Source organism: Roseococcus sp. SYP-B2431, assembly GCF_004336745.1.
Classification (GTDB): Bacteria; Pseudomonadota; Alphaproteobacteria; order Acetobacterales; family Acetobacteraceae; genus Roseococcus.
Genome location: NZ_SJXD01000011.1, coordinates 1 through 56187, shown reverse-complemented (window position 1 = coordinate 56187; position 56187 = coordinate 1). Strand labels below are relative to the sequence as shown.

General features: G+C 70.0%; 48 protein-coding genes and 1 tRNA gene (1 of these 49 only partly in view). 25 read left to right on the top strand and 24 right to left on the bottom strand.

Going from position 1 to position 56187, the window contains the following annotated elements:
* Positions 1–158, top strand: partial view of a TM2 domain-containing protein gene (locus EJV46_RS01695; RefSeq protein ID WP_165585276.1) — the 3' portion only. It extends 157 nt beyond the left edge of the window; 158 of the gene's 315 nt are visible here — the last part of the coding sequence; its start codon lies off the left edge, out of view; the stop codon is at positions 156–158.
* Positions 159–234: 76 nt separating this feature from the next.
* On the top strand, positions 235–480 hold the full coding sequence (locus tag EJV46_RS01690; protein WP_165585275.1) for a hypothetical protein: 246 nt from the start codon (positions 235–237) through the stop codon (positions 478–480).
* A 44-nt stretch (positions 481–524) separates the two neighbouring features.
* Here EJV46_RS01690 and gatB read toward each other — a convergent pair whose 3' ends face one another.
* Genes gatB through gatC form a run of 4 tightly spaced genes read right to left on the bottom strand, consistent with a single transcriptional unit; the run spans position 525 to position 4412 of the window.
* A complete protein-coding gene (gene gatB / locus EJV46_RS01685) occupies positions 525–1982 on the bottom strand; it encodes an Asp-tRNA(Asn)/Glu-tRNA(Gln) amidotransferase subunit GatB (RefSeq protein ID WP_131546853.1) in 1458 nt (485 codons plus the stop codon).
* Positions 1979–2641 (bottom strand): hypothetical protein, encoded by a 663-nt coding sequence (locus EJV46_RS01680; protein WP_131546852.1) that lies wholly within the window; start codon positions 2639–2641, stop codon positions 1979–1981. The genes gatB and EJV46_RS01680 overlap by 4 nt, the downstream gene beginning before the upstream one ends.
* Positions 2638–4119: an Asp-tRNA(Asn)/Glu-tRNA(Gln) amidotransferase subunit GatA gene (gene gatA / locus EJV46_RS01675; RefSeq protein ID WP_131546851.1), complete on the bottom strand. Its 1482-nt coding sequence runs from the start codon at positions 4117–4119 to the stop codon at positions 2638–2640. The genes EJV46_RS01680 and gatA overlap by 4 nt, the downstream gene beginning before the upstream one ends.
* Positions 4119–4412, bottom strand: coding sequence for an Asp-tRNA(Asn)/Glu-tRNA(Gln) amidotransferase subunit GatC (gene gatC, locus EJV46_RS01670; RefSeq protein WP_131546850.1), 294 nt, complete (start codon positions 4410–4412; stop codon positions 4119–4121). Before gatC ends, gatA begins: the two co-directional genes overlap by 1 nt.
* Before the next feature lie 45 nt (positions 4413–4457).
* Here gatC and ruvX point away from each other — a divergent pair, with 45 nt between their 5' ends.
* A complete protein-coding gene (ruvX, locus tag EJV46_RS01665; protein WP_131546849.1) occupies positions 4458–4931 on the top strand; it encodes a Holliday junction resolvase RuvX in 474 nt (157 codons plus the stop codon).
* Here ruvX and EJV46_RS01660 read toward each other — a convergent pair.
* Together EJV46_RS01660 and EJV46_RS01655 are read right to left on the bottom strand one after the other, a co-directional pair.
* Positions 4921–6180: a TIGR02594 family protein gene (locus EJV46_RS01660; protein ID WP_131546848.1), complete on the bottom strand. Its 1260-nt coding sequence runs from the start codon at positions 6178–6180 to the stop codon at positions 4921–4923. The genes ruvX and EJV46_RS01660 overlap by 11 nt on opposite strands.
* Positions 6180–7487 (bottom strand): hypothetical protein, encoded by a 1308-nt coding sequence (locus tag EJV46_RS01655; protein WP_131546847.1) that lies wholly within the window; start codon positions 7485–7487, stop codon positions 6180–6182. Before EJV46_RS01655 ends, EJV46_RS01660 begins: the two co-directional genes overlap by 1 nt.
* A 188-nt stretch (positions 7488–7675) precedes the next feature.
* Here EJV46_RS01655 and EJV46_RS01650 point away from each other — a divergent pair, with 188 nt between their 5' ends.
* The 8 genes from EJV46_RS01650 (at position 7676) to rpmG (ending at position 17546) form a co-directional block, all read left to right on the top strand.
* Entirely contained in the window at positions 7676–8626 is a 951-nt protein-coding gene (locus EJV46_RS01650; RefSeq protein ID WP_131546846.1) for an aspartate carbamoyltransferase catalytic subunit, read from the top strand.
* Entirely contained in the window at positions 8623–9102 is a 480-nt protein-coding gene (locus EJV46_RS01645; RefSeq protein ID WP_240782358.1) for a GNAT family N-acetyltransferase, read from the top strand. Before EJV46_RS01650 ends, EJV46_RS01645 begins: the two co-directional genes overlap by 4 nt.
* Positions 9099–10367, top strand: coding sequence for a dihydroorotase family protein (locus EJV46_RS01640; protein ID WP_131546845.1), 1269 nt, complete (start codon positions 9099–9101; stop codon positions 10365–10367). The genes EJV46_RS01645 and EJV46_RS01640 overlap by 4 nt, the downstream gene beginning before the upstream one ends.
* The gene (plsY, locus tag EJV46_RS01635) at positions 10367–10951 is read left to right on the top strand and encodes a glycerol-3-phosphate 1-O-acyltransferase PlsY (RefSeq protein ID WP_131546844.1); all 585 of its coding nucleotides are present in this window, start codon (positions 10367–10369) and stop codon (positions 10949–10951) included. The genes EJV46_RS01640 and plsY overlap by 1 nt, the downstream gene beginning before the upstream one ends.
* 4 nt (positions 10952–10955) lie before the next feature.
* On the top strand, positions 10956–12020 hold the full coding sequence (gene dprA, locus EJV46_RS01630) for a DNA-processing protein DprA (RefSeq protein ID WP_408892624.1): 1065 nt from the start codon (positions 10956–10958) through the stop codon (positions 12018–12020).
* Positions 12021–12095: 75 nt separating this feature from the next.
* On the top strand, positions 12096–14816 hold the full coding sequence (topA, locus tag EJV46_RS01625; protein WP_131546843.1) for a type I DNA topoisomerase: 2721 nt from the start codon (positions 12096–12098) through the stop codon (positions 14814–14816).
* Position 14817: 1 nt separating this feature from the next.
* Entirely contained in the window at positions 14818–17268 is a 2451-nt protein-coding gene (gene rnr, locus EJV46_RS01620) for a ribonuclease R (protein ID WP_206020676.1), read from the top strand.
* Between the two features lie 110 nt (positions 17269–17378).
* The gene (rpmG, locus tag EJV46_RS01615) at positions 17379–17546 is read left to right on the top strand and encodes a 50S ribosomal protein L33 (RefSeq protein ID WP_131546842.1); all 168 of its coding nucleotides are present in this window, start codon (positions 17379–17381) and stop codon (positions 17544–17546) included.
* 285 nt (positions 17547–17831) lie between these two features.
* On the opposite strand, the gene EJV46_RS01610 is transcribed toward rpmG, so the two are convergent.
* The 3 genes from EJV46_RS01610 to EJV46_RS01600 all read right to left on the bottom strand — a co-directional run bounded on the left by EJV46_RS01610 (position 17832) and on the right by EJV46_RS01600 (position 20981).
* Positions 17832–18707 carry a 2-hydroxy-3-oxopropionate reductase gene (locus EJV46_RS01610; RefSeq protein ID WP_131546841.1) on the bottom strand — a complete coding sequence of 292 codons (876 nt, stop codon included), beginning with the start codon at positions 18705–18707 and terminating at the stop codon, positions 17832–17834.
* Positions 18708–18795: 88 nt separating this feature from the next.
* On the bottom strand, positions 18796–19578 hold the full coding sequence (otnI, locus tag EJV46_RS01605) for a 2-oxo-tetronate isomerase (RefSeq protein ID WP_131547984.1): 783 nt from the start codon (positions 19576–19578) through the stop codon (positions 18796–18798).
* 218 nt (positions 19579–19796) lie between these two features.
* Positions 19797–20981, bottom strand: coding sequence for an alanine--glyoxylate aminotransferase family protein (locus tag EJV46_RS01600; protein ID WP_131546840.1), 1185 nt, complete (start codon positions 20979–20981; stop codon positions 19797–19799).
* 125 nt (positions 20982–21106) lie between these two features.
* Between EJV46_RS01600 and EJV46_RS01595 the strand changes: the two genes are divergently transcribed.
* The 4 genes from EJV46_RS01595 to EJV46_RS01580 all read left to right on the top strand — a co-directional run bounded on the left by EJV46_RS01595 (position 21107) and on the right by EJV46_RS01580 (position 26260).
* Positions 21107–23977, top strand: coding sequence for an FAD-binding and (Fe-S)-binding domain-containing protein (locus EJV46_RS01595; RefSeq protein WP_131546839.1), 2871 nt, complete (start codon positions 21107–21109; stop codon positions 23975–23977).
* On the top strand, positions 23977–24555 hold the full coding sequence (locus tag EJV46_RS01590; RefSeq protein ID WP_131546838.1) for a DUF924 family protein: 579 nt from the start codon (positions 23977–23979) through the stop codon (positions 24553–24555). Before EJV46_RS01595 ends, EJV46_RS01590 begins: the two co-directional genes overlap by 1 nt.
* Positions 24556–24739: 184 nt before the next feature.
* Positions 24740–25483, top strand: a complete 744-nt coding sequence (locus EJV46_RS01585) for a DUF1194 domain-containing protein (protein ID WP_131546837.1) — start codon at positions 24740–24742, stop codon at positions 25481–25483.
* A 141-nt stretch (positions 25484–25624) separates the two neighbouring features.
* The gene (locus tag EJV46_RS01580) at positions 25625–26260 is read left to right on the top strand and encodes a VOC family protein (RefSeq protein WP_131546836.1); all 636 of its coding nucleotides are present in this window, start codon (positions 25625–25627) and stop codon (positions 26258–26260) included.
* Positions 26261–26353: 93 nt separating this feature from the next.
* Here the strand turns inward: EJV46_RS01580 and EJV46_RS01575 are convergent, their stop codons facing one another.
* On the bottom strand, positions 26354–26938 hold the full coding sequence (locus EJV46_RS01575) for a class I SAM-dependent methyltransferase (protein ID WP_131546835.1): 585 nt from the start codon (positions 26936–26938) through the stop codon (positions 26354–26356).
* Positions 26939–26997: 59 nt separating this feature from the next.
* On the opposite strand from EJV46_RS01575, the gene EJV46_RS01570 reads away from it, so the two are divergent.
* Positions 26998–28365, top strand: coding sequence for a PleD family two-component system response regulator (locus EJV46_RS01570; protein ID WP_131546834.1), 1368 nt, complete (start codon positions 26998–27000; stop codon positions 28363–28365).
* A gap of 22 nt (positions 28366–28387) precedes the next feature.
* Here the strand turns inward: EJV46_RS01570 and EJV46_RS01565 are convergent, their stop codons facing one another.
* From EJV46_RS01565 to EJV46_RS01555, 3 genes are all read right to left on the bottom strand, one after another.
* Positions 28388–29347, bottom strand: coding sequence for a hydroxymethylglutaryl-CoA lyase (locus tag EJV46_RS01565; RefSeq protein ID WP_131546833.1), 960 nt, complete (start codon positions 29345–29347; stop codon positions 28388–28390).
* Complete coding sequence (locus tag EJV46_RS01560) at positions 29344–30594, bottom strand: CaiB/BaiF CoA-transferase family protein (RefSeq protein ID WP_131546832.1); 1251 nt, start codon at positions 30592–30594, stop codon at positions 29344–29346. The genes EJV46_RS01565 and EJV46_RS01560 overlap by 4 nt, the downstream gene beginning before the upstream one ends.
* Positions 30595–30679: 85 nt before the next feature.
* Positions 30680–31741 (bottom strand): alcohol dehydrogenase, encoded by a 1062-nt coding sequence (locus tag EJV46_RS01555; RefSeq protein ID WP_131546831.1) that lies wholly within the window; start codon positions 31739–31741, stop codon positions 30680–30682.
* A gap of 134 nt (positions 31742–31875) precedes the next feature.
* Here EJV46_RS01555 and EJV46_RS01550 point away from each other — a divergent pair, with 134 nt between their 5' ends.
* Positions 31876–34104 (top strand): fused MFS/spermidine synthase, encoded by a 2229-nt coding sequence (locus tag EJV46_RS01550; protein WP_165585274.1) that lies wholly within the window; start codon positions 31876–31878, stop codon positions 34102–34104.
* 98 nt (positions 34105–34202) lie between these two features.
* Complete coding sequence (locus EJV46_RS01545) at positions 34203–38888, top strand: PAS-domain containing protein (protein WP_165585273.1); 4686 nt, start codon at positions 34203–34205, stop codon at positions 38886–38888.
* A 159-nt stretch (positions 38889–39047) separates the two neighbouring features.
* Here EJV46_RS01545 and EJV46_RS01540 read toward each other — a convergent pair whose 3' ends face one another.
* Entirely contained in the window at positions 39048–39230 is a 183-nt protein-coding gene (locus EJV46_RS01540) for a hypothetical protein (RefSeq protein ID WP_131546828.1), read from the bottom strand.
* Between the two features lie 243 nt (positions 39231–39473).
* On the opposite strand from EJV46_RS01540, the gene EJV46_RS01535 reads away from it, so the two are divergent.
* Together EJV46_RS01535 and EJV46_RS01530 are read left to right on the top strand one after the other, a co-directional pair.
* Positions 39474–40268, top strand: coding sequence for a 3-hydroxybutyrate dehydrogenase (locus tag EJV46_RS01535; protein ID WP_131547983.1), 795 nt, complete (start codon positions 39474–39476; stop codon positions 40266–40268).
* Complete coding sequence (locus tag EJV46_RS01530) at positions 40268–41332, top strand: patatin-like phospholipase family protein (protein ID WP_131546827.1); 1065 nt, start codon at positions 40268–40270, stop codon at positions 41330–41332. The genes EJV46_RS01535 and EJV46_RS01530 overlap by 1 nt, the downstream gene beginning before the upstream one ends.
* Positions 41333–41375: 43 nt before the next feature.
* Here EJV46_RS01530 and EJV46_RS01525 read toward each other — a convergent pair whose 3' ends face one another.
* The 5 genes from EJV46_RS01525 to gluQRS all read right to left on the bottom strand — a co-directional run bounded on the left by EJV46_RS01525 (position 41376) and on the right by gluQRS (position 45419).
* On the bottom strand, positions 41376–41978 hold the full coding sequence (locus tag EJV46_RS01525) for a hypothetical protein (protein ID WP_131546826.1): 603 nt from the start codon (positions 41976–41978) through the stop codon (positions 41376–41378).
* A 52-nt stretch (positions 41979–42030) separates the two neighbouring features.
* Positions 42031–42465: a DUF3293 domain-containing protein gene (locus tag EJV46_RS01520; RefSeq protein WP_131546825.1), complete on the bottom strand. Its 435-nt coding sequence runs from the start codon at positions 42463–42465 to the stop codon at positions 42031–42033.
* A complete protein-coding gene (locus EJV46_RS01515) occupies positions 42462–43643 on the bottom strand; it encodes a class I SAM-dependent rRNA methyltransferase (RefSeq protein ID WP_131546824.1) in 1182 nt (393 codons plus the stop codon). Before EJV46_RS01515 ends, EJV46_RS01520 begins: the two co-directional genes overlap by 4 nt.
* Complete coding sequence (locus EJV46_RS01510; protein WP_131546823.1) at positions 43640–44524, bottom strand: DMT family transporter; 885 nt, start codon at positions 44522–44524, stop codon at positions 43640–43642. Before EJV46_RS01510 ends, EJV46_RS01515 begins: the two co-directional genes overlap by 4 nt.
* A 76-nt stretch (positions 44525–44600) precedes the next feature.
* Positions 44601–45419 carry a tRNA glutamyl-Q(34) synthetase GluQRS gene (gene gluQRS / locus EJV46_RS01505; RefSeq protein WP_131546822.1) on the bottom strand — a complete coding sequence of 273 codons (819 nt, stop codon included), beginning with the start codon at positions 45417–45419 and terminating at the stop codon, positions 44601–44603.
* Positions 45420–45635: 216 nt separating this feature from the next.
* Here gluQRS and EJV46_RS01500 point away from each other — a divergent pair, with 216 nt between their 5' ends.
* On the top strand, positions 45636–46223 hold the full coding sequence (locus tag EJV46_RS01500; protein ID WP_240782357.1) for an HNH endonuclease: 588 nt from the start codon (positions 45636–45638) through the stop codon (positions 46221–46223).
* Between the two features lie 30 nt (positions 46224–46253).
* On the opposite strand, the gene treY is transcribed toward EJV46_RS01500, so the two are convergent.
* The 4 genes from treY to EJV46_RS01480 are packed head-to-tail and all read right to left on the bottom strand — an operon-like array spanning position 46254 to position 52823.
* Positions 46254–48728 (bottom strand): malto-oligosyltrehalose synthase, encoded by a 2475-nt coding sequence (treY, locus tag EJV46_RS01495; protein WP_131546820.1) that lies wholly within the window; start codon positions 48726–48728, stop codon positions 46254–46256.
* A complete protein-coding gene (treZ, locus tag EJV46_RS01490; protein WP_131546819.1) occupies positions 48725–50470 on the bottom strand; it encodes a malto-oligosyltrehalose trehalohydrolase in 1746 nt (581 codons plus the stop codon). Before treZ ends, treY begins: the two co-directional genes overlap by 4 nt.
* Entirely contained in the window at positions 50467–52530 is a 2064-nt protein-coding gene (gene glgX, locus EJV46_RS01485; RefSeq protein ID WP_131546818.1) for a glycogen debranching protein GlgX, read from the bottom strand. The genes treZ and glgX overlap by 4 nt, the downstream gene beginning before the upstream one ends.
* On the bottom strand, positions 52527–52823 hold the full coding sequence (locus tag EJV46_RS01480; protein WP_131546817.1) for a DUF2934 domain-containing protein: 297 nt from the start codon (positions 52821–52823) through the stop codon (positions 52527–52529). Before EJV46_RS01480 ends, glgX begins: the two co-directional genes overlap by 4 nt.
* Before the next feature lie 225 nt (positions 52824–53048).
* Here EJV46_RS01480 and EJV46_RS01475 point away from each other — a divergent pair, with 225 nt between their 5' ends.
* From EJV46_RS01475 to EJV46_RS01460, 4 genes are all read left to right on the top strand, one after another.
* Positions 53049–53633 (top strand): alpha-ketoglutarate-dependent dioxygenase AlkB, encoded by a 585-nt coding sequence (locus tag EJV46_RS01475; protein WP_131546816.1) that lies wholly within the window; start codon positions 53049–53051, stop codon positions 53631–53633.
* 190 nt (positions 53634–53823) lie between these two features.
* A complete protein-coding gene (locus EJV46_RS01470; RefSeq protein WP_131546815.1) occupies positions 53824–54129 on the top strand; it encodes a hypothetical protein in 306 nt (101 codons plus the stop codon).
* Between the two features lie 38 nt (positions 54130–54167).
* Positions 54168–54737 (top strand): hypothetical protein, encoded by a 570-nt coding sequence (locus EJV46_RS01465; RefSeq protein WP_131546814.1) that lies wholly within the window; start codon positions 54168–54170, stop codon positions 54735–54737.
* Between the two features lie 285 nt (positions 54738–55022).
* A protein-coding gene (locus EJV46_RS01460; protein ID WP_131546813.1) for an IS630 family transposase occupies positions 55023–55969 on the top strand; the annotation gives its coding sequence in 2 pieces (ribosomal slippage) (positions 55023–55359 and positions 55359–55969; 948 coding nt in all).
* Between the two features lie 93 nt (positions 55970–56062).
* On the opposite strand, the gene EJV46_RS01455 is transcribed toward EJV46_RS01460, so the two are convergent.
* A tRNA-Met gene (locus EJV46_RS01455) sits at positions 56063–56136 on the bottom strand.
* Positions 56137–56187 lie beyond the last annotated feature (51 nt).

Genomic DNA, 56187 nt, shown 5'->3' with positions numbered 1-56187 from the left:
TGCTGGCGATCTTCGGCGTCTCGATGCTGCTGACCCTCATCTTCATCGGCTATCTCGGCCTGGGCGTCATCGGCATCTGGTGGCTGCTGGACGCGCTGCTCATCCCCGGGATGGCCCAGCGCTACAATGATCGGCTGATCGACCGCATCGCGCGTTGAAGTGTCATGGAATGGCGATGATCCTGTCGCAGCCCGCGGCGTGAAATCGGTTCATTCCATGAACGGAGGGACAGAGATGTCGGATGTGACAATCGAGATCGAGGGCGACAGCGATGCCGCCGTGGCGCTGGCACTGCTGCGCATGATTGCCGTGGCCGAAGGCAAGGAGGAGGATGGCGACCGAAATTGGTACCTCGAAACCTACGCCGCCTGCCTCGCGGTGGTGCGCGACGCCGACATCCTGGACCTCGACGACGAGGATGACGACGAAGACCGGGAAGACGGCGACGGCGAGGCCGTGGACGATCCCGCCCGTCCCTGATGCCGGACCGCGGCAGGGACGGCGGCGCCGCCCCTGCCGGCGTCTCAGCCGTCGAGCTTCTGCTTCAGCAGATCATTGACGATGGCGGGATTCCCCTTCCCGCCCATGGCCTTCATGGTCTGCCCCACGAAGAAGCCGAAGAGCCCCGTCTTCCCGCCCTTGTACTGCGCGATCTTGTCGGCATTCGCGGCGAGCACGCCGTCCACCGCCGCCTCGATGGCACCCGTATCCGTCACCTGGCGCAGGCCGCGCTTCTCGACGATCTGCGCCGGTGCCTCGTCGACCTCCAGCATCGCCTCGAAGACATCCTTGGCGAGCTTGCCGGACAGCGTGCCGTCCGCGATCAGGTCCAGGAGCGCGCCGAGGTTCTCGGCGCTCACCGGGCTGTCGGAAACGTCGCGCTTCAGCCGGTTCAGTGCGGCGAAGTAGTCGCCCGTTACCCAGTTGGCGGCGACCTTGGCGTCGCGCCCCTTGGCCACGATCTCGAAGAAGGTCGCGGTCTCCTTCTCGATCGTCAGCACATGAGCGTCATAGGGCGAGAGGCCGAGCGCCACGTAGCGCGCGCGCCGCGCGTCCGGCAGCTCCGGCAGGCTCGCCTTGAGCTGGTCCACCCAGGACTGCTCCAGCACCAGCGGAGGCAGGTCCGGATCGGGGAAGTAGCGGTAGTCGTGCGCGTCCTCCTTCGACCGCATGGAGCGCGTGGTGCCGCGCGCCGTGTCGAAGAGCCGCGTCTCCTGCTCGACGGTGCCGCCGGATTCCCAGACCTCGATCTGCCGCCGCGCCTCGGCCTCCACGGCCTGCATGACGAAGCGGACCGAGTTCACGTTCTTGATCTCGCAGCGCGTCCGGAAGCCCTCGCCCGCCTTGCGGACGGAAACGTTCACGTCGGCGCGCATGGAGCCCTCGTCCATGTTGCCGTCGCAGGTGCCGAGGTAGCGCACGATCTGCCGCAGCTTGGCGAGATAGGCGCCGGCCTCCTCGGGGGAGCGCATGTCGGGCTCGCTCACGATCTCCATGAGCGCGACGCCGGAACGGTTCAGGTCGATGAACGACTTGCTCGGATGCTGGTCGTGCAGCGACTTTCCCGCGTCCTGCTCCAGGTGCAGGCGCGTGATGCCGATGTTCTTGGTCGTGCCGTCGGCCAGCGTGATCTCGATCACGCCCTCGCCGATGATCGGGTCCTTGTACTGGCTGATCTGGTAGCCCTGCGGCAGATCCGCATAGAAATAGTTCTTCCGGTCGAAGCGCGACCAGAGATTTACCTTCGCGTTCAGCCCGAGGCCCGTGCGCACGGCCTGCGCCACGCACTCGCCGTTGATGACGGGCAGCATGCCGGGGAAGCCGGCATCCACGAAGCTGACCTGGCTGTTCGGCTCGGCGCCGAAGGCGGTGGCCGCGCCCGAGAACAGCTTGGACTGCGACAGCACCTGCGCATGGACCTCGAGGCCCACGACGACTTCCCAGGGGCCGGTGTCCCCTTCGATGGTGTAGCTCGCACTCATTCAGCTGCCTCGCCCCTAGCCCAGGAAAACATTCGCTGCTGTTCGTTTCGGATCCGACTTTCACCACGCGACTGATCGGGTGTATTCAGCCGATCGAACAGATCATCGAACCCTTTGATGATATCAGACGTCATCTGTCCCGAAGCAACGCTGGGTTTGGGCACTATGATCGACGTGGGAAAAATTCCATTTTTCCTGTACTGTTCTTCACAGATCTCATCCAGCAGCTTCGCCAAGGGGTGTCTAACCCGATCAAATCGCAATCCATAATGATCGGTGATGTCCTTGTAGCACAGGTATTTTCCCAGCTTGGCGTAGGACCGAATCAGCTCAAGAATCTCATCAGGGTTGATACGGGAGTGGTCGCTTCGCTGAAACTCGTCCCGGATCTCGTCACACTCAGGGCTATCTTTCCCTTCGCATTCAGCCAGCCGCTCCCGCAGAACAGCCAGGGACAGCAATGCCGCTGCACTTGATGCATCTATGGCCGCCCTAGTTGTATTAGCGGGCCGCCGAGCGGAAGCTGGCCGCCTATGGGCCAATTCGATTCGCACTAAGCGAGCTTTTTCCGAATCTCCTTGGCCATTATCCGCTAGCCACCGGCTGAGGTTCAGCAACTGATCGTCGGAAAGCTTTCTCGGGTCGAAGGCGAAGGTCATGCCATCACCTGCGGCTTGGCTGTGAAGTTGGCCGCCCGCTCCAGCGCGGAGCCGACGGCGAAGACCGTCTCCTCGTCGAAGGCCTTGCCGATGACCTGCAAGCCCAGCGGGAGCCCCTGCCCGTCCAGCCCCGCCGGCACCGCGATGCCCGGAAGCCCCGCGAGATTGGCCGTCACGGTGAAGACGTCGTTGAGGTACATGGTGACAGGATCGTCCTGCCGCTCGTCCATCGGGAAGGCGGCGGTGGGGGTCGCGGGCGTCACGATGGCGTCCACTCTCTCCCAGGCTGCCGTGAAGTCGCGGGCGATCAGCGCACGGACCTTCTGGGCCTTGAGGTAATAGGCGTCGTAGTAGCCGGCGCTCAGCACATAGGTGCCGATCATGATGCGCCGCCGCACCTCCGCGCCGAAGCCGGCCGCACGCGTCCGCTCGTAAAGGTCGCGCAGGTCGGAATCACGTTCCGCGCTGCGCAGTCCGAAGCGCACCCCGTCATAGCGCGCGAGGTTGGACGAGGCCTCCGCGGGCGCCACTACATAATAGGTGGGCAGCGCGTATTTCGTGTGCGGCAGGCTGATCGGCACGATCTCGGCCCCGGCGTCCTTCAGCCAGGCGAGCCCCTGCTGCCACAGCGCCTCGATCTCCGGCGCCAGCCCCGGCATGGTGTATTCCGCCGGTACGCCAATCCGCAGCCCCTTCACCGAGCGCGTGCAGGCGGCCTGAAAATCCGGCACCGGCAGGTCGGCGCTGGTGCTGTCCTTCGGATCGAAGCCCGCCATGCTGCGCAGCAGGATCGCGCAATCCTCGACGTTGCGCGCCACCGGCCCCGCCTGGTCCAGCGAGCTCGCGAAGGCCACGATTCCCCAGCGCGAGCAGCGCCCATAGGTCGGCTTGATGCCGGCGATGCCGCAGAAGGCCGCGGGCTGGCGGATGGAGCCGCCCGTATCCGTCGCCGTGGCGCCCATGGCCATCCGCGCCGCCACCGCCGCCGCCGAGCCGCCCGAGGAGCCGCCCGGCACCAGCCGCTTCGTGGGATCGTTGGCGCGCGACCAGGGGTTCTCCACCGGCCCGAAGGCGCTGGTGGTGTTGGAGGAGCCCATGGCGAACTCGTCCAGGTTCAGCTTGCCCAGGAAGACCGCGCCGTCGCGCTTGAGGTTGCCGCTGACGGTGCTCTCATAGGGCGGCACGAACTCGCCGAGGATCCTGCTGGCGGCGGTCGTCCTTGTGCCCGCCGTGCAGAAGAGGTCCTTGATGCCGAGGGGGATGCCCTCCAGCGCGCCGGCCTCGCCCTTCGCGCGGCGCGCGTCGGAGGCCCCGGCCTCCGCCAGCGCCTGCTCGGCGGTCACGGTGATATAGGCGTTGAGGCGCGGGTTATGCGCCTCGATGGCCTTCACATAGGCCTCGGTCAGCTCGACGGCGCTGATCTCGCGGCGCTCCAGCGCGCGCAGCCCCCCGGCGATCGTGTAATCGGTCGGACGCATCATTCCACCACCTTCGGCACGCCGAAATATTCGCCCTCGCGGTCGGGCGCATTGCGCAGCACGGCATCGGCCTGGCCGCCATCGGTCACGGCGTCCTGCCGCCACCGGAGGTTCCCGGCGACGGGCGAGCCGCCGGCCATGGGCTCGACGCCCTCCGTATCGACCGCCTGCAATTGCTCGATCCAGCCCAGGATGCCGTTGATCTCGGCCTGGAGCTTTTCGACTTCGGTCTCATCGAGGCGCAGTCGGGCCAGATTGGCGACGCGACGCACCGTCGCGGCATCGAGCGACATCACATATGCTTCCGTTCCTGGAGGGGGCGGACCATAAGGCCGCGCATGGCACTCTTCAACATGGCCGATCTCCGCGCCGCCCTCCCCCGCCATGCGCGGGTGCTGGGGCTGGACCCTGGCGCGAAGACCATCGGGCTGGCGCTCAGCGACGTGACGCTGATGCTGGCGAGCCCCTATGGCAGCCTGAAGCGCGGCAAGCTCAAGACGAACGCGGCCGAGATCGCGGCGATCTGCGCGAAGGAAGGGGCGGCCGGGCTGCTGGTCGGGCTGCCGCTCTCGATGGACGGCACACGGGGCCCCGCGGCCCAGGCCGCGACCGATTGGGCGCTGGCGCTCGGCGCGGCCACCGGCCTGCCGGTCGCGATGTGGGACGAGCGGCTGTCGAGCGCCGCCGTGAACCGGGCCATGATCGAGGAGGCTGACCTCACCCGGAAGCGCCGGGCGGCCAGCGTGGATGCCGCGGCGGCGGCCTATACGCTGCAGGCGGCGCTGGACGCGACGGCCGGCCTCACGAAGTGATCGGCATCATGTAGGCGACCACCTTCGCGACGACCTTTCCACCACTCCGCTCCTCCTTCGGGAAGTTGCTCTCGCGGACGGTGTTGGACTGGTTGCCGCCCAGCAGGGTCACGGAACTGTCGGTCCCGGCGACGAAGAACCCGACATGCCCCGGCCCGAGCGCCCATTTGGGATCGTCGAACGGCAGCCGCCTTATCACCACGATGCAGCCCGGCTTGGGTGCCGCCAGGCTCTCGAAGCGCCCGTTCCGGTTCCAGAAGAAGGACCTTGCCCCGGGGCTGTTGGTTCCGGGATGGCCTGCATTGACCAGGCAATAGTTCACGAAGGCCGCGCACCAATCGGTTTCGTCCTGGGTCACCTCGCGCCAGGCCGTGCCAATCCGGAAGTAATCGAGGATTCGGGGGTTGGACTTCCCGCCCGCCCATTCGGTCCGGTCCACCGGCGGCCGCGCCGCCTCCTGGCGCGCGATCTCCATCCAGTTCCCGGCAGCCCGCGACACGACCGGAAGCGGAGGCTTTCCAGCGCCAGCATCGACGGCGCCGGTCGCTCCGAGAAGGGCCTCCTCTCCTTCCTTCCAGCCCTCTATGACCTTGATCGCCTCGGACATGGCGGGGATCTTGTCGTCGGCCTCGCGCAGGCGCTGGGCTGGTCCGATACCGGCCTTCTCGCTGACGAACTGCACGTAGCGATCGGAAGGATTCTCGGTCGGCGGGGCATATTTGAAAATGGCGTCGCGAAGGCTGAGGTCGAAGTACTTCGGCCCGCGCAGCAGCGCGACGAGAGCGTTCCGGCCTGTCCCCTCGTCGGGGAAGACGGCAAAGCGCCCGTCATCGCCGATCGCGCCTTTGCCAAGCGCGAAGGGGCCGCGCTGGATGTTGCCGGGATTGCAGTTTCTCCAGGCGCGGGTTCCGCCCTGGCGAATGAGTCCGCGCCCCTGCGCATCCAGATAGGTGATCGTCAGATGGGCCGTCTTTCGCGCCGACACGAAGGTTCCAGGGGCGCCTGCGGGCGCAGGATCGGGCGACTCGAATTCGGCGACGGGTGGCGCATCCGGAATGTCGCTCCCTGGAGCCGGCGGCCCCGCCGCCGCGGCCGATAGATCCCGCACGATGGCGAAGATCTTGCCCTCCTTGCTGCGGAGTTCCTCGACCAGCACAGGCTTCTCGGGCGTTCCGCCGTCTTCAGCGATGATCCTGAACTGGGTGAAGGTCTCCTCGGATTCGAACGGCCCCCAGACCTCGTCTGCCATCATTCGCCTCCTGCCAGCAGGGCGCGATATTGCGCCAGCAATCGGCCTCGCTCGGCTTCACGCCCGGGATTGGCCACAAGATCGGTCAGATCGCCCCCCGGGATTCCGGCAGCGGCCATGGCCCGGAACATGCGGGCCCGGATGACGCTTCGCTGCGCCGGGGTCGAACCCGACGGGGCCAGGATGTCCCTGAGTTCCTTCGCCGCCGGATCCTCCGCGGGCGGGCGCTCCGGCAGCGGTGCGGGAGAATCGGCCTGCGGGGCGAGAGCCTGGTAGCGAAGCAGCACGCGCTGCCTTTCGGCCCGTCGCGCGGGATCGGCCTGCAGGCGCCAGAGTTCCACGCCGACGACACCCTCGGCCGCCATGGCCAGGAGCATGCGCTCGCGGATCACGCGTCGCTGTTCGGGAGTCGCGTTGCGCGGAACAAGGATATTCGCGAACTCCCGCGCCGAGGGATCGTCGTCGGGCCGGATCGGGGGCCCGAGCCGGCCTTCCGTCCGCTGCTCCTGTGTCGCACCCGGCCGGGGAACCGGAAGGCCGGGATTGGCTTGCGGCACGATCCGCACCGACGGAACGATCCCGAGCGTGCTGTCCACGCCCTGGCGCGCCGTGATGGCCTGGGTGCTCGCGGCCTCGCTGAGCGCGGTGGTCGCGCCCGCCAGAGTGCCCGCGCGGTAGTAGGCAAACAGGTCCGACAGGGCGACGCCGAGGGGATAGGCCGCTGCGGTCCGGCCGAGCCCGGTCCGGACGCGCAGGGAGATCTCGTTCCGGCGCGCATGCATGGAGCTCATCAGGGCAGTGGCCGTCCGGTTGACCAGCACCTCGCGGCTGACCGCCTCGTTCACGCCGCCGATGGCGGTGGACGCCGCCGCAAGGGCCTGGGTGGTTCCGCCGGACGCGACGCTGGCGCCGGCCGACAGTCCGAGCTGGAGAATCGTCGCGCCGAGGCCCGTGAACCTCTGGGTATCGAGCAGGCCCTGCTCGAAGATGGCATAGCGCACGTCGATGACCGCCATCAGCGCCTGCGAAATACGGTCGCGGCACACCTGATGGGCCGAGCCGGGACGGTCCGACAAGGGCTCGGCAAGGCATCTCTGAAGTTCCTGTGCCGAATAGACCGCCTCGAATGCGTCGATGGTCCCCGACAGATCACGATAGGGACTTTCAGGACCCGCCCGCCAACCTGAGCACGCGGCCATCCCCAGGCCACATATGGCCCATGCTCCGATATTCAGGAATTTGGACCGGCGGCCTTTTGCACGAAAATTCCGTGATACACACATGGAACCCTCGATATCGCACAGCATACATCGATATCATTGCAGCTTATACCAAGCCAACGAATTTCGTTACAGAAATATGGATTACTGGTTGTAAAATTTGCAATAATCGGCTCATCTATGCGGCACCGGAGATGGCGGACAACGCAGGATCCGTCGGCTTTTTCGGAATCGGCGCAGGTGCTAACAGCATCGCCGTCAGTGACGGGAATGCGATGTCCTTCTCCTACCCCATCCTCCCCACCGGCCATCTCCTCGCCATCGAGGGGTTGGAAGCGCCCCATATCTCCGCGTTGCTCGACCTCGCCGAGAGCTACGCGCTCCTCAACCGGCAGGGGAAGACCCAGCGCGACCTGCTCCGCGGCCGGACCCTCATCAATCTCTTCTTCGAGGACAGCACGCGTACCCGCACCTCCTTCGAGCTGGCCGGCAAGCGGCTGGGCGCGGACATCGTCAACATGTCCGTCTCCACCAGCAGCGTGAACAAGGGCGAGACGCTGCTCGACACCGCCTCGACGCTGAACGCCATGCACACCGATCTCCTGGTGATCCGCCACGCGCAGTCCGGCGCGCCCGCGCTGCTGGCGCAGAAGGTCGACGCGGCCGTCATCAATGCGGGCGACGGCACGCACGAGCACCCCACCCAGGCCCTGCTCGACGCCCTGACCATCCGCCGCCGCAAGGGCCATCTCGACAGCCTGACCGTCGCCATCTGCGGCGACGTGCTGCATTCCCGCGTGGCGCGCAGCAACATCCACCTGCTCTCGGCCATGGGCGCCCGCGTCCGCGTGGTCGGCCCGCCGACGCTGATCCCCGCCGAATGCGCCCGCCTCGGCGTCGAGGTCTTCCACGACATGCGCGCCGGCCTCGATGGCGCCGACGTGGTCATGATGCTGCGCCTGCAAAAGGAGCGCATGAGCGGCGGCCTCGTCCCCTCCCCGCGCGAATACTTCCGCTTCTATGGGCTGGACGCCGCCAAGCTGGCCCATGCCAAGCCCGATTCCATCGTCATGCACCCCGGCCCGATGAACCGGGGCGTCGAGATCGACAGCGCCATCGCCGACGACCCGGAGCGCAGCGTCATCGGCGAGCAGGTGGAGATGGGCGTGGCCGTCCGCATGGCCGTCCTCGACATCCTCTCGCGCGACCTGCGGCGCAACGCGTGAGCGGGGAGCGGAGCCTGGGGCCGGGGCACACGGCCCCCCGCCTCGCCAGGCCCGGGGAAGCCGGCGCCCTGCGCGCCCTCGTGCGCGAGGCCTATGCCCATTACGTGCCCCGCCTCGGGCGCGAGCCCGCGCCCATGACCGACGACTACGCCGCGCGCATCGCCGCCGGCCAGGCCTGGATCGCGGAGCTGGACGGCGTGTCGATCGGCGCCCTGGTCCTGGAGGACACGGAGGACGGCCTGTTGATCGACAACATCGCGGTGGCCGCCGCGTCGCGCGGCAAGGGCCACGGCCGCAAACTGATGGACTTCGCCGAGGCCGAGGCGCGCCGCCGCGGCCACCGCCGTATCTGGCTCTACACGAACGAGAAGATGGTCGAGAACATCGCGCTGTACGCGCGCCTGGGCTATGCCGAGACCCGCCGCGCCGAGCAGGGCGGCCACCGCCGCGTCTTCATGGAAAAGCCCCTCGCATGAAGCCGCTCCTCATCACCAATGCCCGCCTGCTCGACCCCGCCTCCGGGCTGGATGCGACCGGCTCCATCCTGCTCCAGGACGGCCGCATCGCCAGCCTGAAGGGCGCGCCCGCCGAGGGCGCCGAGACGCTCGATGCCGCCGGCGCCTGCCTCTGCCCCGGCCTGGTGGACATGCGCGCCAGCATCGGCGAGCCCGGCGGCGAGCACCGCGAGACCATCGCCTCCGCCGCCCAGGCCGCGGCGGCCGGCGGCATCACCACCCTGGCCCTGCTGCCCGACACCCAGCCCGCCTTGGACGATCCCGCGCTGGTCGAGTTCGTCATCCGCCGCGGCGAGGCCACCGGCAGCCTCACCCTCCTGCCCTTCGCCGCCGCGACCAAGCATTGCGCGGGCAAGGAGCTCTCGGAGTTCGGCCTGCTGCGCGAGGCCGGCGCGGTCGGCTTCAGCGACGGCGGCCGCGCGATCGGCAATGCGCGCACCATGCGCCTCGCCCTGTCCTATGCGCGCACCTTCGGCGCCATGGTGGTCCAGCACCCGGAGGAGCCGAGCCTCGCCGGCACCGGCTCCGCCACCGAGGGCGAGTTGGCCACACGGCTCGGCCTGCCCGGCATCCCCGCCGCGGCCGAGGCCATCCTGGTCGCGCGCGACATCGCGCTGGCCCGGCTCACCTCGGGCCATGTGCATTTCGGCCATGTCAGCACCGGCGCCGCGCTGGAGCTGATCCGCGCCGCCAAGGCCGAGGGCCTTCACGTCACCTGCGACACGGCGCCCCCCTATTTCGACCTGAACGAGACGGCGATCGGCGACTACCGCACCTATGCCAAGCTCTCGCCGCCCCTGCGGCGCGAGGCGGACCGGCAGGCCGTGGTCGCCGCGCTCGCCGACGGCACGATCGACGCCATCGCCTCCGACCACCAGCCGCGCGATGCGGACGACAAGCGGCTGCCCTTCGCCCAGGCCGAGGCCGGCGGCGTGGGCCTCGCGACGCTGCTCGGCATCACCCTCGCCCGGGTGCATGGCGAGGATCTGAAGCTGCTCGACGCGCTGGCGCTGCTGACCAGCCGGCCGGCCAGGCTGCTCGGCCTCGACTCCGGCCGGCTCGCCGAGGGCGCGCCGGCCGACCTCTGCCTCTTCTGGCTGGACCGCGGCTGGCAGGTGAAGGCCGGGACCCTGCCCGGCAAGGCGCAGAACTCGCCCTTCGACGGGCGCGCGCTCGAGGGCAAGGTGATGGCCACCTTCAAGGCCGGCCGCCGGGTGTTTTCCTGATGCTCGGCGCGGGCGCGATCCTCCTGGCGGCGCTGCTGGGCTCCATCCCCTTCGGGTTGCTCCTGACCCGGGCGGCCGGGCTCGGCGATGTCCGCAGCATCGGCTCGGGCAATATCGGCGCGACCAATGTCCTGCGCACGGGCAACAAGAAGCTGGCGGCGGCGACGCTGCTCCTCGACGCGCTCAAGGGCGCAGCCGCCGTCTGGCTGGCCGGCTGGATCGCGGGCCCAGGCTGGGAGCCCGCGGCGGCCGTCGCGGCGGTGCTCGGCCATTGCCACCCGCCATGGCTCGGCTTCCAGGGCGGAAAAGGCATGGCGACGGCGCTGGGCGTGATGCTCGGCCTCGCCTGGCCGATCTTCCTGATCGCGGCGCTGACCTGGCTCGTCGCCGCGAGGCTGTCCAGGAGGTCTTCCGTGGGCGCCATGGCCGCCATCGCCGTTGCGCCCGCCGCGGCGCTGGTCTTCGCGACCCCGGGCGCCGCCCTCGGGCTGCTGATCCTGGGTGTCCATGTGATCTGGCGGCACAAGGAGAACATCCAGCGGCTGCTCGCCGGCACCGAGCCGCGCATCGGCGAAGGCAGGTAGATCCTTGGACGGCCTCGCGCGGCTGCGCCTCGCGCGGACCGAGGGCGTCGGCCATGTCATGCACGGCCGGCTCCTGGCGCGCCACGGCACGCCGGAGGCCGCGCTGGAGGCGCTGGGCCGGCGGGCCTTCCCCCGCGACGCAGCGCTGCGCGAGATGGAGGGGCTGGCGGCCCTGGGCGCGCATCTCCTCTTCCTCGGCGAGGAGGATTATCCGCCGCTGCTCGCCCTGCTGGAGGATGCGCCGCTCGTCCTCGCCGCCCGGGGCGACCTCGCCGCCTTCGGCCGGCGCGGCGTGGCCCTGGTCGGCGCGCGCAATGCCAGCGGCACGGGCCGCCGCTTCGCCGAGGATCTCGCGGACGCCCTGGCCGTGCGCGACATCTGCGTCGTCTCCGGCCTGGCCCGGGGCATCGACACGGCGGCGCATACCGGGGCGCTGCGCTCCGGCACCACCATCGCGGCCGTCGCCGGCGGGCTGGACCGGCCCTATCCGCGCGAGAACGCCGCCTTGCAGGAGCGCATCGCCGCCGAAGGCGGCCTCGTTCTGAGCGAGGCGCCGCTCGGCACCGCGCCGCTGGCCCGGCACTTCCCGCGCCGCAACCGCATCGTGGCGGGGCTCTCGCTGGGCGTCGTCGTCATCGAGGCGGCGCTGCAATCGGGCACCCTCATAACCGCGCGCCTCGCCGCGGAGGCCGGGCGGGAGCTCTTCGCCGTGCCGGGCCATCCGCTCGACCCGCGCTCGCGCGGCTCCAACGACCTGATCCGGCGCGGCGCCAGGCTGACGGAAACCGTCGAGGATATCCTGCTCCACCTCCCCGAAGCGCCGGCCGAAGCGCCGCTCTTCCGGATGCCGCTATTGGCGGAATTGCCGGAGGAACCGGCCGAGGAGCCTCCCCCCGCTTCGGATGCTGCCGCACAAGTTATTGAAATGATGGGGTCTACACCGATAGCGGTTGACGAGTTGGGTCGGCGCTGCCAGCTATCCGCCCCGAGGCTCTCGGCCCTGCTCCTCGAACTGGAGATGGCCGGACGCATCGAAACCCTGCCGGGCAACCGGGTGGCACTGGCCTGAGTTACGTGCAAAATCAATTCTCTGGAGCGCTTTCCGTGAGCCATTGCGGCGGAGGCGGTAAGGACAGACCCTGAAGTGACGAACATCGTCGTCGTCGAGAGCCCCGCCAAGGCAAAGACCATCGAGAAGTATCTCGGGGCCGACTACAAGGTCCTCGCCTCCTTCGGCCATGTTCGCGATCTTCCCCCCAAGGACGGCTCCGTCCGGCCGGACGAGGACTTCGCCATGGACTGGGAGGCCGACGACCGCGGGGCGAAGCAGGTCAAGGCCATCACCCAGGCGCTGCGGGGCGCCAAGCACCTCTACCTTGCGACCGATCCGGATCGCGAGGGCGAGGCCATCTCCTGGCACGTGAAGGACATGCTGGCGAAATCGGGCGCGCTGAAGGGCGTGAACGTCCAGCGCATCACCTTCAACGAGATCACCAAGCGGGCGGTGCAATACGCCATAGCCCATCCGCGCGAGCTCGACCTGCCGCTGATCGAGGCCTATCTCGCCCGGCGGGCCCTCGACTATCTGGTGGGCTTCACCCTCTCGCCGGTCCTCTGGCGCAAGCTGCCGGGCAGCAAGTCGGCCGGTCGCGTGCAGAGCGTGGCGCTGCGCCTGATCTGCGAGCGCGAGGCCGAGATCGAGCGGTTTCTCGCGCGCGAATACTGGACGGTGCAGGGCCGCTTCTCCACGCCCGCGGGCGCTCCCTTCTCGGCCCGCCTGACCCATCACGAGGGTCGCAAGCTCGAGCAGTTCGACCTGCCGAACGAGGCGCTGGCCATGGCGGCCAAGGCCGCCGTAGAGGCCGCCGAGTTCAGCGTCGGCTCGGTCGAGAAGCGCCGCGTCAAGCGCAATCCGCCCGCCCCCTTCCAGACGAGCACCCTCCAGCAGGAGGCCAGCCGCAAGCTCGGCTTCGGCGCCCAGGCCACGATGCGCACCGCGCAGGGTCTCTACGAGGGCGTCGCGATCGGCGGCGAGACGGTCGGCCTCATCACCTATATGCGGACGGACGGCGTGCAGATGGCGCGCGAGGCCATCACCGAGCTGCGCAACCACATCAAGTCCGAGTTCGGCGAGGACTACATCCCCGGCGCGCCGCGCGAATATTCCAGCCGCGCCAAGAACGCCCAGGAGGCGCACGAGGCGATCCGCCCCACCGACGTCTCCCGCACGCCGGAGAAGGTCGCCCGCTACCTCAACGACCAGCAGCGCAAGCTCTACGAGCTGATCTGGAAGCGCGCCGTCGCCAGCCAGATGCAATCGGCCGAGCTGGACCAGACCAGCGTCGAGCTGGTGGAGCCGAGCGGCAAGACCAGGCTGCGCGCCACCGGCAGCGTCATCGCCTTCGACGGCTTCCTGAAGCTCTACCGCGAGGATCAGGACGACGCGCCGGAGGATGCCGACGAGGACAGCCGCATCCTGCCGCCCATGCGCGAGCGGGATCCGCTGAAGCGCCAGGGCGTCGAGGCCACGCAGCACTTCACCCAGCCGCCGCCGCGCTATTCCGAGGCCTCGCTGGTCAAGAAGATGGAGGAGCTCGGCATCGGGCGCCCCTCCACCTATGCCTCGGTGCTCCAGGTCCTGCAGGACCGCGAATACGTGAAGCTCGACAAGCGGCGCTTCACGCCCGAGGACCGCGGGCGGCTCGTCACGGCCTTCCTCGTCGCCTTCTTCGAGAAATACGTGGACACCGGCTTCACCGCCGGCCTCGAGGAGCAGCTCGACGACATCTCGGGCGGAAGGGCGGAGTGGCGCGAGGTCATGCGGCAGTTCTGGGCCGACTTCCGGGACGCGATCGACGCGACCAAGGACCTCAAGATCAGCGATGTCATCGACCGTCTGGACGAGGAGCTGGGCCCCCACTTCTTCCCCAAGGCCGATGACGGCAGCGATCCGCGCGTCTGCCCGAATTGCGGGGCGGGCCGGCTCGGCCTGCGGCTCGGGCGGACGGGCGCCTTCATCGGCTGCTCCAACTATCCCGAATGCCGCTACACGCGGCCGCTCGCGGTGCCCGGCGCCGAGGGCGAGGGCGGCGGCCCGCTCGCGGACGGCGTGCGCGTGCTGGGCACCGACCCGGCATCCGGCGAGCAGGTCACCCTCCGGCGCGGTCCCTACGGTATCTACGCACAGCTCGGCGAGGGTGGCACGGACGCCAAGGGCAAGCCCACCAAGCCCAGGCGCGCCAGCCTGACCCGCGGGATGGACCCCGAGACCATGACCTTGGAGACGGCGCTGGTGCTGCTCTCCATGCCGCGCATCGTGGGGCTTCATCCCGAGACCGGCGAGGAGATCTCCTCCAATCTCGGCCGCTTCGGGCCCTATCTGAAGATGGGGGCGCTCAGCAAGTCGCTGGACCGCGACGACGACCCGCTGACCATCGGCCTCAACCGCGCCGTGGACCTGATGGCGAGCGCCAAGCCGCGCGGGATCACCATTGGCGACCATCCGAAGGGCGGCATCGTCGAGGTGCGGCGCGGCCGCTTCGGACCCTACCTGCTGCACGGCACGCGCGTCGCGAACCTGCCCCGCGGGGTCGAGATGGAGGCAGTGACGCTCGACGAGGCCGTGGCGCTGCTGGCCGAGAAGGGCAAGGAGCTGCCGCCGCGCGGCAAGGGCGGCAAGAAGGCGCCGGCCCGCAAGGCCGCCGCGAAGCCGGCCGCCGAGGCCCGTCCCGCCCCCGTGAAAGCCACGGCGGCCAAGAAGGCGGCCGCCCCGAAGAAGGCCCCTCCTGCGAAGAAGGCTGCACCTGCGAAGGCTGCGGCCAAGAAGAAGCCCGCGGCGAAGAAGCCAGCGGCGGTGACGGCCTGACATGCCGCGCAACGGGCCTCCGAAGAAGGGGCAGAAGGCCCGCAAGTCCAATGCCAAGGCGCGGGCGGACGGTGTCGGAAATCCGCCGCCGCCCCAGCGCTCCGGGAAGGCTCCCCGCGCCAAGGTGAAGACGGCCCCCAAGGGCCAGCCCCTGCCGAGCAAGGCCGAGGTGAAGGCTTTCATCGCCTCCGCGGGCGGCCGCGTCGGCAAGGCCGAGCTGGCCCGGCATTTCGGGCTGGCGACGGAATTGCGGCCGGCGCTGCGGCAGCTGCTGTCCGAGCTGAAGTTCGACGCGGCCGTGAAGCCCGTCGGCAAGCGCAGCTTCGAGGGCGGCGGCCCTAGGACGGAGAACGCTCCGCCGCGGCGCGTCGAATCCACCCCGGCCGAGCTGGCGGAGGCCGCGCGTCCCCGCGGCCCCCGGGGCCGGCCCCAGCCTGGCGAGCGCACGCCAGGAGCCTCTTCGGGACGCAGGCACCAACAGACCGCCACCGTCCCGGACCGCCTGCCCGAGACCGCCGTGGTCGAGGTCTTCGGCACCGATCCCGACGGCGACCCCATCGCCCGACCCGTCGCCTGGGAAGGCGCCGGCAAGCCCGTCGTCTACATGCACCCCGAGCGGCGCGGACAGACGGCCCTGGCCGCCGGCGAGCGCGTGCTGGCGAAGCTCCGCCACATCTCCGGCGAGAAATACGAGGGGCGCACGCTGAAGCGCCTCGGCGCCGTCGAGGACCGCCGCCGCATCCTGGGCGTCTACCAGGACGGCCGCATCATCCCGACCGACCGGCGCCAGAAGGCGGAATGGACCGTCCCGCCCGGCCAGGCCGGCGGCGCCCAGCCGGGCGAGATCGTCCTGGCGGAGCCCCTGCCCTCCACCGGATTCGGCCTGCGCCCTGCGAAGATCGTCGAGCGGCTGGGCCTGATGGGCGAGCCGCGCTCGGTCTCGCTCATCTGCATCCACGCGCACGGCATCCCGGATGTCTTCGAGGCGGAGGCGGTCCAACAGGCCGAGCGCGCCAGGGCGACTCCGCTCGGCAAGCGCACCGACCTGCGCGCCATCCCGCTCGTCACCATCGACGGCGACGACGCGCGCGATTTCGACGACGCCGTCTTCGCCGAGCCGGACGAGGACGGCTGGAAGGTCATCGTCGCCATCGCCGACGTGGCGCACTACGTGACGCCCAACTCCGCGCTGGACCGCGAGGCCTGGACCCGGGGCAACTCGGTCTACTTTCCCGACCGCGTCGTGCCCATGCTGCCCGAGGCGCTGTCCAACGGCTGGTGCAGCCTCAGGCCGCATGAGGAGCGCGGCTGCCTCTTCGTCGAGATGCGCTTCGACAAGGCGGGCACGAAGACCGGCCACAAGTTCGGCCGCGGCCTGATGCGGAGTGCGGCCCGGCTGACCTACGAGCAGGTGCAGGCCGCGGCCGATGCCGGCGAGGATCCGGAGGGGCTGGCCGAGGGCCATGTCGCCCGGCTCTATGGCGCCTTCCGCGCCCTGCTCTCGGCCCGCGAGCGCCGCGGCACGCTGGACCTCGATCTGCCGGAGCGCCGCGTGCTGCTGGATCCGGCGGGCAAGGTCACCGCCGTCATCCCGCGCCCGCGCCTCGACAGCCACCGCCTCATCGAGGAGTTCATGGTCGCCGCCAATGTCTGCGCGGCGGAGGAGCTGGAGCGGCTGGGCCAGCCCTGCATGTACCGGATCCATGCCCCGCCCTCGGAGGAGAAGCTGGCCTCCCTCAAGGAGTTCCTGGAGACGCTGGGCCTCTCCATCAACCCTGTGGGCCAGCTCCAGCCCCGCGACTTCGCGACGCTGCTGGACAAGGTGAGGGATCGGCCGGAGGCGCGGATGGTCCATGAGACGGTGCTGCGCAGCCAGTCCCAAGCGGCCTACGACCCGGACAATATCGGGCATTTCGGCCTGGCGCTCTCGCGCTACGCCCATTTCACCTCGCCGATCCGGCGCTATGCCGACCTGCTGGTGCACCGGGCGCTGATCCGCGGCCTCAAGCTGGGTCCGGACGGGATCGCCGAGGCGGAGCTGGCGCGGTTTCCCGAGACGGCCGAGCACATCACCGCCACCGAGCGCCGCGCCGCCATGGCCGAGCGCGACGCGGTGGACCGGTACCTGACGGCCTATCTGGCGGACAAGGTGGGCGCGACCTTCGCCGCGCGGGTCTCGGGCATCCATCCCTTCGGCGTCTTCGTGCAGCTCAGCGAGACGGGCGCCTCGGGCTTCGTGCCCATGAAGGCGCTGCCGAACGACCATTGGATCGTGGCCGAGGACAAGCGCAGCGTCGCGGGGCGGCACTCGCGCCAGGTGCTCAAGCTGGGCGACGAGGTGGAGGCCCGCCTGCGCGAGGCCAATCCGGAGACGGGCAGCATGGTCTTCGAGCTGCTGATGGGCGGGGCCCCGGCCCGGCTCCGCGGCGGGCGGGGCCGGAAGCGCCAGTAGACAGGCTGCGGGACAGCCAAAAGACTTGACCCCGCGCCCTGGGCCGCTAGAAGACCCCTTCCTTTCCGGCACCTGCGCATCTCCGCGCGCAAAGAGCGAAGCACAAGACCATGGCCAAGGCCAATACCGTCCTCATCAAGCTGATCAGCAGCGCCGACACGGGCCACTTCTACGTGACGAAGAAGAACACCCGCACGGCCACGGGCAAGCTCGAGCTGATGAAGTACGACCCCAAGGCGCGCAAGCACGTCGTCTACCGCGAAGGCAAGATCAAGTAATCTCGCCGAAGACCTGGGACGCGGGAGGGGCGGCCTATTGCCTCCCCGCCAGCAGAGGCGCTCGACAAAGCCTTTGGCCCTTGATTTGAGGGCAGGACTCGCGCTTCCGGCGGCTCCCGCCTGAAGTGCCCATGCTGGCGCGCGGCGCGCGAGCACTTCGCCGGATCGGCGTCCCGCCTTGGTTGACCGGCCCCTTCCCTTCCCATCCTGAGCTGGATGCGAACCGCACCCAGCTTCCGACCGACAGCCCCGGGCTGTCCCGGGGCCCACGACCGATCGGGCCCATCACCCGATCTTGTGATCCGCCAGCTTCTCCAGCGCCTGCACCATCCCCGAATGGTCCCAGCCCTTGCCGCCCATGGCCGCGCAGGCGGAGAAGAGCTGTTGCGCCGAGGCCGTGTTCGGCAGCGCCACGCCCAGTTCCTTGGCCGATTGCAGCGCCAGGTTGAGGTCCTTCTGGTGCAGTTCGATGCGGAAGCCGGGGTCGAAGGTCCGGTTGATCATCCGCTCGGCATGGACCTCCAGGATGCGGGAATTGGCGAACCCGCCCATCAGCGCGGCCCGCACCTTGGCCGGATCGGCCCCCGCCTTCGACGCGAAGACCAGCGCCTCCGAGACGGCCTCGATGTTCAACGCCACGATGATCTGGTTCGCGACCTTGGTGACCTGGCCCGCGCCGTTCTCGCCCACCAGCGTGATGTTCTTGCCCATCAGCTGGAAGAGCGGCAGCGCCCGGTCGAAGGCCGCCTGGCTAGCGCCGATCATGATGGTGAGCGCGGCGTTCTTCGCGCCGACCTCGCCGCCCGAGACCGGGGCGTCGATATAGTCGCAGCCCAGCGCATTGACCTTGGAAGCGAACTCCTTGGTCGCCGTCGGGCTGATCGAGCTCATGTCGACGACGAGCTTGCCCTTGCTGAGGCCCGCCGCGACGCCGCCGGCGCCGAAGAGCACGCGCTCCACGTCGGGGGTGTCGGGCACCATCAGGATGACGATCTCGGCGGCCTGGGCGACGGCGGTGGCGTCGGCCACGACCTTGTAGGCGGCGCGGCTCTCGGCGGAGAGCGACTTGCGCTCGGGGACGATGATCTCGTGGCCGCCCTTGGCGAGGTTCTGCGCCATGGGGAGGCCCATGATGCCGAGGCCGATGAATCCGATCTTCATGTGCTGTCTTTTCCTTTCGAGAATGAGGACGGCCGTCCGATGACTGGAGCGCCGAAGGGCGCGGAAGTCTGAATCGGCCGGCTCGCGGCTATGCCGCGCGGTACTTCGCGAACCAACCCAGGCCGGCGAGGGTCTCGCCCTTGGGGCGGTACTCGCAGCCGATCCAGCCGCGATAGCCGCTCGCGTCGATGGCGTCGAAGACGAAGGGCCAGTTCACCTCGCCGGTGCCGGGCTCGTGGCGGCCCGGCGTGTCGGCGACCTGCATATGCGCGATATAGGGCAGCAGCTCGGCCGCCTTGCGGGAGACGTCGCCCTCGGTGATCTGGCAATGGTAGAGGTCGAACTGCAGGCCCAGCCGCTCGGGCCCGATCGCGTCGATGATGCGCGTGGCTTCCGTCGTGGTGTTGAGGAAGAAGCCGGGGATGTCGCGGTGGTTGATCGGCTCGATCACCGGCTTCACGCCGAGCTTGGCGCATTCCTCGGCGGCAAAGTCGAGATTGGCGGCATAGGTGGAGAGCAGCGTGTCGCGCGGCACGCCGGCCGGCACGAGGCCGGCCATCACGTGCAGCCGCGGGCATTTCAGCGCGGCGCTGTATTCGAGGGCGCGCTTGATGCTTTCCCGGAATTCGGCGCGGCGATCTGGCAGGGAAGCCATGCCGCGCTCGCCATTGTTCCAGTCGCCGGGGGGCGCGTTGAACAGCACGTTGGCGAGGCCGTTGCCCTCAAGCCGCCTGGCGATCTCTTCCGCCGGATGCTCATAGGGGAAGAGGAATTCCACCGCCTCGAAGCCGGCCGCGCGGGCGGCGGCGAAGCGGTCGAGGAAGGGCATCTCGTTGAACATCATGGAGATGTTCGCGGCGAATTTAGGAATGGGTTTTCTCCCCGGCGGCGCTGATTGGGGCGAAGACTGCCCGAGCTTGTCCGGGCTGGCAAAGGCGCCTTGCGGTGCCTTTGCCCAACTCACCGAACAGGATCATCCGGCCGCAAGGCGGCCGGCGCCGCCCAACCGACCTGACAACTCCCGCTGCCATGGCGCGGCGAAGCCAAGCCGCCGGAGGCGGCGCCCGGCGCCGGAGGGCGGAAAAAGCTTCAGGCGTTGCCCGCGATGTAGTCCATCGCCGCCTTCACGCCGTCCGGCTTGTGCGGGATGCCGGCCGCGCGCAGCCCCATCTCCACGCCCGAAAGCGTGCCGACCATGTGCAGCTCGCCCACATCGCCCAGATGGCCGATGCGGAAGACCTTGTCGTTCAACTGGCCGAGGCCGTTGCCCAGCGACATGTTGAACTTCTCCAGGATCGTCGCCCGCAGCCCGTTGGCGCTGTGGCCTTCCGGCACGCGCACCGCCGTCAGCACGGGGGAGTAGTGGCCCGGCTCCTGGCACTGGATCTCCAGGCCCCAGGCGCGGACGGCGCGGCGGGTCGCCTCGGCCATGCGGTCGTGGCGGGCGAAGACGTTCTCCATGCCCTCCTCGAAGAGCATGTCGAGCGCCGTATCCAGCGCGTAGAGCATGTTGGTCGCCGGCGTGTAGGGGAAGAAGCCGGTCGCGTTGGAGGCGATCATCGGCTTCCAGTCCCAGAAGCTGCGCGTCAGCTTCGCCGTCTCGCTGGCCTTCAGCGCCTTGGCGCTGACCGCGTTGAAGGACAGGCCGGGCGGCAGCATCAGCCCCTTCTGCGAGCCGGCGACGGTGACGTCCACGCCCCATTCGTCATGCCGGTAGTCGACCGAACCGAGGCTGCTGATGGTGTCCACCAGCAGCAGGGCCGGGTGGCCGGCAGCGTCGATGGCCTTGCGGACCTCGGCGATGCGGCTGGTGCAGCCCGTGCTCGTCTCGTTGTGCACCACGGCCACGGCCTTGATCTCATGCGCCTTGTCGGCGCGCAGATAGGCCTCGATCTCGGAGGGCTCGGCGCCGCGGCGCCAGTCGCCCTGGAGGAATTCGGGCCGGAGGGCCAGCCGCTCGGCCATCTCGCGCCAGAGGCTCGCGAACCAGCCGGTCTCGCACATCAGCACGCGGTCGCCGGGCGAGAGCGTGTTGACCAGGGCCGCCTCCCAGGCGCCGGTGCCGGAGGCCGGGTAGATGATGACGTGGCTTTGCGTGTTGAAGACGCCCTTGATCTTCTCGAGGATCTGGCCGCCCAGCTTGCCGAAATCCGGGCCGCGATGGTCCATGGTCGGGTTGTCGAGCGCGCGCAGCACCCGGTCCGGCACGTTGGAGGGGCCCGGAATCTGCAGGAAATGGCGGCCGGGCGAGGTCTTGGTCGTGAAATAGGCCATGGGGCGTGATCCTCTTGCTGGCTGTCCTATGCCCGGATCGGGGTGGCTGTGCCAATGAGTTCGGCTCGTGCGCTTCATGAGGATTATCCATCTGACGGCGCGGCGTTCTGGGGATAGATAGCGGCATGAACGCCATCACGATTCCCAAGACCAAAATCGGTGATTCCCGCCTGGCCGAGCGCCTGTCGCGCGAGACGGAGGGGGAGGTGCTGTTCTCTGCGCCCGATCGCGGCCGCTACGCGACGGATGCCAGCATCTACCAGATCGAGCCGGTCGGCGTGCTAATCCCCAAGACCGCCGCCGATGTCGAGGCCGCCATGGCGATCTGCCGCGAGGAGGGCATCCCCATCCTCGCGCGCGGCGGCGGCACCAGCCAGTGCGGCCAGACGGTGAACCGCGCGCTGGTGCTGGACTGCTCGAAATACCTGCGCCGGGTGATCCGCGTGGAGGGCGACACGGCCCGCGTGGAGCCTGGCATCACGCTCGGAGCCTTGAACGAAACGATCAAGAGCACGGGAAAATTCTTCCCGGTCGATCCCAGCACCTGGCAGCGCTGCACCATCGGCGGCATGGCGGGGAACAATTCCTGCGGCGGCAAGTCGATCCGCTACGGGCTGATGGCCGACAATGTCCGCGCCATCGACGCGATCCTGGCCGACGGCTCGCGCCACATCTTCGGCGAGGGCGCGCCGAACACGGATCTGGTCGCGCGGCTGCACGCGCTGGGCGAGCGCGAGGCCGCCGAGATCGCGGAGAAATTCCCGCACCAGCTTCGGCGCGTGGGCGGCTACAACCTCGACGCGCTGACGCCGGATGCGCGCGCGAACGGTCGCGGCAATCTCTCCCGCCTGCTGGTGGGCTCCGAGGGCACGCTGGCCTTCTCAGCCGCGCTCGACCTGAAGCTCTGGCCGATCAAGCCGCGTAAGGTCGTCGGCATCTGCCAGTTTCCGACGTTCCGCCGCGCGATGGAGGCGTCGCGCCACCTCGTCACGCTGGATCCCGAAGCGGTCGAACTGGTCGATCGGACGATGATCGACCTCGGCCGCTCCATCCCGATCTACCGCGCGACCATCGACCAGATGGTGATCGGCGAGCCGGACAGCCTGCTCATCGTCGAGTTCCACGGGCAGGAGGACGGCCCGCTGCTGCAGCAGCTCGAACGGCTCGAGGAGATGATGGGCGATCTCGGCCTGCCGGGGCAGGTGGTGCGCGCGGTGGATGGCGGCTTCCAGGCCGCGATCGCCGAGGTGCGCGAGGCCGGTCTCAACATCATGATGTCCATGAAGGGCGACGGGAAACCGGTCTCCTTCATCGAGGACTGCGCGGTCGGCCTCGACGATCTCGCCGACTATACGGAGCGGCTGAACGACGTCTTCGCCGAATACGGCACCAAGGGCACCTGGTACGCCCATGCCAGCGTCGGCTGCCTGCATGTCCGTCCCGTCCTGAACATGAAGGACGGCGAGGACGTGCGGAAGATGCGCGAGATCGCCGAAAAATGCTTCGCGCTGGTGCGGGAGTACAAGGGTTCGCATTCCGGCGAGCATGGCGACGGCATCGTCCGCTCTGAATTCAACGAGCCCATGTTCGGCGCGAAGATCGCCCGCGCCTTCGAGGCGGTGAAGGACGAGTTCGACCCCAAGGCGCTGCTCAATCCCGGCCGCGTCGTGCGGCCGCCGAAGATGGATGACCGGACGCTGTTCCGCTACGCGCCGGAATACGCGGCGGATGCGGGGGTGAAGCCCGTGCTCGACTGGTCCGCCTGGCCGGGGTCGCAGGGCGGTTTTCTCGGCGCCGTCGAGATGTGCAACAACAACGGCACCTGCCGGAAATTCGACGCCAATGTGATGTGCCCCAGCTATCGCGTGACGCGCGATGAGCAGCACCTCACCCGCGGCCGCGCCAACACGCTGCGCCTCGCGCTGACCGGCCAGCTCGGGCCCGATGCGCTGGCAAGTGAGCAGGTGGGTGAGGCGATGTCGCTCTGCGTCTCCTGCAAGGGCTGCAAGCGCGAATGCCCGACCGGCGTGGACATGGCGAAGATGAAGATCGAGCATCTCGCCGCGCGCAACGCCAGGCACGGCGTACCGCTGAAGGACCGGCTGGTGGCCGCGCTGCCCATGCTCGCGCGCTACGCCCGCTTCGCCCCCTGGCTCGCGAACATGCGCGACAGCGTGCCGCTGCTGCAGAAGCTGTCCGAGCGCTTCCTCGGCCTCTCCGCGAAGCGCAGCCTGCCGCGCTTCCGCCGCGACGTCTTCCGTGACGAGGAGGCGCGCAGCGACGGCTGGAAGGGCGAGGTCATCCTCTTCGGCGACACCTTCAACCGCTATTTCGAGCCGGAGAACCTCCGCGCCGCGGTGCGCGTGCTGGCCGCCTCCGGCTATCGGGTCACCGCGCCCAAGGCCGAGGGCCGCCCCCTTTGCTGCGGCCGCACCTATCTGGCGGCCGGCATGGTGGAGGAGGCCCGCGCCGAGGCGCGGCGCACCTTGGAGGCTCTGTCGAAATCCGAGGCGCCGGTGCTTGGGCTGGAGCCCTCCTGCCTCATGACCCTGCGCGACGAGTTCCCCTCGCTCCTGCCCGGCCCGGCGGCGGAAGCCCTGGCGAAGCGCGCCTTCCTGGCGACCGAGTTCCTGGAGGCGAAGGAGGCGCTGCCCACGCTGAAGCCCGTTGCCGGCACGGCCCATATCCACGGCCATTGCCACCAGAAGGCCTTCGGTGCCTTCCCCGCCGCGGTGAAGGCGCTGCAGCGCGTGCCGGGGATGGAGGTGAAGCCGATCCCGTCGAGCTGCTGCGGCATGGCCGGCGCCTTCGGCTACGAGGCCAGGAACTTCGAGACGTCCGTCGCCATGGCGGAGCTGTCCCTGCTGCCGGCGGTGCGGGCCGCTGGGGCGGATGATGTCGTCGTGGCCGACGGCACCTCCTGCCGCCACCAGATCCAGGACCTCGCCGGCCGCGAGGCCGTGCATTCCATCCGCGTGCTGGACCGCGCCCTGTGATGGAACAAGACCTGATCCGCGACATCCTGGATTTCTGGTTCCGCGACGGGCGGGACGGCTATCGAGAGCTCTGGTTCAGGCGCGACGACGCCTTCGACGCGGAAATCCGCGCCCGTTTCGGCGGGCTCGTCATCCCTGCCCGGGAAGGCCGCTTTAACTCATGGGCCGACACGCCCGAGGGCGCCCTCGCCCTGGCGATCCTGCTCGACCAGTTCCCGCGGAACCTGTTCCGCGGCTCGCCCGAGGCCTTCGCCAGCGATCCGCAGGCCCTCGTCCTGGCACGGCGCGTAATCCGCGAGCGCCTGGATCTCGACCTGACGCCCGTCGAGCGGGGCTTCCTCTACCTCCCCCTCGAGCACGCGGAGTCGATGGCGGCCCAGAACGAGTCGGTCGCGGCCTTCGAGGGGCTGCGCGATGTCCCCCAGAGCGCCCGGCCCGGCGGCACCATCGACTATGCCTGGCGGCACTGGCACGTCATCCGCCGCTTCGGCCGCTTCCCCCATCGCAACGCCGTCCTAGGCCGGGACAGCACGCTGGCCGAGCAGGCCTACCTCGCCCAGCCCGGCGCGGGCTTCTGACAGGCCGATCCCTTCGGGACGAGACCAGAAATGGGTCGCGACCTGCCGAAAATTTCGGCAGAAGAACCTGTCAAGTCATGCTGCGTTGCAGCAAATAGGTATTGACCCCTGTCCGATGTGGACGGAAATTCGGAACGGACTTGGGAGAAATCGCTGCACGGCTCCTGGTTCGAAGGGGGCTCGCATGCATCGTCGTCAAATTCTCGCTGCGGCGCTCGCCGCACCGGCCGTCCTCCTGGGGCGCCGCGCCGCCAGGGCCATGGAGCCGGTGGATGTGGAGCTGGTCCTCGCCGTGGACGTGTCCCGCTCGGTGGATTCCGAGGAGCAGGAGATGCAGTTCGACGGCTATGCCGCCGCCTTCCGCGACCCGCGCCTTATCGAGGCGATGATGCGCGGGCCGGTCGGCTCCATCGCCTGTACCTTCTTCACCTGGTCCGACTGGAACATCCAGGAGCACCTCATCCCCTGGATGAAGCTGGACGGCCCCGACTCCGCCGAGCGCTTCGCCCAGGCGATCGACGCCGCGCCACGGCGGACGCATCTCTACACCTCGATCTCCGGCGCGATGGACTTCGCCGCCGGCCTCTACGGCCAGGGCTTCGAGGGCACGCGCCGGGTGATCGACATCTCGGGCGACGGCATCAACAACTCCGGCCGCGAGGTCGGCTCTGCCCGGCAGGAGCTGCTGAACCAGGGCGTGGTGGTCAACGGCCTGGCCGTGCTGGACCGCACGCCGCCGCCTCCGGGGCTTGGGGCCATGCAGCCGCTTGACGAGTACTACCAGGAGCGCGTCATCGGCGGCCCCGGCGCCTTCCTGATGGTGGCCGACGGCTTCGAGAGCTTCGAGCAGGCGGTGCGGCGGAAGATCATCCGCGAGGTGGCGTCGGTTCCCGCGCCCGGCCCGCGGGTGGAACGCGCCCTCGCCTGATCCGGGCAGATCGGCCGCGGCGGTTCTCCTTGCGGGACCGACGCGGCAGGATCATCGTTCCTTCTCACGATCGAGGAACATCATATGCCGGCGCCCCGTAGCCCATCCTCCCCTTGCTGCCGCTCCGCGGCGCGCTGAGCCATGGCCGAGATCGACCACATCGTCATCGGTGCCCGCACCCTGGAGGAGGGCGCCGCCTTCGTGGAGCGCGAGTTGGGCGTGAAGCCGCAGCCCGGCGGCAGGCACGACGGCGCGGGCACGCACAACCTCCTGCTCGGCCTCGGCCCGGACTGCTACCTGGAGGTGATCGCGCCCGATCCCTCGCAGCCGGAGCCCGCCCATCCGCGCCTCTTCGACCTCGACGACCCGGCGACGCACACCATGCTCGAATCCGGCCCGCGGCTGCTGACCTGGGTCGCGCGCACCACCGCCATGGATGCGGTCATGTCGCGCCTCGGCCCGCGCGGCGGCACGATCCGCGAGATGCATCGCGGCGAGCTCTCCTGGCGCTTCGCCCAGCCCCCGCAGCGGCAGGACATGGACAACCTCATTCCCTGCCTGATCGAGTGGAAGGGCGAGCGGGCGGGAAAGCGCCTGCACGACAGCCAGCTCCGCCTGGTCGCGCTGGAGGCCGAGCATCCCGAGGTCGACGCGCTCCGCCTCGCCCTGCGCGACCGCGGCCTCGGAGAGGCCCTCGCCGTTCGCCACGGCCCGCACCGACGCCTGCTGGCCAGGCTCGTCGGAAAGGATGGTGTGGAATACACCCTCGCCAGCTGAGCGGCGATCGCGCCGATCGGGAAGAACCCCTCCTCGGCGCCCGCCCGTCATGCTATCTGCGATCGCATGTCAATCGGCGCGGAACCGCAGAGCTCAGGGACGGACGGCCGGCCGGTAGCGCCAGACGCTCGCCGGCGGGAAGTTCGCCAGCGTGAAGGCGAGCCGCTGGCCGGTCATCCCAAGCTTGCGGTACGGCAACGGCGAGGTCGCGCAATAGGTGTAGAGCAGGTAGCCCTTCCCCGGCGCCACCGCCTCGACCGCATCGCGGAAGGCCGCCTGCCGCTCCAGGGGCAGCAGCACCAGCGGGATGCCGCAGATCGCGGTGCCGATCTGGTCGTGCATGTGCGCGGGCAGGGTGTTCTTCAAGTCGAAGGCGTCGCCGCAGATCACGTTCACGCCCGGCAGGCTCTCGCGCAGGAAGCCGGCCATCTCGGGCACGATCTCGACCACGACGAGCCTGTTCGCCGGGACGCCGGCCGCGAGCAGCGCGCGGGAGATCACGCCGGTGCCGGCGCCCAGCTCGAGGACGTATTCGTCCGGCCCCCGTTCGACGGCGGCCGCGATCCTGCGGCAGAGCGCGGGCGAGGAGGGGATGATGGAGCCCATCTGCAGGGGATTGCGCAACCAGCGCCGGAAGAAGAGGCTTTTATTGGCCGCTCCTTCTCGATCGAACGTCATTTCAGACACGTGATGCTCCTGTTGCCGTCCTTGCCTGGCCTGAGAGGAACCTCCGTCCGATGACCGCCCGCATTCTCGCGGTGGATGACATCGCGGCCAATCTACGCCTGCTCGAGGCCAAGCTACAGGCCGAGTATTACGAAGTGCTGCTGGCCTCCAGCGGGCCGGAAGCGCTCGCGACAGCTTTCACGCAAATGCCAGACGTCATTCTCCTGGATGTCATGATGCCGGGAATGGATGGCTACGAAGTGTGCAGGGCGCTCAAGGCCGACGCACGGACCCAGCATATCCCGGTGGTCATGGTCACCGCCCTGACCGACAGCACCGAGCGCGTCCGGGGACTCGATGCGGGCGCCGACGACTTCCTCTCCAAGCCCGTGGACGATGCCACGCTCTTCGCCCGGCTGCGCGCCCTCCTGCGCGTGAAGCAGGTGCAGGACGCCTGGCGCCTGCGCTCCGAGACGGCGCGGGACCTCGGCATCGAATCCCAGCCCGATCCGCTGATCTCCGTGGCCGGCGCCCGCGCCCTGGTGATGGGCAACCGGCCCGAAGAGGTGCAGCAGGTGCGCGAGGCGCTGGAGGCGGACGCCATCGTGGTCGCCACGGTCTCCAGCATCGACGAGGCCCAGCGCCAGCTGGCCAAGGGCGATCACGACCTCGCCCTCCTCGCCCTGCCGGAGGATGCGATGGAGGTGCTGCGGCTGGCCTCGCGCCTGCGCGCGCAGAACGCCACGCGCGACCTGCCGCTGCTGCTGCTGGCCGATCCCGCCCAGAAGATGCAGGTGCTGCGCGGCTTCGACCTCGGCGCGAACGACCACGCCTTCCGTCCGCTCGACCCCAACGAGCTGCGCGCCCGCGCCCGCAACCAGATCCGCCGCCGGCGCTATCAGGAGCGGCTGCGGCTGGAGCTGGACCGGTCGCTCGAGATGGCTGTCACGGACCAGCTCACCGGCCTGCGCAACCGCCGCTACGTGCGCCGCCACCTCGACGGGCTGCTGCGCACCGAGGAGGCCGCGGTGCTGCTCGTGGACATCGACAAGTTCAAGGCCATCAATGACACCCACGGCCATAATGTCGGCGACGCAGCGCTGCGCGACGTGGCCGAGCGGCTGCGCATCCAGCTCCGCGCGGCCGATGTGGTGGCCCGCTACGGCGGCGAGGAGTTCCTGGCCGTGCTGACCGGCGCGCCGAGCGGCTATGCGCTCGCGGTGGCCGACCGCCTGCGCGAAGCGATCGCCGCGGAGCCGGTGCAGGCGGGGAACGTGGTCGTGCCGATCACGGTGAGCATCGGCGTCGCCGTGGGCGGACCGGCGATCTCGTCCGAGCGGCTGATCGGATCGGCGGACGAGGCGCTGTACCGCGCCAAGCGCGACGGCCGGAACCGGGCCTATCTCGCCGATCCGGCGCTGGACAAATCAGCGGTCTGAACAGACGGCCTGGGGCTCCGCTTCAGGCCGCCCGCCGGCGGAATGCGCCCAGGCTCCCGGCATGGATCAGCTCGCTCGGCAGCACGTGCCCCACGATCTCCTCGGCCATGCGCCCGACCTCGATGAGCCGGTCCAGGTCCACGCCCGTGTGGATGCCCATCTCCTCGCAGAGCAGCACCAGTTCCTCCGTGCAGATGTTCCCCGCCGCGCCCTTCTGGCCCGCGAAGGGACAGCCGCCGAGCCCGCCGACGGTGCTGTCGAACTGCGCCACGCCCATGCGCAGCCCCGCATGCGCGTTCGCCACCGCGAGACCGCGCGTGTCGTGCAGGTGCAGGCCGATCTTCTGCTCCGGCCAGCGGCTGCGGACCTCGCCGACCACGCGCTCGACGCGCTGCGGCGCGGCCCAGCCCATGGTGTCCGCCAGCGAGATGCGCTGGATCTGCTGGCCGTACTCCTGCGCGATGGCGAAGGCGTCCTCCAGCGTCGAGATCACCTGCGCGGGCGTGATGTCCCCCTGGTAGTTGCAGCCGAAGGCCGCCTGCACGCCGATGCGCGTCACCGCCACGCCGTGCGAGATATGGGTGGCGGTCAGCTTGCGCATCGCCTCCAGGTTCTCGGCATGGCTGCGGTTGAGGTTCTTGCGCGTGAAGGCCTCGGACGCGGTGATCGAGATGCTGCCGGTGATGTGCAGCTTGTCGCGGAAGGCCAGCGCCCGCTCCAGCCCGTTGCCGTTGAACCACAGCGCCGTGTAGTGCACGCCCGGCTTCGGCGTGAAGCCCGCAATAGTCGCTTCCGCATCGGCCCAGCCCGGCACCACCCGCGGATTGACGAAGGAGCAGGCCTGGATGTGGTGAAGGCCGGTCTCGGCCAGCGCCTCGATGAGCCTGATCTTCTCCGCCGTCGGGATGGGGCCGGGCTCGATCTGGAAGCCCTCGCGCGGGCCTTCCTCGTGGATATCGATGGATATCGGCAGGTCGGTCATGAGCGGTGCCCTTCTGGAATGCTGTACGTTGAGGCCGCGCCCACGATCCCCCGGGCAACAAGGGCCTGGCCTTCCTCCTCGGTGATGCCGAGCTCGGCCAGGATCGCCAGCGTGTCCTGCCCGATCCCGCCGGGCTGGCTCCGCAGGCCGGTGTCGTGGTCGCCCATCTCGATGGGCAGGCGCGGCAGCTTCGAGACGCGGCCACCGCCCATCTCGACCTCCAGCATCCGGCCATGGGCATTGAGCTGAGGGTCGTCGAAGAGGTCGCCCGGGCGGGCCACCGGAGCGAAGGGGATGGAGCCGCGCTCGCAAAGCTCGGACATCTCCTCATGGGTGCGGGTCAGGACCAGGTCGGCGACGATCTTCTTCAGCCACGGCCGCGCGGCGACGCGATCCTCGTTGGTCCTCAGTTGCGGGTCGGCGAGCAGGTCGGGGCGCGAGAACCCCTCGCAGAAGCGGCGCCAGTGATTGTCGCTGGTGATGCCGAGGAAGAACTGCCGGTCGTCCGAGGTCGCGAAGGTCTCGTAGATGGCCCAGGCACCCTGCCGGTCGGGCATCGGCGGCATGGGGCGGCCGGTGACCACCTCGCCCGCCATGTGCGAGGCCATGAGGAAGCCCGCGCTCTCGAACAGCGCCGACTTCACGAGCTGCCCCTGCCCCGTGCGCCCGCGCTCCTGCAACGCGGCCAGAATGCCGACCACGCCGAGCACGCCGCCCAGAATGTCGCAGACCGAGGCGCCGGCCCGCAGGGGACGGCCCGGCGGGCCCGTCATATAGGCCAGGCCGGACATGAACTGCACGATCTCGTCCAGCGCCGGGCGGTTCTCGTAGGGACCGGAGAGAAATCCCTTCAGCGCGCCATAGATGAGGCGCGGGTGCTTTGCCGCGAGCTCCTCGTAGCCGAAGCCGAGCCGCTCCATCGTGCCGGGCGCGAAGTTCTCGATCAGCACGTCGGTCGTCTCGAGCAGCTTGCCGATGACGGCCCGGCCCTCGGGCGCCTTGAGGTCCACCGCGAGGCAGCGCTTGTTGCGGTTGAAGGTGCCGAAGAAGCCGGCCGCGAAGCCGGACAGCCGGCGCGTGCGGTCGCCCTCCACCGGCTCGATCTTGATGACCTCCGCGCCGAGATCGGCCAGCACCAGCCCGCAGGACGGGCCCATGATGACGTGGCAGAATTCCAGCACCCGGAGGCCCGCCAGCGGCAAGGGCTTCGTGCCGCCCGGGACCGCCTGCGCCGTCGCTGCCGTCATCTCGTCCAAAACACCCGTTCCCCGCTCAAGCCTGGCCGGGGGGCATCATCCTCCTCCCGGCCGCGGAGCGCCAGACGGGCCGCCGCTAGGCCGCGACGAGGATGGTCCGCCCGGTCACCTTGCCGTCCTTGAGGCGGTTCAGCGCGGCGTCGGCATTCTCGAACTTCTCCGTCGTGATGGGGATGCCCGGGATCTGCCCCTTCTTCGCGATCTCGATCAGCGCCCGCAGCTCCTTGAGGTTGCCCACGTAGCTGCCCTGGATGGTCAGGGCGCGGATGGCCATCAGCGGCAGGGGCAGCTTCAGCTCGCCGCCGAAGAGGCCGACCTGCACCAGCTTGCCGCCCCGGCCCAGCGCATCGAAGGCGGCGAGCGCCGTCTGCGAGCCGTTCACCAGGTCGATGACGCCCATCACCGGTCCGCCGCAGGCCTCGATGATGCCCTGTGCCGTGTCCTTGCCGGCCAGCACCGTCTGGCTGGCGCCCTGCTCCCTGGCGGCGGCCAGCTTCGCCTCGTCGATGTCCACGGCGCAGATGGCCCGGTGCCCCAGCGCCTTCAGGATGGCGATCGCATTCAGCCCGAGGCCGCCGGCGCCGACGACCACGATGAACTCGTCCGGCTCCATGGGCAGGATCTTGTTGATCGCCGAATAGACCGTGACCCCGGAGCAGGCGTAGGTCGCGGCCAGGGCCGGATCGATGCCCTCGATGGGCACGAGGTGCTTCCAATGCGAGGCCAGGACATGCGTGGCGTAGCCGCCGTTCTGATAGACGCCGAGCGCGCGCGGCTTGGCCGTGCAGAGATTTTCCTCGTCGCGCGCGCAGCGCGGGCATTCGCCGCAGCCAACCCAGGGATAGACCAGGCGGACCTGCCCCTTCTCCAGCCCCTTCCCCTCGCCGCCCGGACCCCATTTCAGCACGCGGCCGACGATCTCGTGGCCCAGCGCCAGCGGCAGCTTCATGCCCCGGTCGGCCATGCTGAGCCGCCCGCGCGAGCCGAGGTCGTAGCCGCCCTCCCAGATATGCAGGTCGGAGTGGCAGACGCCGGCATGGGTGACCTCCAGCAGGACCTCGTCGCCATGAGGCTCCGGCGTCGGCAGCTCGATCTCCTGGAGCGGTTGTCCCAGCTCCGTGATGGCCCAGGCGCGCATGTCGTTCCTCCTCGAATGATCCCCCCCGCATGGGACAGCGAAGCCGGGGCCCGGGTCAATCGCCGCTTGATCCATTCCGGCGATCCCGCTCACATGAATCGAGGGTAACGATAACGCCATCAACGGGAGCGCCAATGGTCCGGCTGACGATCGCCTTCTTCTGCTCGGGCTTCGGCGCGCTGCTCTGCCAGATCGTCTGGCAGCGGATGCTGGGCGTCTTCGCGGGCTCGGACACGGTCTCGGCGGCGCTGGTGGTCGGCGCCTTCCTGGGCGGGCTGGGGCTCGGTTCCATCCTGGGGGCGAAGCTGGCCGACCGCCTGCCGCCGCGCCGCGCGCTGCTCGCCTTCGCGCTCTGCGAGGCGGGCGTGGCGCTCTGCGCGCTGCTCTCCAAGCCCTTCCTCTACGACCTCATCGCCGTCGGCCTCTCCGACGCGGTGGAGCAGCCGCTGGCCGTCTTCGCCCTGTGCTTCGCCGGGCTGGTGATCCCGACCACGCTGATGGGCGCCTCCCTGCCCCTCCTGGCGCGCGCCATCGCGACGGACCTCGAAAGCCTCGCGACCCGAATCGGCACGCTCTATGGCTGGAACACCCTGGGCGCCGGCCTCGGCGCCCTGCTGGGCGGATGGGTCATCGTGGGCCATCTCGGCTATCCCGGCGCGCTCGGCTTCGCCGCGGCGCTGAACCTGACGGCCGCGCTGATCCCGCTGACGCTGATGCACGCCATGCCGGCCGAGGCGCCGCGGCCCGCAGCGCGCGCGGCGGCGCAGGCGGAGCCCTTCGGCGGCCTCCGGCTCTGGTGCCTGCTGGTCTTCCTCTCCGGCTACGTCATCGTGGCTCTGGAGATCGTCTGGGTGCGGATGCTGGGCCAGGTGGGGCAGTATCACGCCTATCTCTTCCCCACCGTGCTCGGCACCTTCCTGCTGGCCGACGGGCTCGGCATGGCGCTGGCGGCCCGCATGGTGCGACGGATGAAGGATCCCCGCCCGGCCTTCTTCCTCACCCAGGGCGGCGGCTTCGTGCTGGCGGTGGCGCTGCTCGGCGTCTTGTGGTGGGCCATGGGCGAGCCCTTGCTGGCCGACCGGATGGGCGCGGATTTCGACCGCTTCCACCACCGCGCCATCGTCCTCTCGACGGCGATCATCGTGGTCGTGGTGGCGCCACCCTCCTTCGTCATTGGCATGACCTTCCCCTTCGTGCAGCGCGCCGTGCAGCAGGATCTCGCGAGCGTCGGCGCGCGCGTGGGCTGGGTGCAGCTGGCCAACATCCTGGGCAATGCGGCAGGGTCGATCGGCACCGGCCTCGTGACCTTCCATCTCCTCGGCACGATGGGGACGCTGGTGCTGCTGGCCGTCCTTTCGTTGGCGCTGCTGGGCTTCTGGCTCCGGCAGGCGCGGCGCTCGCGGCCGGCGATCCTGGCGCTGGCCGGCTGCACCGCGCTCATCGCGCTCGCCTTGCCCTCCAACCAGCGCTTCTGGTCGCGCATGCACGGGCTGCCGGAGGGCGTGGAATTCGCCTGGGCCGAGGACCGCTCCGGCATCTCCTTCTGGCGCGAGTTCGGCGAGGGCGAGGGCCGGGCGCCGGGCCGCTTCTTCATCATGGGCCACGGCCAGGGCTTCGTGCCCTTCCTGGAGCAGCACATCCTGCTCGGCATGCTGGGACCGCTCCTGCATCCCGCGCCCGAGCGCGTGCTGGCCATCGGCGTGGGCTCCGGCGGAACGCCCTACGGCGCCGCGGTGAACCCGGCCACGCGGGAGATCCGCGCCATCGAGCTCGTGGCCCCGGTGCTCGACACGCTGGAGGAGATCGCGCGTGAGCGGCCGGAATCCGGCGTGGCCGCCCTGCTGGCCGATCCGCGCCTGCGCCTCGAATACGGCGACGGCCGGCGCGCCCTGACGCGCGGCGACGAGCGCTACGACGTCATCGAGGCCGATGCGATCCGGCCGCAATCCTCGCATTCCGGCCTGCTCTACAGCGCCGAGTTCCTGGCGCAGCTGCGCGAGCGGCTGGCGCCCGGCGGCCTCTACGTGCAATGGGCGCCGACCTGGCGCGTGGTGGACACCTTCGCCGCCGCCTTCCCCCACGCCATCCTGCTCACGCCGATCCAGGCCATGATCGGCAGCGACCGGCCCATTCCCTTCGACCACGCCGCGCTGATGGAGCTGCTGCGCCGGCCCGACATCGCGGCCCATGCGCGGCGCGGCAACGCGGCCTCGACCGACCTGTCGCGGCTCGTGGAAGGCGGGGTCACCGTCTGGACGCCCGAGACCCCGCGGGCCGCGCCGCCGCTCACCGACATGTTCCCGCGCGACGAATTCTTCCTGAACCACGCCCAGCTGGACACCTGGAGGCCCCGGCCGGACTGATCCCGGATTCGTCACAACCCAGTGGATCCGGCGCCACATGGGGCGCGCGACACACGCGACAGAACCGCCCGCGCCCGCGTGCTAGCTCTGATCCCCAAATGCCCGATACCCATATGCCTGCCCTTTCGCCGGAGGCCGCCGCGGCGCTCCTGCCCGTTCTGCTCGAAGGTATGGGCGGCGGCATGTCGCTGCACGACGCGGAGCTGCGGCGCAGCTTCGCCAACCGCGCGATGGACGAGATGCTGGGCCTGCCCGCGCCGATTTCCGCCGCCGGCACGCCCCTCACGGACCAGATCGCCGCGATGGAGGCGGCCGGCCTCCTGCGCCCGGCCGACGCCGTCGGCGTCCTCGCCGCCTTCGCCGGACCCGGCCGCAAGGACATCGCCTGGCAGGCCGGCGACGGGCGGCACCTCGCGCTCAGCGTCCTGGACGCGCCCGGCGGCGCGCGCGTCGCCCTCTGCCGCGACGTCACCGAGGCCCGCGAGGCCGAGCAGCGCCTGGCCGCCGGCCGCGCCCGCGTCGAGCACCTGCTGAGCCGCACGCGCGACGTGGTGGTGCTGATGGATGCGGATGAGGACGGCACCATCCTCGAGAACTCCGACCGCACGGGCGAGCTGCTCAGCATCCCGCCCGAGCTGGCGCGCCCCGGCTCCTCGCACCTGGCCATCCTGCGGCACATGGTCGCGCGCGGCGACTTCGGCGCGGTGGAGGATCCCGAGCGCTTCGTCCGCGAGCGCCGCGCGGAGATCCTTCGGGCCGGCACCCTCACCTTCCCCGCGCGCATGCAGGACGGCACCTGGGTCGAGTACAACTTCCAGCTGATGGCTGACGGCAGGCTGCTCGGCTTCGTCCGCGACATCACCGCGCTGAAGACCGCCGAGCTCGCGCTGGAGGCCGAGCGCGAGGTGCTGGCCTCGGTCGTGCACAACCTGCCCGACGGCGTGGCGCTCGTCGGCCCCGATGCCCGGCTGCGCCTCACCAACGGGCCGATGCGCGAATTCCACCGGCTGCCGCCGGAGGTCACAGAGCCGGGGATGCATGTCCGGGATCTGCATCGCTTCCAGGTGATGCGCGGCGATTTCGGCCCGCCGCCCACCGACCCCGGGGCGCTGGAAGCCCTCGTCGCCGAGCGCCTGTCCGTCCTCCGCAAGCCGGGCGGCAACCGCTACACCCGCCAGCTCGCCGGCGGACGCTGGCTGGAGTTCCACATGTGCCCGCTGCCCGATGGCGGCGTGCTCGCCCTCTACCGCGACGTCACCGAGCTCAAGACGCGCGAGAAGGAGCTGGAGGCCGAGCGCACCCTGCTGCGCGAGGTGCTGGCCAGCAACGACGCCGTGGTCGCCGTCTTCGATGCTGAGGCGAAGGTGCTGCTGGCCAATGGCCGCCATGAGGAGCTGATCGGCATGCCGCCGGAGCTCTTCGCCCCCGGCGCCAGACATGCCGAGGGCATCCGCTTCCTCTACCGCCGCGGCGAGCACGGCCCGCCCGGCGACGCGGCGGCCGAGGAGGCCTTCATCCGCCGCCGCCTCGCCGACATCTACGCCGGCCGGGTGCGGCGCGAGGTGCGCCGGATGGCGAACGGGCGGTGGATCGAGCGCACCTTCGCGCCGCTCACCGGCGGCGGCGTCATCGGCCATGCGCGCGACGTCACTCAGTTGAAGGAGCGCGAGGAGGAGTTGGAGGCCGAGCGCACCCTGCTGCGCGAGGTGATCGACAGCAGCGACGCCCTGCTCTCGCTTTTCGACGCCGAGGGGCGGGTGCTGCTCGCCAATGGCCGGAACAAGGACATGATGGGCCTGCCCGAGCCCTTCTTCGAGACCGGCGCCTCCTTCGAGGCCGGCATCCGCGCGCTGATCTCCCTCGGCTTCTACGGCGAGGTGACGGATGTCGAGGCCCTGGTACAGGGCCGCGTGAAGGACATCTACGCGGGCAGGGTCGCGCGGTTCGACCGCCGGATGCCCGGGGGCCAGTGGATCGAGTTCAGCTACCGTCGGGTCTCGCGCGGCCGCCTCATCGCCCAGGCGCGCGACATCACCCCGCTGAAGCAGCGCGAGGCGGAGCTGGAGACGGAGCGCACCCTGCTGCGCGAGGTGCTGGACAGCACCGACAGCCTCGTCACGGTCTTCGACGAGACGGGCCGTGTCCTGCTCGCCAACAGCCGGCACGAGGAGCTGATCGGCGTCCCGCAGGAGCTGTTCGCGCCCGGCCGCGCTTTCGCGGACGGCGTGGCCTTCCTGACGCGGCGCGGCGATTTCGGCCCCGTGCCCGAAGCGGAGGTCGGCGCCTTCGTGCGCGAGCGCATCGGCCGCGTCTATGCCGGCGAGACGCAGGGCAGCAGCCGCCAGATGCCCGACGGGCGCTGGATGGAATTCACCTATGTGCGCGTTTCGGACGGCCGCCTCATCGGCCATGGGCGCGACATCACCGAGCTCAAGCAACACGAGGAGGAGCTGACCACCGAGCGCGCGATGCTGCGCGAGGTGCTGGACAGCAGCGATTCCGTCATCATCGTGCTCGACGCCGAGGGGCGCGTGCTGCTGGCCAATGGCCGCTTCGAGGAGCTGATCGGCGTGCCGGCCGAGATGCACGAGACCGGCCGCTCCTTCTCGGAGATCATCCGCTTCATCTATCGCCGCGGGGATTTCGGCTTCGACCAGGACGAGGAGACGGTGGTCGGCGCGCGCCTCGCCGCCGTCTTCTCGGGCGATCTGGACCGCTACGTGCGGCTGCTGCCCAACGGCCGCTGGATCGAGTTCAACTTCAAGCTCATCTCGGGCGGTCGCGTCATCTCCTTCGCGCGAGACCTTTCGGCGCTGCGCAGCCGCGAGGCGGAGCTGGAATCCGAGCGGACCCTGCTGCGCGAGGTGCTGGACAGCACCGACGCGCTGGTCACGCTCTTCGACGCGGACACGCGGATCATCCTGGCCAACAAGCGCCACAGCGAGCTGCTGGATGCGCCGCAGGAGCTCTTCGCGCCGGGCGTCGCCTTTCGCGACGGCATCCGCTGGCTCGCGGAGCGGGGCGATTTCGGCCCGGTGGACGACATCGAGGCCGAGGCCGCGGCGCGGGAGGACATGGTCTATGACCACATCCGCGCGCATGGAAGCCAGCGCTACGCGCGGCAGATGCCCGGCGGCCGCTGGGTCGAGTTCACCTACACCCTGCTCTCCGGCAACCGGATGATCAGCCACGCGCGCGACGTGACGGCGCTGAAGTCGAGCGAGCAGGCCGCGCTGGCCGCCCAGGCGGAGGCGGAGGCCGCGCGCGACGCCGCCGAGACAGCGGCCCATGCCAAGTCCGCCTTCCTCGCGGCCATGAGCCACGAGATCCGCACGCCGATGAACGGCGTGCTCGGCATGATGGAGATCCTCGACCGTTCGGAGCTCGCGACCGACCAGGCGCGCAGCGTGGCGGTGATGCGCGAGAGCGCTCAGTCGCTGCTGCGCATCATCGACGACGTGCTGGACTTCTCGAAGATCGAGGCGGGCCGGATGGAGGTGGAGACCCTGCCCTTCAGCCTGCGCGGCCTCATCGAGGGCACGGTCGAGACCCTGATGCCCCAGGCCCGCCAGCGCGGCCTCACCCTCTTCGCCGACCCGCCCGACCCCGGCCCCGACTGGCTGGAGGGCGACCCCACCCGCGTGCGGCAGATCCTCTTCAACCTGATCGGCAACGCGCTGAAGTTCACCGAGCGCGGCTTCGTCCGCCTGGCCGCGCAGACGCGGGCGGAGGGCAACCTGGCGCTGATCCGCCTGATCGTCGAGGACAGCGGCGTGGGCATGGATGCCGAGACGCTGGCGCGGCTGTTCCAGCCCTTCACCCAGGCCGACAGCTCGACGACGCGGCGCTTCGGCGGCACGGGGCTCGGCCTCTCCATCGTCCGCCGCCTCGCCGAGCTCATGGAGGGCGAGGTCCGCGCCGAGAGCACGCCCGGGCGCGGCAGCCGCTTCGTGGTGACGCTGCGGCTCGGCTTCGCCGAAGCGCCGGTGCCGACGGTGCCGGCGCCGGCGGTCGCGCCCGTGCTGCCCGTCGGCACCGCCCCGCTCGGCCGCGTGCTGGTGGTGGACGACCATCCGGTGAACCGCGAGGTCATCACCCGCCAGCTGGAGCTGCTCGGCATCCCCGCGGCCACCGCGGACGACGGCGCGCAGGGCCTGGCGCACTGGCAGTGGCACCGGCCTTCGGTCGTGCTGCTCGACATCCACATGCCGGTGATGGACGGCTTCGAGATGGCGCGGGCGATCCGGCAGGAGGAGCAGGCGAAGGGCCTGCCCCGCACGACGCTGATCGCCGTCACGGCCAATGCGCTGAAGGGCGAGGCCGAGCGCTGCTACGCGGCGGGGATGGACGGCTTCGTGGCCAAGCCCGTGACCCTGGACGGGCTCTCCCGCGCGCTCGGGCGCTTCATGCCAAGCCTGACGCGGGAGGGCGCGTCCACCGGCGGGGCGCTCTTCGATCCCGACGCGCTGCGCGGGCTCTTCGGGCAGGACCGGGAGCGGCTGCTCGGCATCCTGGAGAGCTTCGCCGAGCAGGCGGCGCACGACATCGCGCGGCTGAAGGAGGCCAGCGGGGCACGGCTGGCGGAGGCGGCGCACCGGCTGAAGGGCTCGTCGCGCATGGTGGGCGCGCGGTTGCTGGCGGAGGCCGCGCAGGCCATGGAGCAGGCGGCGCGCGCGGAGGACGTGATCGGGGTGGAGGCGGCGCGGGGGCAGCTGGACAAGCTGCTGGCCGATACGCTGGCGGTGGCGCGGCCCGCGCTGGGCGGCGCCGCGCCGGCCGCCTGACCTTCAGCGGAGCGCGGCGCGGTAGCGCTCCAGCGCCTGCTGGCCCTCGGGGCCGGCGCGCCGGGCCCATTCCTGGTTCTGCGTCTCGCCGATGGCGCGGAGCTCGGTCACCAGCCGTTCGGGCGGCTCGGGCAGTTCATGCCGAGGGCCGCCTGCGGCTCAGCGCGCCGCTTCGGCCTGGAGCTGCGTGGCAGGACGGCCGGTGGCCGACGCCGGGTCCGGACGCTGCGGCGAGGAAGGCTGAGCGGCGCCCACGAAGCGCAGGCCATGGCCGATGGTGGCGGCATCGGCGCCCGTGCTCACGACGACGGCGGCGATGACGGCGAGGAGGAGCTGGGGCATGGTAATCTCCGGATGGGATGGGATGGGACGGGGTGGACCGGACCGGCAGACCGGCCCCGTGCGCCGGCCTTATGCCGGCCCGATGTCGTCGGGCGATCCCTGCCTGCGTCGCGTCTGTCGCGCAGGCATATGATGCAGGGTTCCCTGGCAAGATGCCTGCGACCGAATGGCCCGCCGCGGATTGATTGAGCGAGCGCCCATTCTCCGCTATGGCGGCGCAACAAAAATGGAATGATGGAACGCATGGAGCGGATTCTCGCCGGGCAGGCAGCCCTGGTTACCGGCTCGACGTCGGGCATCGGCCTTGGCATCGCGAAGATCTACGCCGAGGCTGGCGCGCGGGTCATGCTGAACGGCTTCGGCCGGCCGGAGGAGATCGCCGCGGCCCGGGCCGAGATCGGCGCGCTCATGGGCATGGCCGAGGCGCCCTACAGCGCGACCGACATGTCGAAGCCCGAGGAGGTGCGCGGCATGGTGGCCGAGGCGGAGAAGGCCTTCGGCAAGCTCGACATCCTGGTGAACAATGCGGGGATCCAGTTCGTCTCGCCGGTGCAGGATTTTCCTGCGGCGAAGTGGGACGCGATCATCGCCATCAACCTCAGCAGCAACTTCCATGCGATCGCCGCCGCCCTGCCCGGCATGCTGGAGCGGAAGCACGGGCGCATCTTGAACGTCGCCAGCGCGCACGGCCTGGTCGCGAGCCCCTACAAGACGGCCTATGTCGCGGCCAAGCACGGCGTGGTCGGGCTGACCAAGTCGGTCGCGCTGGAGATCGCGCAGTCGCCGGTCACCTGCAACGCCATCTGCCCGGGCTTCGTGCGCACGCCGCTGGCCGAGGCGCAGGTGAAGCCGCTCGCCGAGAAGTTCGGCGTGAGCGAGGAGGCGGCGCTGAAGGACCATCTGCTCGAGAAGCAGCCCTCCAAGCGCTGGATCGAGGTCGAGGAGGTCGCGCGCATGGCGCTCTACCTCGTCGGTCCCGGCTCGGGCGGCGTGAACGGGTCGGCGCTCTCCATCGACGGCGGCTGGCTCGCCGCCTGATGGACATTGCCCCCGCCGGGATCCCGGCTCCCGCGCTGCCCCAGCGGACCACGCGGCGCATCAACCTGGCCCTGCAGGGCGGCGGCACGCATGGCGCCTTCACCTGGGGCGCGCTGGACCGGCTGCTGGAGGACGATCGCGTCGAGTTCGACGGGCTCTCGGGCACCTCCGCGGGCGCGATCAACGGCGCGATCCTGGCGCTGGGGCTGCTGGAGAACGGGCGCGCCGGCGCCAAGGCCGCGCTGGAGCGCTTCTGGCGCGCGCTCGGGGCCAAGTTCGCCGTCTCGCCGCTCCGCGCGCATCCGGTGGAGAAGGCGCTCTGGGGCTGGGACATGACCTACAGCCTCGCCTACAATGCCTTCGACACGATGACGCGTGTGCTCAGCCCCTATCAGCTCAACCCCTTCTCGATGGAGTTCAACCCGCTCCGCAAGGCGCTGGACGAAAGCCTCGACCTCGCGCGGCTGCGGGAGGACAAGAGCGCGGTGCGGATGTTCATCTCGGCCACCAACGTCCGCACCGGCAAGCCCAAGATCTTCCGGCGCGAGGAGATCACGGTGGATGCGCTGCTCGCCTCGGCCTGCCTGCCCAATGTGTTCAAGGCCGTGGAGATCGACGGCGAGGCCTATTGGGACGGCGGCTATCTCGGCAATCCGGCGCTCTGGCCGCTCTATCACGAGCGCATGGCCGCCGACATCGTGCTGGTGCAGCTGAACCCGCTGCTGCGCCCCGAGCTGCCGACCTCCACCAGCGACATCATGAACCGGCTGAACGAGATCAGCTTCAACGCCTCGCTGATGAGCGAGATGCGCGCGATCGACTTCGTCCAGCGCATGCTGGACGCGGGCCGGCTGGAACAGCCGCGCTACCGCCGCATCTTCCTCCACTCGATCGAGGACGAGGAGCGGATGCGGGCCTTCAAGCTCAGCACCAAGTTCAACGGAGAGTGGGATTTCCTGACCACGCTGCGCGACTACGGGCGGGAGGCGGCAGACCGTTTCCTCCGCGAGAGCTTCGACAAGGTGGGACGCGAGAGCACGCTGGATATCGAGCGGTATCTGTAGCCGGCGGCGCGGAGGCGACCGTCGTGACAGGAAGCATGGGCGGTCAGAGACCCCGAAGCCGCCTGGAATGGGCGCGATTGGCCCCCGCCTGGTTCATGTGCGTCAGGATCTGGCCCGGGATGTTCCGGAGCGTGATCTGATTGTGGCCCGCGACGCGTTGGGTGAACATCTCCTGGTGCAGAGCGGGATTGGGGACGCCGAAGGTCAGCCGATCGGCATCGCTCCAGGGCTTGCAGCAGATCTCGCACTTGTCGCCGGCCCGCCGCGCCCGGACATAGGCGGAGTCTCCGTTGCCGAGAAGGATCTGCGACAGATCGACGCCCCGGAGCTTGCCGCCGAAATGCAACGCATCGGCATAGGCCACCAGCTCCTCCCGCCATTCATCCGGCGAGGAGTAGCCTCGCCGCCCGACGAAGGTCACGCTGTAGAGGCGGCTTCCCGTCACCGGGCCGGCGGCGGCGGCAAGGACGAACTGCGCGAAGAGAGCCGCGCGCTCGTCCCACTTGGCCTTCGTGTCGCCGCCGTAGCTGTGGAAGCCGAAGAGGCCGCGGTTGGTCGCATAGATGACGGCGTTGCAGCAGTTGATGCTCGGAAAGCCGAGCTCGAAATCGTTCTGGGCCACCTGCATCTCGGCGACGTAGCGCATCCTGGCATCTCCGGCGGCGGCCAGCGCGACACTGCGCCCGCCTCTCCCGCCGTCACCCTGCGGTGATTCCCATGCGTTGGAAAGTCTTCGACGCCCACGACCGCATGGGGCGCGCCTGCCACAGCAGACGGGCGCGTCGCTGTCTCGGAACGTGGACCACGGCAGCCTGCCGGTATCGGCGCATCAGCCTGCGGATCGTCGCGGTCCTGGCCGCGAGGAGCAGCATATCCTCCGACCATCGGCCCAGGCTGCCTTCGGCCTCGGACGCAGGAAGCGAAGCGACGTCCCGCCGCAGCCGCCGATGCGCGGCCTCGTTCCAGCGCGGCGGCATCCTCCGGCTGAACGGGTTCCACGCCCCCAGGAACCAGGCCTCGTGCGCGCCGTGCCGGGCCATCCAGGCCTCGGCGCTCGCGCTGCGCCAGCCCACGCGCACCACGACCCCGCCGCTCCGGTAGAGGGTTCGCCGATAGGCCGCGTCGCGCGTCATGCCAGCTGGAGCAGCTGCGCCTTCAGATAGGCGCTCTCCGGCAGGATGGGATGCACCGGATGGTCCGGCCCCGCCCCGGAGCTGCAGAGGATCCGCGCCTCGCGCCGCGCGCGCCAGACGCCCTGGGCCACCGCCTCGAAGAACTCCGCCGGCGCGGCATGGTGCGAGCAGGAGGCGATGAACAGGTAGCCGCCCGGCGCGACGAGCTGGGCACAGAGCCGCGCGAGGCGCTGATAGGCGCGCAGCGCCGCCGGGATGTCCTTGCGCGACTTGGCGAAAGCCGGCGGGTCGGCCACCACGATGTCGAAGGTTTTCCGCGCGCCGACCATGCGCTCCAGCGCCTCCAGCGCCTCGCCCCGTTGGGCGGCCACGCGCTCGGCCAGGCCATTGGCGGCGGCCGTGGCCATGGCGAGGTCCAGCGCGGGCTGCGAACGGTCGAGCAGCGTCACCTGGGCCGCGCCCGCTTTGGCCGCCAGCAGGCCGAAGCCGCCGGTGTGGCAGAAGGCGTCGAGCATGGTGGCGCCGTTCGCGAGGGCGGCCACGCGCGCGCGGTTCTCGCGCTGGTCGAAGAACCAGCCGGTCTTCTGGCCGGAGAGCAGGTCGACCTCGAAGCCGATGCCGCCCTCCTCGACGCGGGCGCGCGCCTCGGTCCCATGCAGCAGGCCCGAGCCGAGCGCCAGCCCCTCGAGCGTGCGCACCGCGGAATCGTTGCGCGACACGATGGCGCGCGGAGACAGCAATTCCCCCAGCGCCTTCACGATGAGCGGCGTCGCGGCCTCCATGCCCGCGGTATTGGCCTGCAGCGCGATCACGTCGTCGAAGCGGTCCACCACGAGGCCCGGCAGCCCGTCGGCCTCGGCGTGCACCAGCCGGCAGAAATTCGGCACGCCGAGCCGCGCCCGCAGCGCCAGCGCGTCGGAGAGCCGCCGCCGGTACCAGTTGCCGCCGGGCTCGACCTCCGGATTGCGGTCCAGCACGCGGGCCGCGATCAGACTGTGTGGGTTGAAGTGCCAGACGCCGTGCTTCATCCCGTCGTCGCCCTCCAGCCGCACGGGGCTGCCGGGCGGCAGGGCCCGCAGCTCCGCATTCATGGCGATCTCGTTCGAGAAGGCCCAGGGATGGCCGGATTTCACCCGCCTGTCGCGGGCCGGCAGCAGGCGGATCAGGGGAAGACTCATGCGTGGCGCTCCGGCTGCGTGATGGCGAGGGTGACGGCGACGGCCACGCCGCCCAGCGCGCCGAGTTCGCGCAGGCCCAGCGGCTCGCCCAGCACCACGGCCGCGCCGACCACGCTCAGGACCGGCGCGAGCAAGGTGCCGAGCGCGGCGGTGGAGGCGGGTAGCCGCGCCAGCGCCCCGAACCATGTGAAGTAGGACAAGCCCATCGAGAAGATCACCATCCAGCCGAACCAGAACCACACCGCGCCGGAGACGGCGCCCACATCCGCATGCTCCAGGAACGGCGCCAGGGCCAGCATGGGGATGGCGCCGAGTGCCATCTGCCAGGTCAGCGCGGAGAGCGGTGGCAGCCGCAGCGGCATGCGCTTGGACAGCACCGAGCCCATCGCGAAGAGCACGGCGGAGGCGAGGATGAGCGCCATGCCCGGCAGCTTCTCGATTCCCACCTCGGCGCCGCGCCCGGCGAAGAGCACGGCCACGCTGCCGAAGCCGATGAGCAGCCCCGCCATGCGCCCGAGGCCCGGCCGCTCGCCGAGGATCGGCCAGGCGAAGAGGGCGGTCCAGATCGGCATGGTATAGGCCAGGATCGCGCCTTCCGAGGCCGAGAGCCAACGGAGCGCGAGGGTGCCCAGGGCCATCCAGGCGGTCACGTTGAGCAGCGCATAGAGTCCCAGCCGCACCCTCTGGCTCCGCGGCACGGCGAGCGGGACGCCCAGCGCTTTCGTGATCGCGATCAGCAGCAGGGCCGCGGCGCCGGCGCCCCAGGCGCGCAGCGTCAGCGGCGGCAGTTCGGTCATGATGAACTTCAGCAGCGGCCAGGTGGCGCCCCAGTTGACGGTCGTCGCGAGCAGCAGGAGCAGGCCGGTTGTTCTGGGCGTCACGGCGCCGAGGCTAGCCGCGATGCCGTCCGCCGGGAATGTGCAGGGCGCCGGGCGGCCGGGACCCGGCGCGAGGCTGTCAGAATCCGGCCATGGCGCGCACCTCGTCCGGCCGGTGCCCCGCCGTCCGCAGCGCCCGCAGCGTCGGCGCCCTGTCCCGCTTGGCCAGGCGCTTCCCGTCCGGCCCCAGGATCAGGGCGTGATGCGCGTAGAGCGGCTCCGGCCAGCCCATCAGCGCCTGCAACAGGCGGTGGATGTCGGTCGCCTCCAGCAGATCCTCGCCACGCGTGACCAGCGTGACGCCCTGGAGCGCGTCGTCATGGGTCACGCAGAGGTGGTAGGAGACGGGCGTGTCCTTGCGGGCCAGCACCACGTCGCCCTGGGCCTCGGGCGCGCAGCGGCGCGGGCCTTGGATCAGGTCGGTGAAGGCGAGAGGCCCCGTCGCGGCCAGGGCCCGCGCGACGTCTAGCCGCAGCGCATGGGCGTCGCCCCGCGCGATCCGCGCCTCGGCCTCCCCGCGCGGCATTCCGCGGCAGGTGCCGGGATAGGAATGCGCCGGCACCCCGTGCTGGGCCGCGATCGCGGAGGCGATGTCGCCGCGCGTGCAGAAGCAGGGGTAGAGCAGCCCGCGCCCGGCCAGCGCGTCCAGGGTGCGACGGTAGTCGATAAAATGGCGGGACTGCACGCGCGGCGTTCCGTCCCATTCCAGGCCCAGCCAGGCGAGATCCTCGATCAGCGCCGCCGCGAATTCCGGCCGGCAGCGGCCGGCGTCGATGTCCTCGATCCGCAGCAGGCACCGCGCCCCCGTCCGCCGCGCGAAAAGCGCCGCATGCGCGTGGCCCAGATGCAGCAATCCGGTGGGCGAAGGCGCGAAGCGCGTCACGCTTCCAGCGGGCATCTCGGGCATCATGGCGCGGCTCTCGCGCGAATCGGCCGTTGCCGCAAGGGCTTGTGACGGGCCCATGAAAGGCGCATCGGCGCAATAGCCCCGACTTGCGGCAGTGCGGCAAGGGTGTCATGCATGCGGCGCAGTTGTTGGCGGCGCACCCGAGTCCGGAAGCCTAGCCTCTCCCGGCGTCGGAACCTCCGCCATCGCGGCCAGGAGGAGCATCGCTTGCCCGACGGCAGTCTCATTCCTCAGATTTCCGGCCCGGGCGGCTTCCCTGCCCTGGTGCTGAACGCCGACTTCCGCCCGCTCTCCTACTTTCCGCTGTCCGTCTGGTCCTGGCAGGATGCGGTGAAGGCGGTGGTGCTGGACCGCGTCTCGGTGCTCAGCGAATACGAGACCGAGGTGCGCTCGCCGTCCTTCGCGCTGCGGCTGCCCTCGGTGATCGCGCTGCGCGAGTACATCCCCGCGGCCCGGCGCCCGGCCTTCACGCGCTTCAACGTCTTCCTGCGCGACAGCTTCGAGTGCCAGTACTGCGGCGAGGACCTGCCCGCGCAGGACCTCACCTTCGACCACGTGATCCCGCGCAGCCGGGGCGGGCGGACGAGCTGGGAGAATGTCGTGGCGGCCTGCGGCCCCTGCAACCTGCGCAAGGCCGACAAGCTGCCGCGCGAGTGCCACATGACGCCGCGCCACATGCCGCGCCAGCCGACGAGCTGGGAGCTGCAGGAAAATGGCCGGAGCTTCCCGCCCAATCACCTGCACGAGAGCTGGCGGGACTACCTGTACTGGGATTCCGAGCTGGACGAAGGCTGAGACCGGACGGTCCTCCGCCGGCGGCCGTGCTCACGGCCCAACGAGGACACGAAACGGCCCTCCCGCCGGCCCGGCCTCCGCCAGCACATCCCGCCACGAGCCGGGCGGCAGCGCCGGAGGCGAGACGGCTTTCTCGGCCTCGAGGGGCACCATGACCAGCAGCGCGCCCTCGCCCCGGGTGAAGCTTAGGAAGCCCGGGGGCGCATCGAGCGGCCGATAGCCCTGGAACAGGCCGGGCCGCTCCTTGCGAAGACGGAGCAGCCGCTGGATCACGCGCTGCTTCGAGAGGCCGGTCGCATCCTCCGCCAGTCCCGGCACGGGGGCCTGGAGCGCCGTGGCGCGCGCGGCATAGTCCACGGGCCGGCGGTTGTCGGGATCGACCAGGGAGAAGTCCCACCATTCGGTGCCCTGGTACAGGTCGGGCACGCCTGGCAGCGTGAGCTGCAGGATGGTCTGCGCGAGGCCGTTGACGCGGGTCGGCAGCGTCAGCCGCTCCGCCCAGGCCGCCATGTCCCGGCGGAAGCCCTCGGCGGCCGGATCCTCCAGCAGGGCGGCGGCGAAGCCCAGGCAGGCCTGCTCATAGGGCTCCTGCGGATTCTCCCAGCGCGTGTGTCGCTTGGCCTCGCGCAGGGCCTTGGTGAGGTATTCGCGCAGCCGGTCGGCGCCGATCGGCCAGGCGCCGAGCATGGTCTGGTAGATCAGCCACTCGTCCGCCGGGTCCGGGCCCTCCGCCGGGCGAAGCGCGGTGTTCGTCTCCATCCAGCGCGTGCAGGCGGCGATCCAGGCCTCGGGCTCCAGGGAGAGGAGATTCAGCCGCGCCCGCACCTCGGGGCCGCGCTTGGTGTCATGGGTGGCGAGCGGCGTCAGGTCGAGCGGATTCAGCGCGGCGCGGCGCGTGGCCCAGGCGTGGAACGCGCCGATGTCGCCCGCCGCGGCCTCGATCTCGCCGCCCACCTCGTTCACCGAGGTCAGCGCGACGTAGCGATAGAACTCGGTGTCCTCCAGGCCCTTGGCCGTCAAAGGCCCGCTGAGCTGCTGGAACCGAAGGCGAAGCTCGGCCGCCGCGCCCTCCCCGCCGGCCAGGATGATTTCCGCCAGCCAGCGCGCGGCGGAGGCGGTCCAGGGATCGCCCTCGGCCTCGGCGCCGGCGAGCATCGCCTCCCAGAGGGCGCGGTCCTCCGGGCCCGGCGGCGCGCCGGTCAGGTAGCTGCGATAGGCGGGGCAATGCACCAGCAGGGCCGCGAGTGCCGCGCGCAGGGTCGGCCGGGCGAACTCGATCGCGCGCTCCGGATCGGCAAGCGACCCGGCGAGGTCGGCAAGCTGGTCCAGCTCGGGCGAGAAACTCTCCTCCAGCATCTGGCGCTTGGCGGCGACGAGGCGCGCCGCCGGCTCACCCGTCACCCAGCCCTGCGCCTCCAGATGCGTGGCCAGCGTCCGATAGCCTTCTCCGGAAACGAACAGCCGGTTCAGCACGTTCAGGCGCTCGTAGCCGGTGGTTCCGTCCACGGGCCAGCCGGGGCGCAGTTCCTCCCCCGGGCCGAGGATCTTCTCCACCAGGACCGGCACGCCCGGCCCCACGGCCTCGCGCAGGCGTTCCGTGTAGCCGGCCGGGTCGGCGAGGCCGTCGATATGGTCGATGCGAAAGCCGTCCACCCGGCCTTCGCGCACCAGCTCCAGCGCCAGCCGATGCGTGAGGGCGAAGACCTCCTCCCGCTCCACACGCACGCCCACCAGCTCGTTGACATTGAAGAAGCGGCGCGAGGACAGCGCGTCGCGGCCGGAGCGCCAGTGCAGCGGGCGCCAGTGCTGGCGGTCCAGCAGGGCGGGCAGGTCCTGCTTGCGCAGCACGGCGCGCAGGGCCTCCCGCTGCGGCGGGTCCAGGGCCCGCAGCGCCGCGCGCGCGGCAGAAAAATCGGGCGAGCGGTCGGATAGCCAGTGGCCGCCCTGCGCGGCAAGACCGGCAGCCTCCAGCAGCTCCGCCGCATCCTCCCGGCGCAGCGGCCAGGCGTGCTCGCCATAGGCGCAGGCCACCAGCCACCCCTCGCCCGCCAGATCCAGCGTGATGGCGCCCTGCGCGAGCGTCTCGGTCAGGGTATCGCCGAGCACCGGCAGAAGGAGCTGCGGGTGCCGCTCCCAGTCGATGTCGAAGATGGACGCGCCCGGCCCCTCGCGCCCGCCGGCCAGGGCGCCCATCCACCAGGGGTTGGCGCGGTCGGCGACCATGTGGTTGGGCACGATGTCGAGCAGCAGCCCCATGCCCTTCCCGCGCAGCGCGTCGCTGAGCCGGCGGAATCCCTCCTCGCCGCCGAGCTCGGGATTGATGCGCGTCGGATCCACCACGTCGTACCCATGCGCCGAGCCCCGTCGCGCGGCGAAGAGCGGCGAGGCGTAGACATGGCTGACGCCCAGCTCCTCCAGATAGGGGAGGATCGCCAGCGCATCGTCGAAGGTGAAGCCGGCGTGAAGCTGCAGCCGGTAGGTCGCGCGCCAGTCGGGACGGGTCATGTGGGCTCCACCCAGGCGCAGGCCGACCAGGGGCCGAGCCGCGTATGCGTGCCGTCGAAGACGGCGTCGCCTGCCGTCACCCCGTCCTGGCGCGGCTGAAGCTGGATTTCCGAAGGCACGACGTCCGGATTCGCCAGGAGGCAGAGCACCCCCGCATCGAAGCCCCAACGCCAGGACAGGATGGCGCCCTCCCGCCGCAGCTCGGCACCGTGATAGGCGGTCGCCAGCAACGGCCAGACCAGCCGACGGCGCTGCGCCGCCAGGGTCTGGAAGGCGGCCAGCGCGGCCGGCGTCATGCGCTCCCAGGGGAGCCTTGCGGCCTCCATCGTCTCGGGGGCGAGCGGATCCGGCAATTCGCCGGCCGTGGCGAAGAATTCGGAGAACTCCCTGGCGCGGCCCTGGCGCACGGCCTCGGCGAGGTCGCCGGAGAAATCGCAGAAGAAGGGAAAGGGCGTCTCCAGCCCCGCCTCCTCGCCCTGGAAGACCATGGGGATGGCCGGCCCCATCAGCAGAAGGAAGCGCAGGAAGGCCAGGCGCTCCGGCTCCAGCGCGGCCGCCAGCCGGTCGCCGAGCGGCCGGTTGCCGATCTGGTCGTGGTTCTGCGCGAAGTTGACGAAAGCCTGGGGCGGCAGCCGCGCCGAGACCTCGCCGCGCGGCTGGCCGTCGCGATGGGCGGAGGCCTCGCCCTGATAGACGAAGCCCTCGGCCAGCGCGCGCCCGAGCGCCGCGACGGGATCTTCCGCATAATCCGCGTAGTAGCCCGAGCCCTCGCCCGTGGCGGTGACATGCAGCGCGTGATGCGCGTCGTCGTTCCATTGCGCGGTGTAGAAGCGCGGCTGGCCGTCGCCGTCCCGCTCCAGCCACCGCGCGGCATTGTGGTCGTTCTCAAGCACGAGCCAGGCCTCGGGCTTCAGGGCGCGGCAGGCCTCGGCCAACTCCGCCAGCAGGAGGTCGCCGCCGGGCGGCGCGAAGGCATGCACGGCATCGAAGCGCAGCCCGTCGAAATCGTATTCGCCGAGCCACATCAGGGCATTCTCGACGAAGAAGCGCCGCACCAGGGGCTGCTCCAGGTCGATCGCCGCGCCCCAGGGCGTGTGGTGGGCCTCGGTGAAGAACCGCCTGGCGATGAGGGGCAGGAAATTTCCCTCCGGGCCGAAGTGGTTGTAGACGACGTCCAGCATCACCCCGAGCCCGCGCTCATGCGCCGCATCCACGAGGACGCGCAGCGCCGCGGGCGAGCCATAGGCCTCGTCGGGCGCGAAGGGCAGGACGCCGTCATAGCCCCAGTTCCGGCGGCCAGGGAAATCCGCGACGGGCATCAGCTCGATGGCGGTGATGCCGCAATCCACGAAGTGATCCAGCCGGCCGATCAGCGCCTCGAAGCTGCCCTCGGGCGTCGCCGTGCCGACATGGAGCTCGGCCAGCACCACCTCGTGCCAGGGCCTGGGCGGCGTGGGGCGGCGCAGCGGCGGCAGGTCTGCGCGCACCACGCTCCAGCCCATGACATCCCCCTCCTGCCGGCGCGAGGCGGGGTCGGGGATGGGCTGGTCGCCGATCAGGAAACGATAGCGCTGGCCGGCGCGCGCATCGGGCCGCATCAGCTCGAAGAAGCCCTCCTGCCCGGCCCGCATCGGGATCGGGTCGCCCTCCGGCAGCGCGAGCGAGACGCGCTTCGCATCGGGCGCCCAGAGGCGGAACAAGGTGCCGTCCGGCCGCAGCACAGGACCGAAGCGCGTCGTCACGCCCGCGCCTCCCAGACAATGAGCGAACGGCCTTCCGCGATGACGGTCTGGCCCGTGGCGCGGCGCTCGCCCTCGAGGCGCTCGGCCGTGTCGAGCACCGCTTCCCACTGGCCGGTGCCGCCGGGCGGGATGGTGAAGTCGATGCCGTGATGCGCCGCGTTGAGCATGATGAGCAGGCTGGCATCGCCCTGCGCCGCCGGAGCCAGCCGCACGACCAGGCACTTGGCATGCGGCTTGTTCCACTCCTCTTCGGTCATGCGGGCGCCGTTCACGGCGAACCAGGCGACGTCCGGCACGCCGCGCTCGTTGCGCACGCCCGTGAGGAAGGCGGGACGCGACAGCGCGCTGCGCCGCTTGCGAAGCTCGGTGAGGCGCGCGACGAACCCGGTGAGCGCCTCGTCCTGCTTGTCCCAGTCGACCCAGCCGATCTCGTTGTCCTGGCAATAGGCGTTGTTGTTGCCGCCCTGCGAATTGCCCATCTCGTCGCCGGCCAGCATCATCGGCACGCCCTGCGAGAGAAAGAGCGATGCCAGCAGGTTGCGCTTTTGGCGCGCGCGGCGCTCCAGGATCTCGGGATCGTCGGTCTCGCCCTCGGCGCCGAAGTTCCAGCTCTTGTTGTCGTCGTGGCCGTCGCGGTTGTCCTCGCCATTGGCCTCGTTGTGCTTGTGATCGTAGGAGACGAGGTCCTGCAGCGTGAATCCGTCATGGGCGGTGATGAAGTTCACGCTGGACCACGGCCGCCGCCGCCCTCCGGCGAAGAGGTCCGACGAGGCGGCGAAGCGGGACGCGAAGGCGGGCAGCAGCCCCTCCGATCCCACCCAGAAGTCGCGCACCACGTCGCGATAGTCGCCGTTCCACTCCGAGAATCCGGGCGGGAAATTGCCGAGCTGATAGCCGCCCGGTCCGACATCCCAGGGCTCCATGATGAGCTTGCATCGCCCGAGCACCGGGTCCTGCCGCATGGCCAGGAAGAGCGGATGCCCCGGATCGAAGCCGTCGGGACGCCGGCCGAGGGTGGTCGCGAGGTCGAAGCGGAAACCGTCGACGCCATAGACCGTGGCCCAGAGGCGCAGGCTGTCCATCACCATCTGCATCACGCGGGGATGGCTGGTGTTCAGCGCGTTCCCGGTGCCGGTGAGATTGTCGTAGAAGCGCGGCTCGCCGGGCATGAGGTGGTAGTAGCTGGCATTGTCGATGCCCCGCCACGACAGCGTGGGCCCGAGGTGATTGCCCTCGCAGGTGTGGTTATAGACCACGTCGAGGATCACCTCGATGCCGGCCTGGTGCAGGCGGTCGACCGCCATCGCGATTTCCTCGAGCCCGCCGGCGCCGAGATAGCGCGGCTCGGGGGCGAAGAAGTTGAGCGTGTTGTAGCCCCAGTAGTTGGCCAGCCCCTTTTCCACGAGGTTGCGATCCTGCGTGAAGGCCTGCACGGGCAGCAGTTCCAGCGCCGTCACCCCGAGACGCTGGAGATGCTCCACCATGGGCGCGGAGCCCAGCGCGGCGAAGGTGCCCCGCGCCTCGTCGGGGATCAACGGGTGGCGCATGGTCAGCCCACGCACATGCGCTTCGTAGATGATGGTGCGCGGCCAGAAGTTGCGCGGCGGCGAGGTCGCGGTCAGCGGCAGTTCGGGAACCACGCGCGCCTTGGGCATGAAGGGCGCGCTGTCGCGATCGTCGAGCTGGAGGTCCGCATCGTCGCCGGCGCCGATGGGATAGGCATGCAGCGCGTCGTCCCACCGGATCTCCCCCACGAGCTGCCGCGCATAGGGATCCAGCAACAGCTTGGCCGGATTGAAGCGATGCCCCGCCTCGGGCGCCCAGGGTCCGTGCACGCGCCAGCCATAGACCTGGCCCCGGCCGATGCCCGGGAGATGGCAATGCCAGACGCCGTCCGTGCATTCGGTGACGGGGATGCGCTCCTGCTCCGTCGCGCCCAGGCCGTCGAACAGGCAGAGCTCCATCCCCTCCGCATTGTCGGAGAAGATGGCGAAGTTGGTGCCGCGCTGCGTGACCGTGGCGCCGAAGGGAAAGGGCGAGCCCGCCTCGATGCGCCTCACTTGGCGCCGCGTTTGGCGGGCTTCGCCTTCGCGACGGGGGCGCCCGTTTCGTCGAGAGCTTCGGTGGCCGGGGACTCGCCGGTGGCGCCCGTTACGACCGAGGAAGAGGGGGGATCGCTCGCGGGAAAGCTGGCCGCGACCTCCTTGTCCAGCTTCGCCTCCTGCTGGTCGATGTCGATCCTGGCCGCGTGCCAGAATCGCTGCTCTTCGCCTTCGGGCGAGCCGGCCTCTTCCCAAAGCTCGTAGGCCCTCTCGCGGATGCGCTGCTGGAGGAGTTCGTATTCGTCGGACATGATGACCCCGTGCTGAACGGTTCGGATGGAAGGGCTCCCATAGAACCCCCTGCCGTGGCGCGAGTTTCAATGGACGCATCGCCGGTCGCGATCATTCACGCCCTTCCGCCGGCCGCGGCCTGCGCAGCATGTTCCCTATATGTTCGAGACCACTTAGACTACAGCGTGGACCGGGCGTGGCCGCAGGCGGCGCGGGCGCGCGATCTGCCAGGGAGAGGCGTAAACATGCTGGACCTGTTCGGTGCACCGCCCCTGCCCGGCCTCGCCACCACGAACGACCTCGTCACCGCGACGGAGGAGAAGTCGCTGATCGCCGCGATCGATGCGGCGGATTTGTCGCCCTTTCGCTTCCAGGGCTGGACGGGCAAGCGGCTGACGACCTCCTATGGCTGGACCTATGACTTCGACGCCGGCCGGGTGCAGCGTGGCGGGCCCTTTCCCGAATGGCTGCTCCCCTATCGCAGCCGCGCCGCGCGCTTCGCCCGACTGGCCGAGGAGGATCTCCGCCAGGCGCTTCTGATCCGCTACGGTCCCGGCGCAGGCATCGGCTGGCACAAGGACCGCCCGGCCTATGAGCATGTGGTCGGTCTCTCGCTCGGCGCGGCGGCCACCATGCGGTTCCGGCGACGCCAGGGCGGGAAGTTCGAGCGGGTGAACCTTCCTTTGCCGCCCCGCGGCGCCTACCACCTCGCCGGGGAGGCGCGGCACGACTGGGAGCACAGCATCGCGGAAATGGAACTCCCCCGATGGTCGGTGACCTTCCGAAGCCTGAGGGACCATCTGCCGGAACCGCTGCCGGACGCCACCTGATCGCGGGCGTCCCAGGCGCCTTGGCACGCTCCGGGCGAGGCTGCCGCGCCGCGGCGTACATGGTCACCGTCCGGGTCGTCGCGGCCTGCCTTGCCGCAAGAATTGTTACCTCCGCCTGAACTCCACGGTCCTTTCGCCGTTAAGCCCATGCGAGTGCATACGGCACAGCCATCATCCAGGAGGACCAGACATGCGGCCCACATTCATCATCGCCATCGTCGCTGCCGCCGTCTCGGGCGCGTCGCTCGCCAGCGCCCAGGCGCCGTCCGCGACACCGAGCCAGCCCGTCACCGCGGCGCCCGCCGCCGGCGCCAACAGCTTCACCGAGGCCCAGGCCCGCGGCCGCCTCGAAGCCGCAGGATTCACCAATGTGACCGAACTGCAGAAGGACGATCAGGGAGTCTGGCGCGGGCGCGCCTCTCGGAACGGCACGGTCACGGCGGTCGGCGTCGATTTCCGCGGCAACGTCGTCGAGGGCGCCGCCCCCGCGCGCTGAGCCGGTCCGAAGCAACAGAACCCAGGAGATCAATCATCATGGCCACCAAGACCATCAGCCGCCTCTTCGACCAGCATGACGACGCCCTCGCGGCGGTTCGCGACCTCGAAGCCGCCGGCTTCTCGCATGCGGACATCGGCATCGCCGCCGGCAATCCCGACAACCGCTACGGCACGACGCCGGTCCTCGAGGAGCAGGAAGCCAAATCCGGCGCCGGCGTCGGCGCCACCGTGGGAACGCTGGTCGGCGGCGGGGCCGGCCTCGCGGCCGCGCTCGGCGCCCTCGCGATCCCCGGCTTCGGCCCCGTCGTCGCGGCCGGCATCCTCGCCGCGACGCTGACCGGCGCGGGCGCCGGCGCCGCCGCCGGGGGACTCATCGGCAGCCTGACGAGCCTCGGCGTGAGCGAGGAGGAAGCGCATGTCTACGCTGAAGGCATGCGGCGGGGCGGCAGCCTGGTCACCGTGAAGATCGACGATGCCCGCGAGCTCGAAGCGCGCGCGATCCTCGACCGCTACACGCATGTCGACCTCGCGGCACGGGAGGCGGATTACCGGGCCGGCGGCTGGACCGGCTACAGCGACACGACCGATCGGCCGATCGGCCGCTGATCGCTGATGACCGAGAGCGGCCCGGGGTTGCCCGGGCCGCCGCTCATGGGGCGTCCGGGCGGTCACGCCTCGCGCAAAATGCCCACCCGCAGCCCGCCATCGACCAACAGACTTTACCCGGCCACCTAGGGCGTCTCGTGAGAGATCAGGAACAGGGCGGCATCGCCCGCCTCCCATCCCGTGCCTTGCCGTCTAGAGCGTTCCTCGACCTAAATGAATCGGTAGCCTTCCCCGACACGGTTGAAGTCCGATTCAAGCTATCTGCCGGCGAGGAGGCTGGCAGAGATGTCGAAAGCCCTATCGGTGGATTTGCGGGAACGTGTGGTTGCTGCGGTGGCTGAGGGTGCCTCGCGACGACGCGTGGCAGCTCGCTTTGGCGTCGGCATCTCCAGCGCCATTGGTTGGTGCACCCTGGCTCGTGAAACGGGCTCGGTGACGCCTGGCGCATTGGGAGGTGATCGTCGCTCCGGCCGGGTCGAGGCCCATTCTGCGCTGATCCTGGACCTGGTGGAGCGCCAGCCCGATCTTACCCTAGCGGAGATCCGGGCGCAGTTGGCCCCGGCTGGCCTGTCCTGCAGCGAGAGCGCGATCTGGCGGTTCTTCAAGCGGCACGGGATCACGCGCAAAAAAAGACGGCCCACGCCGCCGAGCAGGACCGCCCCGACGTCCTGAGGCGACGCCTCGAATGGTTCGAGGGACAACTCGATCTCGACCCAAACCGTCTGGTGTTCATCGATGAAACCTGGGCCAGTACCAGCATGGCCCGCAGCCGAGGCCGGGCGCTGCGAGGCCAACGGCTGCGTGCCGCGATCCCGCATGGTCATTGGAAGACCACGACTTTCGTCGCCGGCCTGCGCAACACCGGCATGGTCGCGCCGATGGTGCTCGATGGACCGATCAATGGCGTGAGCTTTCAGGCCTATGTCGATCAGGTGCTCGTTCCCGATCTGCGTCCTGGAGACATCGTCATCATGGACAATCTCGGCAGCCATAAGCGGCCTGGCATTCGGACTGCCATCGAAGCCGTTGGGGCCAGCCTGCTCTACCTGCCGCCTTACAGCCCCGACTTTAATCCGATCGAGAACGCCTTTGCCAAGCTCAAAGCCCTGCTGCGCAAAGCTGCCGAGCGCACCGTTGACGGCCTGTGCAAAACCATCGGACGCATCAGCCAGCTCTTCTCCCCAAGAGAGTGCGCCAACTACTTCAGCGCAGCAGGATATGACCCAGACTGATCGGAAAATGCGCTAATGCTTGGCTGCGAGGGTGCTGAACGCGGAAAGCCCGTCGCTTTTTGGCGACGGGCTTTTGTTTTGTCATTGGTTGGGATGCGGGGACAGGATTTGAACCTGTGACCTTCAGGTTATGAGCCTGACGAGCTACCGGGCTGCTCCACCCCGCGGTGGTGAGTGTGTTTTCGGTTGGGTGGCCTGGCGCTGACCGACTCTCCCGC

Coding starts and splice junctions, on each gene's coding strand:
- EJV46_RS01690 (WP_165585275.1), top strand. CDS start 235: ATGTCGGATGTGACAATCGAGATCGAGGGCGACAGCGATGCCGCCGTG.
- gatB (WP_131546853.1), bottom strand. CDS start 1,982: ATGAGTGCGAGCTACACCATCGAAGGGGACACCGGCCCCTGGGAAGTC.
- EJV46_RS01680 (WP_131546852.1), bottom strand. CDS start 2,641: ATGACCTTCGCCTTCGACCCGAGAAAGCTTTCCGACGATCAGTTGCTG.
- gatA (WP_131546851.1), bottom strand. CDS start 4,119: ATGCGTCCGACCGATTACACGATCGCCGGGGGGCTGCGCGCGCTGGAG.
- gatC (WP_131546850.1), bottom strand. CDS start 4,412: ATGTCGCTCGATGCCGCGACGGTGCGTCGCGTCGCCAATCTGGCCCGA.
- ruvX (WP_131546849.1), top strand. CDS start 4,458: ATGGCACTCTTCAACATGGCCGATCTCCGCGCCGCCCTCCCCCGCCAT.
- EJV46_RS01660 (WP_131546848.1), bottom strand. CDS start 6,180: ATGGCAGACGAGGTCTGGGGGCCGTTCGAATCCGAGGAGACCTTCACC.
- EJV46_RS01655 (WP_131546847.1), bottom strand. CDS start 7,487: ATGCTGTGCGATATCGAGGGTTCCATGTGTGTATCACGGAATTTTCGT.
- EJV46_RS01650 (WP_131546846.1), top strand. CDS start 7,676: ATGTCCTTCTCCTACCCCATCCTCCCCACCGGCCATCTCCTCGCCATC.
- EJV46_RS01640 (WP_131546845.1), top strand. CDS start 9,099: ATGAAGCCGCTCCTCATCACCAATGCCCGCCTGCTCGACCCCGCCTCC.
- plsY (WP_131546844.1), top strand. CDS start 10,367: ATGCTCGGCGCGGGCGCGATCCTCCTGGCGGCGCTGCTGGGCTCCATC.
- rnr (WP_206020676.1), top strand. CDS start 14,818: ATGCCGCGCAACGGGCCTCCGAAGAAGGGGCAGAAGGCCCGCAAGTCC.
- rpmG (WP_131546842.1), top strand. CDS start 17,379: ATGGCCAAGGCCAATACCGTCCTCATCAAGCTGATCAGCAGCGCCGAC.
- EJV46_RS01610 (WP_131546841.1), bottom strand. CDS start 18,707: ATGAAGATCGGATTCATCGGCCTCGGCATCATGGGCCTCCCCATGGCG.
- EJV46_RS01600 (WP_131546840.1), bottom strand. CDS start 20,981: ATGGCCTATTTCACGACCAAGACCTCGCCCGGCCGCCATTTCCTGCAG.
- EJV46_RS01595 (WP_131546839.1), top strand. CDS start 21,107: ATGAACGCCATCACGATTCCCAAGACCAAAATCGGTGATTCCCGCCTG.
- EJV46_RS01590 (WP_131546838.1), top strand. CDS start 23,977: ATGGAACAAGACCTGATCCGCGACATCCTGGATTTCTGGTTCCGCGAC.
- EJV46_RS01585 (WP_131546837.1), top strand. CDS start 24,740: ATGCATCGTCGTCAAATTCTCGCTGCGGCGCTCGCCGCACCGGCCGTC.
- EJV46_RS01580 (WP_131546836.1), top strand. CDS start 25,625: ATGGCCGAGATCGACCACATCGTCATCGGTGCCCGCACCCTGGAGGAG.
- EJV46_RS01575 (WP_131546835.1), bottom strand. CDS start 26,938: ATGACGTTCGATCGAGAAGGAGCGGCCAATAAAAGCCTCTTCTTCCGG.
- EJV46_RS01570 (WP_131546834.1), top strand. CDS start 26,998: ATGACCGCCCGCATTCTCGCGGTGGATGACATCGCGGCCAATCTACGC.
- EJV46_RS01565 (WP_131546833.1), bottom strand. CDS start 29,347: ATGACCGACCTGCCGATATCCATCGATATCCACGAGGAAGGCCCGCGC.
- EJV46_RS01560 (WP_131546832.1), bottom strand. CDS start 30,594: ATGACGGCAGCGACGGCGCAGGCGGTCCCGGGCGGCACGAAGCCCTTG.
- EJV46_RS01555 (WP_131546831.1), bottom strand. CDS start 31,741: ATGCGCGCCTGGGCCATCACGGAGCTGGGACAACCGCTCCAGGAGATC.
- EJV46_RS01550 (WP_165585274.1), top strand. CDS start 31,876: ATGGTCCGGCTGACGATCGCCTTCTTCTGCTCGGGCTTCGGCGCGCTG.
- EJV46_RS01545 (WP_165585273.1), top strand. CDS start 34,203: ATGCCCGATACCCATATGCCTGCCCTTTCGCCGGAGGCCGCCGCGGCG.
- EJV46_RS01540 (WP_131546828.1), bottom strand. CDS start 39,230: ATGCCCCAGCTCCTCCTCGCCGTCATCGCCGCCGTCGTCGTGAGCACG.
- EJV46_RS01535 (WP_131547983.1), top strand. CDS start 39,474: ATGGAGCGGATTCTCGCCGGGCAGGCAGCCCTGGTTACCGGCTCGACG.
- EJV46_RS01530 (WP_131546827.1), top strand. CDS start 40,268: ATGGACATTGCCCCCGCCGGGATCCCGGCTCCCGCGCTGCCCCAGCGG.
- EJV46_RS01525 (WP_131546826.1), bottom strand. CDS start 41,978: ATGCGCTACGTCGCCGAGATGCAGGTGGCCCAGAACGATTTCGAGCTC.
- EJV46_RS01520 (WP_131546825.1), bottom strand. CDS start 42,465: ATGACGCGCGACGCGGCCTATCGGCGAACCCTCTACCGGAGCGGCGGG.
- EJV46_RS01515 (WP_131546824.1), bottom strand. CDS start 43,643: ATGAGTCTTCCCCTGATCCGCCTGCTGCCGGCCCGCGACAGGCGGGTG.
- gluQRS (WP_131546822.1), bottom strand. CDS start 45,419: ATGCCCGCTGGAAGCGTGACGCGCTTCGCGCCTTCGCCCACCGGATTG.
- treY (WP_131546820.1), bottom strand. CDS start 48,728: ATGACCCGTCCCGACTGGCGCGCGACCTACCGGCTGCAGCTTCACGCC.
- EJV46_RS01480 (WP_131546817.1), bottom strand. CDS start 52,823: ATGTCCGACGAATACGAACTCCTCCAGCAGCGCATCCGCGAGAGGGCC.
- EJV46_RS01475 (WP_131546816.1), top strand. CDS start 53,049: ATGCTGGACCTGTTCGGTGCACCGCCCCTGCCCGGCCTCGCCACCACG.
- EJV46_RS01470 (WP_131546815.1), top strand. CDS start 53,824: ATGCGGCCCACATTCATCATCGCCATCGTCGCTGCCGCCGTCTCGGGC.
- EJV46_RS01465 (WP_131546814.1), top strand. CDS start 54,168: ATGGCCACCAAGACCATCAGCCGCCTCTTCGACCAGCATGACGACGCC.